This window comes from Kitasatospora sp. HPM-01-4, from assembly GCF_051374625.1.
In the GTDB taxonomy this organism is placed as follows: Bacteria; Actinomycetota; Actinomycetes; order Streptomycetales; family Streptomycetaceae; genus Kitasatospora.
Map to the genome: position 1 here is coordinate 7,773,290 of NZ_JBPQGP010000005.1, position 57,671 is coordinate 7,830,960.

A 57,671-nucleotide genomic window follows, 5' to 3' on the forward strand; every position below is an offset into this window, starting at 1 on the left:
CAGCCGCTCGTAGCCCACCTCGGCCAGCAGCGCCAGCACGGCCTCCAGTACCTCCCGGCGTCGTCCGGGGTCACTCAGCGGGACCTTCCGCACCCCTGCCCGCCTTGCCGTACCGCCCGCGCTGCTGCTCAAACCCGGCCTCCCGGAACTGCCCGTGCTCCGCTGACGAGGAACACCGTAGACCGCGTCGAGATCAGGTCGCAGCCGCCCGGCGGCCGTCAGGGCGGGCCGGTGGGCGTGGTCCTCTCCCGAGTACGGTCGCCGCGGCGGCTCCGATCCTGCTGATCAGCGACGGCGAGTGCGAGGTGCTGTGTGTTCGGCGGGAGCACGCCTACCTCGTAGCGCGGGGTTCGGGGCTGCCGTTCGCTCCGAGCGGTCCGGTCTTCCGAATGAGGTAGGTGAGCCGGGCGGCTCGTCTCGCCCGAGGGCCACCCGTCCTGATGGCCCCGCCCCGGTGACTCCGCCGGTGCTGACCGCGCTACCGGGTGCCTGTCAGCGTGCTGTGCGCGGTCTGCCAGCGGCGGGCCGGAAGCTGGATCCGTCCAGGTCGCCCAGCAACCGGAGGAACGGGTCCATGTCACCGGATACTTCTTCAGATATCTCTTCGTCGGATCGTGCGGTGTGGTCGCGTCGCCTGCGGCTGGTGCCGGTCGTGCTGACGGCGTCGGCCCTGACCGTCGGGCCGGCCGCCGGTACGGCGTTCCCGGCTTCCCTCCCCGCAGCCCCGGCCGCGTCGTCGGTATCCGCTGCGACCCAGGGCGGGGCCGACGCGCAGCGGGATCAACTGACCAAATTGGCAAAGCGGTTGGTGGACGCCGGGGCGCCGGGGGTGGTCGTGCGGGTGGACGACGGCCACGGTCGGCCCGTCGAGATCGTCGAGCAGGCTCCCTGGGCCGCGAAGGACCACCGGCTCAAGGCGGGGGACGAGTTCCGGATGGGCTCCAACACCAAGACCATGATGGCCACGATCGCTCTGCAACTGGTCGCCGAGGGCAGGCTCGCGCTGACCGACCCGGTGGAGAAGTGGCTGCCGGGCCAGGTCCCGAACGGCCGGGCGATCACGCTGCGGATGCTGCTGAACCACACCAGCGGCCTGTTCGACTACACCGACGACCCGGCCCTCGTGCAGCCGATCCTCGGCAAGGACCCGCATCGGTGGACCTCCGCGGAACTGCTCGCCGTGGGCGTGAAGCACCCGCCGCTGTTCGCCCCGGGCACCCGGTGGTCCTACAGCAACACCGACTACGCCGCGGTGGGCGCCGTTCTGGAGCGGGTCACCGGGGCGAGCCTCGCCGACCTGATACGGGACCGGATCGCCCGGCCGCTCAACCTGAAGCACACCTACCTCGCCGTGGACGGCGGCTGGCACGGCCGGTACGCCCGCGGCTACGAACCGGACTCGGCCCACATGCCGGCGGGCGTGCCCACCGCGTTCCGGGCCGTTGCCGGCGTGCCCCGCGACGGCCACGTGAACGTCTCAGGCAACGACCCGAGTTGGGGCGGGGCCGCCGGGGCGGTGGTGTCCACCGCGCAGGACTGGTCCCGCTTCTTCACCGCGTTGATGTCGGGCAGGCTGCTGCCCGCGGCCCAGCTGGCAGAGCTGCGCAGCACCGTCCCGATGGACCCGGAGAACCCGGTGAACGGGCCCGGCTCCGGGCTGGGTATCGAGACGGGCACCACGCCCTGCGGCACCATCTGGGCCCACGACGGGGGAGTGACCGGCTACTCCAGCGTCAACCTCACCGACAGCACCGGCAGCCGTACCGCCACCGTCCTCGTCTCGACGGAGTTCCTGTTCGAGTTCGGGGCCGACCCGAGGCTCGTTGCGGCTGACCAGGCACTGAAGACCGCCGTGACCTGCGCCATGTTCGGCAGGCCGGCTCCGGCTGTCCCGGCTGTCCCGGCTGTCCCGATCACTCCGACCACTCCGGCCACGACTCAAGCCCACTGATCGGAGCAAGTCGACTGAGTCACGGGCGCGGTGATGATCGCGGACAGCAGGTCTCTGGCCTCGGTCCGCGACATCGTCGCACCCGTGGCCCGCGCTGCCGCGAACCCGGCGGCTCCCAGGGCGGCCGTGGCCTGCCGGGTGATCCTGCGCACGTCGGCGTCGCCGAGGTCGGCCGAGCCCCGCAGCAGGTCGGCGACCCCGAGGAGCTGCGCTGCCTTCCCCGGCCGGTCGCAGCACAGCTCGATGTCGGCGACCACGACCGCTGTCCACCCCGTGATCGCTGAGTTCCAGGTCAGTACCAGGTGCACCGCAGGGTGGTCGAGCCGGCGCAGCGCTTCGTCCGGGCGGCCGCCCGCCGCGTCCACCTGGGCGAGCACGCCCAGCAGCAGGGCGGTGAGGTACGACGGCGTCGGCTGGCCGCCGGGAGCCTCGGCCAGGGCGACCTGCGCGTGTGCGCGGGCCGGCCCCGGCCGTCCGGCCCGCCACTCCAACTGGGCCAGCCCCAGGCCCACCAGGGCCCACGGCTCGGCCGATCCGCTCTGCGCCACCTGGTCGAACAGGCCCGTCAGCTGCTCGCGCGCGCCGTCCACGTCCCCGGCTTGAGCGCGCATCAGAGCGGCCTGAACCTCGTTCTCGATCGTGTACTCCTGCATACCGAGCTCCTGGAAGTACCGGGTGGCCCGCTCGTTCATCGCCAGCGCATCGGCCAGCTCGCCGGACCGCCGTCGGATCGTGCCAAGGGTGCTCAGCGCGGTCGCCAGGCCCCACCGTTCCCCGAGCTCCTCGAAACCGGTCAGCGCACGGGAGAGGAAGCCCGTCGCCTCGGCGACGTCCCCGGTGTGCAAGGTCAGCAGGCCCTGAAGCAGCAGTCCGAACGGCCGACTTGAGGGATCCTTCTGCCCGCCGTCCGGTGCTTCCGGCGTGTTGGGTACGTCCGGTGTGTCCGGTGTGTTTGGTGTGTTTGGTGTGTTTGGTGCGTCAGGTGTTTCCGCGGAGCCGCGCATGCCCGGGGGCGGCTCTGCCGTGACGTCCTGAGTCTGCGGCGTCGGCCCCGTGATCAGGGCGGCCAACTGGGCCAGCTCCAGCAGGGGATGGGCACTGGGATCGATGCCCGCCATCGCCTCTTCGATCCGGCGGAAGGCGGCTGCCCTCTCCTGTGGCTGACTGATGGACTCGGTGCCGACCTCATGCGTCGCGATCACCAGCGCGCGGGCCACCGGATCGGACGGTCCGGGAACCTCCAGCATCCGGTCGAGCAGGTCCAGCGACTCCGGCGGGTAGCCCCGCATGGACCAGAACCAGCAGAGTGCGGCGCCGAACCGGACCGCCGTCTCGGCGTCCCCGGACTCGATCGCCCAGCGGATCGCGGCCAGCAGGTTGTCCCGCTCGGCCGACAACCGTGCCAGCCAGCGCAGTTGGTCGCGGGTGCGCAGCCGCGGTTCCGCGGTCTCGGCCAGTTCGAGGAAGAACCCGGCGTGCCGTTTGCGGGCGGCGCCGACTTCCCTGCGCCGGGCGAGCTGCTCCAGGCCGTACTCCCGGATGGTCTCCAGCATCCGGTAGCGCGGCTCGCCCGTGTCGACGGCCCCGAGCGGATGCAGCAGGGACTTGTCGACCAGCGCCGCCAGCAGCTCCCGGACATCGCAGGACCGGCCGTCACGGGCTTGGATGTCGCAGAACCGGACGTCACAGGCTGGGACATCACAGGCTGGAACGTCACAGGCTTGGACGTCGGCGCACCGGACGTCGAGCCCGCCGACCGCCTGCGCCGTGTCCTCGGTGAAGCTGCCGGGTACCACCGACAGCCGTTCCAGCAGCGCCCGCTCGTCGGCGTCCAGCAGGTCCCAGCTCCAGGCCACCGCGGCGCGCAGGGTCTGGTGCCGGGGCAGTGCGGTGCGGCTGCCCCGGGCGAGCAGTCGGAACCGGTCGTCCAGCCGGGCCGCGACCACCTCGACCGGCAGGGTGCGCAGCCGTGCCGCGGCCAGTTCGATCGCCAGTGGCAGGCCGTCCAGACGGCGGCAGATCTCGATCGTCGCCGTCAGCGAGTCGCCCGCCATGTCGAAGTCGGGGCACACCGCGACGGCCCGGTCGTGGAACAGCCGGATCGCCGCGCAGGCGCGGGCCTGCGGGGCCGTCGAGCCCGGTTCGGGTAGTTCCAGCGGGAGTACCGGGTGCAGGGTCTCGCCGTCGATCCGCAGCGCTTCCCGGCTGGTGGCCAGCACCCGCAGTCGGGGGCAGCGGCCGAGCAAGGTCTCGGCCAGTGCCGCGGCCGCCTCGACCAGGTGCTCGCAGTTGTCCAGCACCAGCACCAGGTCGTCGTCCGCCAGCACCTCGGTCAGGCGGTCCAGGACCTCCTCAGTGGCACCGGAGGCGCCACCCGGGCCCATGGGCGGGCGGCCCGGTGCCGTAGCGGCCTTGGGTACGCCGGCCTCGCGCAGCCGCAGGGCGCCGAGCACCGCGCGGGGCACATCGTCCGCGCCGACCGGGGCCAGGGGGACGAACCACACCCCGCCGGACGGTGTGAGCTGTCGGCCGCTGGTGGTGGCCAGCCGGGTCTTGCCGGCTCCTCCGGGCCCGACCAGGGTGACCAGCCGGGCCTGCCCGAGCAGCTCGACCACTCGGCGGACGTCGTCCTCGCGGCCCACGAAGCTGGTCAGCGGCGCGTCCAGGTTGCCGGGCGGCCGCGATCGGCGGGGCGGCCGGCGCTGCTCCGACTGGTGGTGCTGCTCCAACTGGTGGTGCTCCGACTGGTGGCGCTGCGGCGGGTGGCCGGGCTGGGGCTGGCCGGCGAGCCGAGGCGGCGGGAGCTCGCCGCGCAGCACCGCGAGATGGGCAGCCTGCAGCTGCGGCCCGGGGTCGCTGCCGAAGGTGTCGGCCAGCCGGTCACGAAGCCGCTGGTAGGTGGCCAGCGCCTCGGCGCTCCGGCCGCCGACGGCCAGCGCCCGGACCAGCTGGGCATGCAGGCGTTCGTGCAGTGAATGATCCGCCGTCAGCGATTCGAGCTCGGCGATGAGATCGGGGTCGGCTCCCAGCGCGAGGTCGGCCTCGATTCGGTCTTCCAGGGCGGCCAGCCGGGCCCGTTCGAGCCGCTCGGCCTCGGCATCGGCGAACGGAGCCTCGCGCACATCCGCCAGGGCGGGGCCGCGCCACAGGCTCAGGGCCTCCCGCAAGGTGGCAGCGGCCTCGGCGGGTTGACCCTGTGCGTGCAGGCGCCGGCCCGAGCGGGCCAGTTGCTCGAACCGAACGGTGTCCACCGCGCCCGCCTCGACGGCCAGCCGATACCCGGCCGGTCCGAAGGTGAGCAGCCCGGGGTCGCCCAGCACGGTCCGCAACCGGGACACCAGCGACTGCAGGGCGTTCGCCTGGCCGGCCGGCGGCGACTCGGCCCACAGCGCCTCGACCAGTACCTCCGGCCGGACGGCGCGCCCGCCGTCCAGTACCAGCCGGGCCAGCAGCGCCCGCAGCCGCGCGCCACCGATCGATACCGGGCCCGCTCCGGTGTCCAGTACCAAGGGTCCGAGCAGGCCGACGCGCACCCGCCGAGTATCGCAGCACCACCTGCTCGACCGTCACACCGGGGGCCGGAGCCGGACTGCTCGAACACCGCACGGCCCCGCTCCCCGTCCCCGGTGTGCGTGCCGCCGGTGGCTCTCGGATGACATGCGCTCGGAGCTCCTCGGTGCCCCGTGCTGTTTTATCAAGACAAGACCCGCAACGTGTCAGACAAGTACGAGGTAGGAGAGTGACGGCCGCCGCCTTCGCCGGGTCTGGAGCACCGGCAGGGCGGCGACGTCGCCCTCAGGCCGCAACTCACAACGTGATCACCAGCATCACCACCAGGCTGACCACGAACGACACCCCCACGGCCGGCCCGCGGCAGCCTCGTCCTCCAGCTCCACCCCCTGTCAGCTTCACGCCCTATGAGGAGCACGTCATGCAAGCAGCTTCGAACACGCCGACCGATCAGGACCGGGCTCACCTCCTCGAGGCCATCAACCTCGCGGCACGCGCGCGCAAGCACGGCAACCATCCGTTCGGCGCGCTGCTGACCGACGCAACCGGGAACGTCCTGCTCACCGCCGAGAACACTGTGATCACGGAGCACGATGCCACTGGCCACGCGGAGACGAACCTGGTCCGGCAGGCGTCGCGCACGCTGCCGCCGGATCAGCTCGCCGAGACCACGCTGTTCACCAGCGCCGAGCCGTGCGCGATGTGCTCCGGCGCGATCTACTGGAGCGGCATCCGCCGGGTGGTCTACGCACTCGCGGCCACAGAGCTGAACGTCCTCGCCGGAGTGGACCCCGACGAGCCGCTGCTCGACCTCCCGTGCCGTCAGATCTTCGCAGCCGGCGGCAGCACGGTCGAAGTGTCGGGGCCGCACCTCTACGAAGAGGCCGCCGCGGTGCACCTCGGGTACTGGGGCTAGCACACCGGGCCCTGCCCGCGCCCCCGGCCGACCTCACAGGGGCCGCCCGACGTCGCCGATGGCCGCGCCGGAGGGGTTCTCGGTGAGGCGGCGGGGGCCCTGCCGGACCTGGAGCCGGGTCGTGGAAGTCTGGAACCGCTCCGCGTGAACGAATGCCTCGGCGGCCTGACCTCGCGAAGCCCCGACCGGACCGGTCGGGGCTCCCCGAGGTCGGCGTTCAGCGTAGGGCGTCGGTCGCGGCGGTGATGAGGGCTCGGGCATCGTCGCCGGTCAGCGGTCGGTCTCAGTCGAAGAAGGCGAAGAAGCGCGACTCGATGCTCGCCCGCGGCGAGGCGTCCTCGGGGGCCGTCGGGTCGTCGAAGGCGGTGTGCATCACGCCGGTGGCCCGCGCGGAATCGGAGTCGAAGCCCTTGAAGAGGATCACCTCGTCCGGGGTGAGACCGGAGAAGTAGAGCCAGCGGTGGGCCGGGTTGGCCTTGCCGAGCTGGGCCTCGAGCAGGCTCATCGGGGCGCCTTCGGGGCCGAACACCCCGTAGAAGAGCCGGGTGTCGCCGTCGGCCACCGAGGTGGCGTCGACCATCGCGAGCACGCTGTCGTGCGGCGGGGTCGAGGTGGCCCGCCATGCCTGGTAGATGGCGTAGCGGCGGTACGGGGCCGGGTCGGCGTCCTCGGCGGCCAGGACGGCGTCGAGGAACTGCTGGGCGGAGACCTCGGTGTAGTCGAGGTGCGCGAAGCGGGCGGGCGTGGTGCCGACCCGCTCGGCGGCGCGCTCGCTGGTGCGCAGCACGAGACCGGTGCGCTGCACGATCACCTCGCGGGCGCCGGTCACCTCCTTGATCAGCTCGGCCATTTCCTGGTGGTAGACGCGGTCGAGCTCCTCGATGTCGACGGAGTGGGCGACCGAGCTGGTGTGCCGCACCAGCTGGAAGCCCTCCCGGTCCAGGCTGAGTTGGTCCTGGAAGGGGCGCGCGTCGTGGATCTCGACGGTGTGCGGCACGAAGGCCAGGTTGGTGCGGGACGGGTCCACGGCGTCGAAGACGGCGCGGCCCTCGATGTCGCCCGCGTACTGCACCGTCGCCTCCACGGACGGGCTCTGGCGCGTGGCCGTTACGGACATGGGAACTCCTCTTGAGGGTCGGGGAAATGGTTGGGAAACGGCTCGGGAAGCGGGCTGGGAAACGGGTCCGGCGATTCCTCGGGGTGTGGGTGGGGCGGAGGTTAGGAAAACCGGGTTTGGCGCGGGTTTGCTCCCGGTTATGCGGCGGTTGCGGCCCCGACTGCCCTGCGGCCGACGGCGTTTAGAGTCCGGGCCATGCGTATCTTTCTCGTGGATGCATTCACCGATCGCCCGTTCGGCGGGAATCCCGCCGGCGTGGTGCTGCTCGAGTCCGGATTCCCGGGCGACGACTGGCTGCAGGCCGTGGCCACCGAACTGAACCTCTCCGAAACGGCGTTCGCCGGCCCGCTGCCCGAAGGGGATCCCCAGGGCGACTGGGCGCTCCGCTGGTTCACCCCCGTCGCCGAGGTCTCGCTCTGCGGCCACGCTACCCTCGCCACCGCGCACGTCCTGCGCCAGACCGGGCGGGCCGCCGGGACGGTGCGGTTCGCCTCGCGCAGCGGAATCCTCACCACCCGCACCAATTCGGACGCTTCGATCACCATGGACTTTCCGGCCTCCCCGGCGGTCCCGGCCGCCGAGCCCGACGGGCTCGCCGCCGCCCTGGGCACCCGGCCGGTCTCCGTGTGGCACACGGGAGACCTCGGAGACCTGCTGGTGGAGGTGGCGGACGCGCGGACGGTGGAGCAACTCGCCCCGGACCACGCGGCACTGGCCCGGCTGGGGGGCCGCGGCGTCATCGTGACGGCGGCGGCCGGGGTGCCGGACGCGGGGCACCACTTCGTGTCGCGGTACTTCGCCCCCGCTTATGGCGTGCCGGAGGACCCGGTGACGGGCAGCGCCCACACGGCGCTCGCGCCCTGGTGGGCGGCGCGGCTCGGGCGTACGGTGCTGACCGGGCTTCAGCTCTCCACGCGCCGCGGCCTGGTACATACCCGAGTGAGTAGTGACCGGGTGGAGCTCACCGGGCACGCGGTCACCGTTGTGGCGGGAGAACTCGGCGTGGCCCCGGGAAAACGGGCGGGGGACGACTTTTACCCGGGTGAGTAGTTACCCCCGTGGACCCGCAGCCACCATGATCAAGGTGACGACGCGGCGTCCGCACCGCCGGATTTCCCGTACTCCGCGTGTACGTACGGGAAATTCGCGGGGCCGGTGCGAGTACGGGCGATGCGTCCCCTCGTCATCCATCTCCTGGAGGTCACCGCTTTGCATGTCTCGAAGACCGCTCGGATCACGGTTCGCTGCCTCGGGGATTTCTCCGTGAACGTCGACGGGAGGCCGGTGGAGAGATGGCGGGCCGGAAAGGCGCGGAATCTCTTCCAGTACCTGCTCGTCAACCGCGGGCGCGTGGTCCACCGCGACAGGCTGCACGAGATCCTGTGGCCGGAGAGCGCCTGGACGCCCAGGTCGAGCTCGGTGAAGGTGGCCATGCATGCGCTGCGCCGCATCCTGGACGGCGGCGGGACGGGTATGCCGCCCGCCGTGGAGATCCTCCACCAGGACCATGGCTACGTGCTCCACGCCGAGAGCATCTGGGTGGACGTCGAGGAGTTCGAGGCGCACTGCGCCGACGGCCGGGCGGCCGAGCTGCGCGGTGACCATGACGCGGCGACCCGCGGGTACCGGGCGGCGCTCGCCCTCTACGGCGGCGACTTCCTCGCCGTGGAGCGGGCCGACTGGATCGGCGAACAGCGCGAGTGGAACAAGTCGCTGGCCTTGCAGGCGCTCAAGTACCTCCAGGAGGAGGCGCTGTGCCAGGAGGACTTCCCCTCCGTCATCGCGCTGTGCCGCCGGATGCTGGAGATCGACATCTACCAGGAGCAGGTGTACCGGACGCTGATGTCGGTCCACGGTGAACTCGGCGAGCTGGGGCGGGTCAAGAGCTGGTACGAGATGTGCGCCCGGCGCATGCACGACGACCTGGGCGTCGCGCCGAGCGAGCTGACCCGCAAGGTCTTCGAACGTTCGCTGGCCATGGGCCGCAGGCCGCGCCGGCTCTTTCTCAACGCCTCCTGACCCCATCCCCTCTGACTTCTCCTGGGACACACACATGACGACACCCCCCGACTCCCGGAACGCCGCAGCGGGCGCCCGGCGACTCCCCGTGCTGCGGCTGCTCTTCGGTCAGGTGCTCGGCCGCCCCGTCGCGGACGGCGACGACTTCTTCGCCCTGGGCGGCACACCGGCCCAGGCCGGGCAGGTGACCGACCGGGTACGGGCCGCGCTCGGCGCCGACGTCACCGTGGCCGACCTGCGGCGGGCCCCGAGCCCGGCGGCCCTCGCCGAACTGCTGGACGCGGACCGCGCGCAGCCGTACCGGCGGCCCGAGACGGTGCCGCTCTCGCCCGCGCAGCGCGGACTGTGGTTCCTGCACCGGCTCGAGGGGCCGAGCGCCACCTACAACCTGCCGTTCGCCCTGCGGCTCTTTGGCCCGCTGGACCGCGCGGCGCTGACCGCCGCACTGCTCGACGTGGTCCGCCGGCACGAGAGTCTGCGGACGGTGTACCCGGAGACCGGGGGAGTGCCCCGGCAGCAGGTGCTGGCGGCCGAGACCGCCTTCCCGGGGCTCTCCGTGACGGAGGTGGCGCCGGGTGCGCTGGCCGGGGCGCTGGCCCGGGCCGGGAGGCACGCCTTCGACCTGGTGCGGGAGGTTCCGCTGCGGGCGGAGCTGTTCGTCGCCGGGCCCGAGGAGCACACCCTGCTGCTGACGGTGCATCATATCGCGGCGGACGGATGGTCGATGGGGCCTCTCGCCCGCGATCTCGCCACCGCCTACCGGGCCCGGCTCGCCGGCCGGGACCCCGGCTGGGCCCCGCTGCCCCTCCAGTACGCCGACCACACGGTGCGGCAGGCTGCGGCGCACCGCGCCGAGGGCGACGCGGAGTCCCCGGTGTCCCGGCAACTCGCCTACTGGCGCGAGGCGCTGGCCGGACTGCCGGAGGGGCTCGACCTGCCGGTCGACCGGCCCAGGCCGCCCGCCCCGAGCTTCCGGGGCGACACCGTGCCCGTCCGCATCCCGGCGGCAGTCCACACCGGGCTGAGCGAGATCGCCCGGGCCGCGGGCTCCAGCCTCTTCATGGTCCTCCACACGGCACTCGCCCAGCTGCTCAGCCGGATGAGCGGCGTCACCGACACCGCCGTGGGCACCGTGGTCTCCGGGCGCGGCGGAGGCCAGGCCGACGACCTGGTCGGCCTGTTCGTCAACACGGTGGTGCTGCGGTCGGACACCTCGGGCGATCCCACCTTCCGGGAGCTCGTGGCCCGGGTGACCGCCGGCGACCTGGCCGCCTTCGCCCACCAGGACACCCCCTTCGAGAGACTGGTCGAGGAGCTCGCCCCACGCCGCTCGACCGCGCGGCACCCGCTCTTCGAAACGATGCTGGTGCTCCAGAACACCCCCGAGGCCCGGCTCGACCTGCCCGGGCTGCGGGCCGAGTGGGAGGTGCTCACCACCGGCGCCGCCAAGTTCGACCTCACCTTCAGCCTCGCCGAGTCCCGCACCGGCCAGGGCATCGAGGGCCTCGTCGAGTACAGCACCGACCTGTTCGACCGGGCCTCCGCGGTGGCGCTGGTCGAGCGGTTCGTGACCCTGCTCCACGCCGTCGTCGCGGCGCCCGACGCGCCGGTGAGCCGCGCCGAAATCCTGCCCGCGGCGGAGCGGAAGCGGCTGCTGGACGACTGGAACGACACGGCCCGGCCGGTCCCCGCCCGGACCGTGCCCGCACTCTTCGAGGAGCGGGTCGCCGAGGACCCCGGCCGGGTGGCGCTCGTCCACGAGGGCGGCGAGATCAGCTACGCCGAGGTCAACGCGGCCGCCAATCGACTCGCCCGGCTGCTCATCGCCCAGGGCGTCGGCCCGGAGGACCTGGTGGCGCTCGCCCTGCCCCGCTCGCCCGAGCTGATCATCGCCCTGCTCGCGGTGGTCAAGGCCGGCGCGGCCTATGTGCCGCTGGACATCGAGTACCCGCCCGAGCGGCTCGCCGCCATGGTGGCCGACGCCCGTCCCGCCGCCGTCATCACCCGCACCGGCACCCCGCTGAGCCTTCCGGACGGCACCCACCGCCTCGATATGGACGCCGTCGGCACAGCGGCCCGGCTCGCCGCCGCCGACGCCGGGAACCCCACCGACGCCGAGCGGGTGCGCCCGCTCGAGGCGGGCCACCCCGCCTACGTCATCTACACCTCCGGCTCCACCGGACGCCCCAAGGGCGTGGTGGTCGAGCACCGGGGCGTGGCCAGCCTGCGCTCCAGCCAGGCCGAGTCGGTCGGCGCCGGCCCAGAGGCGCGGGTACTGCAGTTCGCCTCGCCCAGCTTCGACGCCGCCTTCTGGGAGGTGTCGCTCTCCCTGCTGTCGGGCGGCGCACTGGTGCTCGGCCCGGGCGGCCGGGTGCTGCCCGGGCCCGAACTCTCCGCGCTGGCCCACCGGCAGCGGATCACCCATGTTCAGCTGCCGCCCAGCGCCCTCGCCACCCTCGCGGAAGAGGACGGACTGCCGCTCTCCACCACGGTGGTCGTCGGCGGCGAGAGCTGCCCGCCCGAGATCGCCGACCGCTGGTCGCGCCGCCGCACCCTGGTCAACGGCTACGGCCCGACCGAGGCGACCGTGTGCACCACGCTGAGCGCCCCGCTCTCCGGGGCCGCCACCCCGCCGATCGGCCGGCCGCTCCACAACACCCGGGTGTACGTGCTCGACACGGAGCTGCGGCCGGTGCCGACCGGCGTGGTGGGCGAGCTCTACATCGCCGGAGCCGGCGTCGCCCGCGGCTATCTCGGCCGACCGGCACTGACGGCCGAACGGTTCGTGGCCGACCCGTACGGGCCGTCGGGCACCCGCATGTACCGCACCGGCGACCTGGTGCGGTGGCGGGCCGACGGCAACGTCGAGTTCGTCAGCCGAGCCGACCACCAGGTCAAGGTGCGCGGCTTCCGCATCGAACCCGGCGAGATCGAGGCGGTGTTGGTGCGTCACCCCGACGTGGCACAGGCCGTGGTCATGGTGCGCGAGGACCTGCCGGGCCACCGTCGTCTGGTCGGCTACGCCGAGCCGCGCCCCGGAGCCCGGCCGACGCCGGCCGCGCTCCGCGCCCACGTCGCGGCCGCCCTGCCCGACTACATGGTCCCGTCGGTGCTGATCTGTCTCGAAACCCTGCCCCTCACCGTCAACGGCAAGGTGGACCGGCGCGCCCTGCCGGCCCCGGGACCGGAGCGGGCGACCGGCGGCCGCGCCCCCGAAGGCCGCTGGGAGAAGGCGCTGTGCGCGCTCTTCGCCGAGGTGCTCGGGGTGCCCGAAGTCGCCGCCGACGCCGGCTTCTTCGACCTCGGCGGCGACAGCCTGCTCTCCGTCCGGCTGGTCGAGCGGATCAACGCCGAGCTGGACGCCGGGCTTTCGGTGCGCACCCTCTTCGAGCGCCAGCGGCCCGAGGAACTCGCCGCGCTCCTCGACGACGAGGCGGGCACCGGCGACCAGGACGCGCCCGACCTGGACGCCGAGGCGGTGCTCGACGCGGAGCTGGTGACCACCGGGCGCCGGCCCTACGACCCGGCGCGCGGCGCCGACCCCGCCCATGTGCTGCTCACCGGGGCGACCGGCTTCCTCGGCTCCTTCCTGCTGCGCGCCCTGCTCGACACCACCTCGGCCCGGGTGCACTGCCTGGTGCGGGCTGAGGACGACCGGCGGGCGGGCGAGCGGATCCAACAGGCCCTGGAACGCTTCGGGTTGTGGGACGAACGGCTGGCCGCGCGGATCGCTCCGGTCGCCGGCGACCTGGAACGCCCGCTGCTCGGCCTGGCGGAGGAGCGGTTCGGCGAACTCGCCGAGCTGATCGACGTGATCCACCACAACGGCGCCCGGGTGCACCTGGTGCACGGCTACCGCCGGCTCAGGGCCGCCAACGTGGACGGCACCCGGGAGGTCGTCCGGCTCGCCGTGACCGGCCGGGTCAAGGCCGTCCACTACGTCTCCACCGGCAGCGTCGTCATGGGTGCGCAGGGCAACCCCGAACTGCTCACCGAGGACCGCAGGCTGCCCGCCGCGGAGGTGATGCGCAACGGCTACGCGGCCACCAAGTGGGTGGCGGAGCGGCTGCTCGAGCAGGCGGCCGCGCGGGCTGTGCCGGTCGCCGTCTACCGGCCCGGCCGGGTCAGCGGGGACAGCCGCACCGGCGCGGGCGGCACCGACGACGCCTTCTGGCACTTCGTCCGGGCCGGCCTGGAGCTCGGCGCGATGCCCGACCCCGGGGAACCAGGCGGCTTCGGGCCCGGCGTGGACCTGGTGCCGGTGGACTACGTGGCCGCCGCCCAGGTGGCGCTGGCCGCCCGGCCCGCGACGCTGGGCCGCGCCCACCACCTCGTCAACCGAGAGCTGACGCCCGTCTCCCTGGTCCTGGACGCACTGCGGGAACGCGGCCACGAGCTGCGGACGGTTTCGGTGCGGGAGTGGGGAGAGCTGCTCGCCGTGGCCGCCGCCCGCCCGGACGCCGGGGCGTCGGTGAGCTCGGTGGCGGCACTCGCCGCCGCGGCGAAGGAACTGCCCGACACCGCACGGCTCCGCTTCGACGACCGCAACGCCGCCGAGGGTCTCGCCGGGACGGGCATCGCCTGCCCCGCCGTCGACCGGGGCGTGATCCACCGCTACCTCGACCACCTGACCGGTCGCGGCTTCCTGCCCGCGCCCCCGACCGCCCCCAAGGAGGGCTGACATGAACCCCTTCGACGACCCCGACGCGCGCTACACGGTCCTGGTGGACGGGGCGGGGCGGCACAGCCTCTGGCCGGCCCGGCTCGACGTGCCGGCCGGCTGGACGGTGACCCTGCCGGCCACCGGGCGCGCCGCCTGCCTCGCCCACATCGAGGAGCACTGGACGGAGCCGAGCTGATCCCCCCCACATGCACTGAACCCCCCGTGCCGGCACGGGGGGTTCAGTGCGTGACCGGCAGGTCAGCCGATGTCGGCGTGGATGCCGAGCCCCAACTCGGCGGCGGCCCGGGCGATGTCGAAGCCGGAGACGATGTCCTGGGCGGCCAGGCCGAGAGACTTGTAGAGGGTGATCTCGTCGGGCGCGGTGCGGCCCCCGGCGGTGCCGAGCAGGACCTCGCCGAGCTCGGCGCGGATGTGGTCCGGACCGATGAGGCCCTCCTCGCGGGGCACGCGCAGATCGCCCGACTCGAAGAGCGCGGACTCCCTGCTGTCCACGAAGACCCGGGCCCGGGCCACCGCCCGCGAGGTGAGCTCGCGGCAGTCGACGAAGGAGGCGCCGACGGCGTTGACGTGCGCGCCGGGCGCCAACTGGGCGGCGTCCACGAGCGGTTCCCGGGTAGCGGTGGTGGTGCAGATCAGGTCCGCGTCCCGCACGGCGGCGCTGACCGACTCCGCCACCTCGACGGGCGCGTCGACCCGAGTGGCGGCCCAGTCACGGAAGGCCGCGGCGTGCTCGGGGGTACGGCTCCAGATCCGGAGCCGGCGCACCGGCCGGACCAGCGCCATGGCCTCCAGGTGACTGCGGGCCTGGACGCCGGAGCCGAGGATCGCCAGGTCGCCGGCGTCCTTTCGGGCGAGCTCCCGGGTGGCGACGGCGCTGACGGCGGCGGTGCGGACGGCGGTCACCGCGCTCGCGTTCATCAGCGCGAGCGGGCTGCCCGTGTCGGGGTCGAAGACCAGCACCACGCCGAGGTGGAGCTCGAGGCCGCGGGCCGGGTTGTCGGGCTTGAGGACCATGGCCTTGACGCCGAAGCCGGACGGCCCGCCGTCCTCGCCCGCGACATGGCAGGGCATGGTGCCGAGCAGCGCGGGGTCGGAGGCGGGCCGCAGGATGGTCCGCAGGGGCTGGGTGACCCGGCCGGAGCTGTAGCCGCGCATGGCGTCGGCCATCAGCGGAATGGCCCGCTCCATCGGGTAGGCGCGGCGTACGGCGTCGTGGTCGAGGATGCGCATGCGTGAGTCCTTCGGAAGAGCGGGGGTTCAGCGGGCGACGAAGACGGACCAGAGCATCCGGATCGTCCGGGTCCGGGAGATGAACTCCAACTGGTGCAGTGCGGCGGCCGGTTCCGTGGTGAGGGCCACATCGGCGTCCAGGTCGCGGGCGGCCCGGGCCGCCGTGCTGGTGGACGCGGTGAGCACCAGGTTGTCCGCGGCGTAGGCCGCGGGCAGCAACTCGGCGACGAGCGCCACCGGCGCCGGGTGGGTGGCGACCCGCGGCCGGGGCGGCACCCGGTGACCTCGGGCCCGGGCGATGCCGTAGTGCGGCGTGTCGAAGACGAACGCCCCGGCCAGTGCGAGCCCCGGGTCCATGTAGAAGGTGTTGATGCCGGAGTAGGCGTTGGCCACGACGATCCGGCCGACCTCGCCGGTGCGCAGGGCCTCGCCCGCCTCCTCGTAGCCGGCGAAGAGCCGCACATCGGCGGCGGCCGTCGCGGGGTCGCCGTCCGGGTCGAGCACGGCCCGCAGATGGGTGGCGGCCTGTTCGCTGCTGGTGCCCGCAGGGCCGAGGGTGCCGACGGCGGTGGTGGCCGGCCGGGCGGTGTCGGTGTCGAGGCCGAGCCAGTGGGGACGCTCCAGGATCACGGGTTCTCCTCGGGGAGGTCGAGCGGGATGCGGGTGAGCCAGCCGTGTTCGTCGTCCAGCGCGCCGCGGAGCAGGGCGGTGTAGCGGTCGGCCAGCGCCCCGGTGACGGGGCCGGGGCGGGCGTCGCCGACCGGTCGGCCGGCGAGTTCCACGACCGGGGCGATGCCCAGGCCGGTGCCGGTGAGGAACACCTCGTCGGCGAGGAGGAGTTCGGAGCGGGGGACGTCGCGGGTCTCGACGGCGAGGCCGAGGTCGGCGGCGAGGACGCGGACGGTGTCCCGGGTGATGCCCTCCAGGATGTCCGCGGTGGCGGGCGGGGTGACCAGCCGGTCCCCCAGGACCGCGAAGACGTTGGCGGTGGTCGCCTCGGCGATCTGCCCGCGGTCGTTGCAGAGGATCGCGTCGTCGAGCCCGGCGGCGAGCGCCTCGTCGAGGGCGAGCGCGCTGTTGACGTAGCCGCCGGTGACCTTGGCGCGGACGGGCAGGACGCCGTCGGCCGGCCGCCGCCAGCTGCTCAGCGCGCAGCGCAGCCCGCCGGGCGGCGCGTAGTGGCCCATGAGGAAGGTGGAGATGGAGACCGCGTCGCTCACCCCGGTGAGGTTCACGCCGGGGCGGGTGCCGGGCAGCATGGCCAGTTTGTAGCCGAGCGGGCGGATGTAGGTGTCGGCGGCCGCGGCGTTGCGGCGCAGCAACTCCACGGTGGCCTCGGCCAGTTCGTCGGACCCGTACGGCAGCTCGATGCGGAGCAGCCGGCAGGAGCGCAGGAACCGCCGGTAGTGGTCGTGGAGGCGGAAGACGGCGAGTTCCCGGCCGCCGGGCTGGACGTAGGCACGGATGCCCTCGAAGACACCCGTGCCGTACTGGAGGGCCTGCGTGGTGAGAGGGACCCGGGCCTCGGCTGTGGGCAGGAAGTCGCCCTCGTGCCAGCTCCAGGTCGCGGGGCGGGGCGTCGTGGTGGCGGTCGTCATGTCAGCCCCGCCCCGCCGCGATCGCCTGGGCGGCCGCCGCCTCGCCGTCGCCGTGTCCGGTGCGCCGGTCCACCACGCGCGCGGCCTTCCAGCTGACCATGGCGCCGGTGCTGGTGATGCTGGACAGCGCGCCGAGTTCGACCCCGACCGTCACGCCGAGTTCGGCACGGGCCGCGGCGAGCGCGGCGTCGTCGGTCCGCGGCAGGTCGCCGGAGGCGGTCTCGAAGCGCAGGGTGAGGCGGTCCGCGCCGTCCGTGTCGGTGTCGATGAGCACCTGGTAGTCGAGGTAGCCGCGGAACGGCGCGAGCAGCAGGTTCTCCAGGTCGTAGCCGGTGATGCGGCACCCGCCGATGCGCAGCTCGTCGCGGGTGCGGCCGAGGACCTCGAGGACGGGCGCGGGCAGGGTGCGGCCCGGGGCGGCGGCGCGCATCCGCACCAGGTCGCCGGTGCGGTAGCGGACGAGCGGCTTGCAGCCCTGGTAGAGGGAGGTGACGACCAGTTCGCCCAGGAGCACGCCGTCGGCGTCGGGGGCGACGGGCGTGTCGCCCACCGGGTCGATCACCTCGTAGTGGTTGATCACGGGGACCGCGTAGAGGTGGCCGTCGGCCGCCGCCGCGCCGAGTACGGACGCCTCCTGGGAGCCGTACAGCACGTTGTACGCGCGGGCGCCCCACAGGTCGCCGATGTTCTCCAGCAGGGCGGGCGAGGCGAGTTCGCCGGTGAGCATGAGGACCCGCACCGGCAGGTCGCGGGCGGGGTCGAGCCCCGCGGCCACGGCCTTCTTCGCCAGCGTGAGCGCCATGCCCGGGGTGCAGAAGAGACCGGTCAGCGGGATCTCCCGGATGGCGGCGAGCGCGCGGTCGAAGCCGACCATCGGGGAGTGCGGCCACATCTTGGCGACGGCGATGCCGAGGTTGCGGCAGACCTCGCCGAAGGTGTCGCCGAAGGCGTGCATCTCGGTGGGGCCCGACACCCCGATGAACTGCTCCTCACCGTAGGGCCGCAGCATGGTCTCGTAATGGGCGGTCAGGGCGGCGTTGTTGTGGAGCGAGTCGGTGTTGTCGCGCGGGCAGGGCGTGACGGCGCCGGTGGTGCCGGTGGTCTCGTAGAAGATCCACGCCTTGCTCAACGGCCGGGAGAGCACGTCCTGCTGGGCGCGGCGCAGGTCGTCCTTGGTGGTGAAGGGGAGCGTGGCGAGGCTCTCGGCGGACAGGTCGGTGAGCGCCTCGGGGGCCGCCGCCAGGTGGCTGCGGTAGAAGGGCGAGTCGGCCCGCACGTGCGCCAGGGTTGCGTTGAACGCGGCGAGTTGGTGGGCGGCGAGCTCCGCGGAGCTCCAGCGGCCCGCGGCGAAGTCGCGCTGCCGGCGGACGACGTCGCGGCCGGTGGCGGCCGCCTCCTCGTCGTAGAGGGTGAACACGGTGGCTCCTGTCGGGAGTGGACGGTCAGGCGGGTTCGTGGATGTCGGCGATCACCCAGTCGCTGATCTCGCGCCAGCGCCGGGCGGATTCCTGGTGGAAGGGGTGGGTGAGGTAGCGCTTGAGGGCCGTCTCGTCGTCCAGCACTCCGATGGCGACGAAGTCGTGGGCGATGTCCCGGTCGGTGATGTTGCGGCCGGTGGTCCACGAGCGCAGCCCCGGCACCCGGGTGCCGACCTGCTGCGAGGAGTGCTCGGCGGCGAGGGCACGCGGGTCGTTCCAGTCGCAGCCGGGTTTGAACTTGAACAGCACGATGTGCCGGATCACGTGACGTCTCCTGGGAGTTCGGGCGGCGAATGACGAAGGGGCCCGGTGCGGTCCACCTCGGGGTGGTGCGCACCGGGCCCCGGTGGCGGTCAGCCCGCGAAGGCCGTCCGCAGGGCGGCGACGACGTCGGTCATGGCCGTGCGGGAGCGGGCCAGCATCCGCGTGAACTGGAAGAAGCCGTGGAAGACCCCGGGGTAGTGCAGGAGGTCGACCTTGACCCCGGCGTCCCGCAGCCGGTCGGCGTAGCCGGCGCCTTCGTCGCGCACCACGTCGTGCTCGGCGGTGACGACGACCGCGGCCGGCAGCTCGGTGAGGTCGGCGGCGAGCGCCGGTGCGGCCAGCGGTCCCGCGGCGTTCGGGGTGCCGAGGTAGTTCCGCCAGTACCAGGCGACCTCCTCGGCCGCCAGCATCACGTTGCCCTCCTCGCGCATGGACGCGGCCTTCGGGTCGTACCCCGTCATGGGGCAGACCAGCAGCTGCGCGGCGAGGGCGGGTCCGGAGCGGGCCCGGGCGAGCAGGGTGATCGCGGCGGCGAGATTGCCGCCCGAACTCTCCCCGCCGACCGCGACCCGGCCCGGGTCGACGCCGAGCTCGTCGGCGTGTGCCACCACCCAGGCGGTGACCGCGTACCCGTCCTCCAGAGGTGCCGGGAAGGGGTGTTCAGGGGCGAGCCGGTGCTCCGCGGAGACCACCACGCAGTGGGCCTCGGCGGCCAGGTGCCGGCAGGCCCCGTCGGTGCTGGAGAGGTCGCCGAGGGTCCAGCCGCCGCCGTGGAACCAGACGAGCACGGGCAGGCCCCGTTCGGGGCCGGGGCGGTAGACCCGCACCGGTACCGGCCCGTCCGGGCCCGGCACGGTCCGGTCGGTGATCTCGTGAAGCTCCGGGCCCGGCGCGGGCGGCGCCGCCGCCAGGGCCTGCCGGGCCACCTCAAGCGGCAGCGTGTCGAGCGTGGTCGTCTTCATGGCGGCCACCGCCTGCACCATGGCGGCGGCGTCCGGGTCCCACGTCAGCGGTGTCTCCTCCATCAGGCCAGGAACTTCCCGATCTGCGCGGTGACTTCGGCGCGGCGCTCCAACTGGGGCACGTGTCCGGCCCGTTCGATCAGCTCCACCCGGGCGTCAGGGATGGCCGCCGCGAACTCCTCGGCGTACACCGCGGGGACGAGCCGGTCCTCGGCGCCCCACAGGACGAGCGTCTCGGCCTTGATGCGGCGCAGCCGCTTGGCGAGGCCGCGCTCGGCGATGGGCCAGATGAAGTGGCTGGTGCTGGCGACGGTGGAGAACACGTGGACGGTGGCCTCGATGTTGGCCGTGGGGTCCTGCATGCCGGCGAGCAAGGCGGCCACGTCCGGGTGCTCGAGGTCGTGGTAGAGCAGCCCGGGCAGCTCGGGCTGGGCCACGACGACGTGGTCCCGCACCGGGGCGTCGTCGCGCCACAGGCCGAGGGCGTCGATGAGGACGAGCTTGCGGACCCGCTCAGGGTAGGTGGCGGCGAACTCCGCGGCCACCATGCCGCCGAAGGAGTGGCCGACGATGTCGAAGCGGTCCAGGCCGAGGCGCTCGAACAGGTCGTGGTAGTAGAGGAGCAGGTCCCACAGGTGGTCGAGGCGGGTGAGGTCCTCGGGCTCGGCGCTGCCGGGGTGGGCAGGTGCGTAGACCTTGTGCCCGGCGGCCAGGTCGTCGAGGAAGCCCTCCCAGGACTGGCCGAACAGGCCGTGCAGGAAGACGACGGGGGTGCCGTCGCCGCCCGTCAGCACGGTGTTGTCGGCGAATCCGCCGGGCAGCGGGACGGTGTGGGGGGTGAAGGTGCTCATGCCGGAACCTCCGTGGTAGCGCCGGACTGCGGGACGACAAGGTCGGAGTTGCGGGTGGCGCCGCTCGGCCACCAGTGGTCCTGGTAGCCGTGGCCGTCCCAGATGTGGCGGATCTTGGGCATGACCTGCTCGGCGAAGAGGGTGATGTTGCGCTCGGTCTCCTCCTTGGTCATCGTCGCCAGTTGGAGGATGACCATGAGGTGGCCGATGCGCAGGTTCTTGATGGCGTCGGTGAGCTTGTCGACGACGGTGGCGGGGCTGCCGCCGATGACCATCGCCTCCTCCTCGACATGCTGCTTCCACGTCATGTCACGGCCGGCCGGGACGCCGAACGGCGCGTTCTTCTTGCTCTGGCCCGGCTTGCCGAGGAAGGACTGGAGGCTGGCCTTCTTGAAGTAGCCGGGGATGAAGGCGTGGTGGGGCGCGACGTACATCGCCTTGTCGAAGAAGTCGCGGATGTGCGGCATGTAGATCCGCTCGGCCTCGGCGTCGGTGTCGGCGACCACGACGACCTGGGCGAAGCCCGCGCGGTAGGGGTTGTCGTCGAGCCCCTGCTCCTCGACCGTCCGCCAGAAGCCGTCCATCTGCTCCTTGCCGTACTTGTGGCCGCCCCAGCTCAGGTACGTGTAGACGTAGTCGTTGTCGGTGGCGAACTTCCAGGTCTCCGGGGAACCGCCGCCGCCCAGCCAGATCGGCGGGTGCGGGCTCTGGAAGGGCTGCGGCCACGGGTTGACGTAACGCAGCTTGTTGTACTTGCCGTTGAAGGGGAACGGACCCGACTCGGTCCAGGCGCGCTTGATGAGGTCGTGGGCCTCGTGGTAGCGGGCGCGCACCTCGGTGGGGGTGATGCCGTGGACGATCGTGGTGTCCATCGGCGAGCCGACGGGCATGCCCGCGATGATCCGGCCGCCGCTCATGCAGTCGAGGGTGGCGATCTCCTCGGCGACGCGGGTCGGCGGGTTGTACTGGGTGAGGGTGTTGCCCAGCAGCATGATCGCCGCGTCGGACTTCTTCCGGGCCAGGATCGAGGCGGTCAGGTTGGGCGAGCCGGAGAAGCTGTAGCCGTTGGAGTGGTGCTCGTTGACGCCGATGCCGTCGAAGCCGAGGTCGTCGGCGAGTTCCAGCTCGTCGATGTTCCAGTTGAGGTACTTGTGCACCTCGCGGGGGTCGCAGAGCTCCTTGTTGGGGAGGGTGGCCCAGATGCTCTCGTAGCGCTCCCGGAAATTGTCCGGAAGATCCCGGTAGCCTTGCAGGTGGAAAAAGATCGACTTCATTTTCCGGCTTTCTTTGAAAGGGGCGGGGTCAGACGGACACGCCGAGGCTCAGCCCGGCGAAGTCGACGACCTGGCGGCCGACGGTCATCAACTGGCCGGCCGTCTTGGGGTCGGTGACGGAGCCGTCGGGGCCGAACACCGGCCCGCTGGTGTCCATGGCCACGCCCAGCGGGGTGGGCCAGCCGCGCAGGGCGTGCACGATCGAGCGGAGGGCGGCGAGTACCGGGGCGGCCTGCGCGCCGCCGGCCGTCACCACGCAGCCGACGGCGCGTCCGTCGAGGTAGGGACGGGTGTCGTCGCGCAGGTCCTCGAGGTAGTCAAGGGCGTTCTTGACCAGCCCGGAGACCCCACCGTGGTAGGCGGGCGAGCCGAGTACCAGACCGTCCGCGGCGGCCACCGCCGCGATCAGCCGGCGGGCGGCCGGGGTGCGTTCGGGGCTCGTCGGGTCGTACAGCGGCAGGCGCAGCTCCTCCGCGCCGAGCAGGAGAGTGGTCGCCCCCGCCCGTTCCGCCGCGTCGAGTGCGACCCGCAGGGCACGCTCCGTCGAGGAGCCCGGGCGGTGGGTCCCGCCGATCCCCAGGACGAACGGCCGCGCCGGGTCCAGGAGTTCCACGCTGTCTATTGCGCTCACGTCACCACCTCCATGGCTCGCCGTAACGGGATGGAAGCTAGGCGGCCGGAGTTAGCGCGTGGTTACGTCACCGGCGGCCCGCAGCGCATAACCGGGTGCTAACCCGTCCCCATTTACGGTGCGCGCGCATTCTGCGCATTCATCCTGCGCATTCAGCTATTGAGGAGAGGCGTTATCGTGCTGCCGGAACGAATGACATGGCGGGACCGTGTGTCGGACGCGCTGGGCGGACAGGCCCCGGGGGAGCCGGGCGGCTCCGTGCCGTGCCACGCCGGCCCCGACGCGGTGGCGGCGGTCGTCGCGCTCGCGGCGCTGCTGCACCGCTGCACCGGCGACCCCGAGCCGGTGATCCTGCTCCGCCGCGCGCAGGCCGCCCCGCTGGTGCTCGCCGTGACGGTCACCGGGGAGACCACCGCCGCCGAACTCACCGAGAAGGTAGAGGAGTCGGTGGCGTCCGGTGCCGCCACCGCCGCCGAGCCGTGGGCCTGCGTCACCGAACTGGGCGACGACCCGGAACCCGGCGCGGAGCTCGTGGTCTCGCTGGCGGACGGCACGCTCGCCACCGCCGACGGCCTCTTCTCCACCGCCGCGCTGCACACCGCCGCCCGTTGGCTGGGGCGGCTGACCGAGGCGATCACCGGCGCACCCGCCACCCCCGTGGGCGCGCTGCCCCTGCTCGACGAGGCCGAGCGCCAGGCCCGTGTCGCCGTCGCCGGATCGAGTGAACCCCCCGCCGGTGAGCCGCTCTTCTTCCATGAACTCGTGGCGGCGGCCGCCCGGCGCACCCCGGAAGCGGTTGCCGTGGCCGACCCCGAGCAGACCCTCACCTACGGCCAACTCGACGGCGACGCCGAGCGGTTGGCCGGCCACCTCGCCGCCCGGGGCGTGGCGGCGGGCGACCGCGTCGCCGTCTGCCTGCCGCGCGGCGCAGGCCACCTGCTCGCCCAGCTCGCCGTCCTCAAACTGGGCGCCACCGTGGTGCTGCTCGACCCGTCCCAGCCGCGCGACCGGCTCACCCGGCTGATCGAGGAGTCCACGCCGGCGGCGGTCATCACGTCGGGGGAGACCCCCGGGACCGACGAGGGCCCCGGCGTGGTGCGGCTCGACGCCGACCCCTGGCGGCGATCCGAGCCGCGGTACCAACGGCCCACGCTCACCGATGACTCGGTGTGCCACCTGGTCTTCACCTCCGGCTCCACCGGCACCCCGAAGGCGGTCGCACAGCGCCACGGCGCGCTGCGGGCCCTGGTGCACACCCTCGCCGGACAGACCGGGATGGCCGCCACCGCCCGTGGCACCTGGCTCTCCCCGCCCGGCGTCGGGCTGCTCGTGGTGGACTGCTTCCCGCTGCTCGCCGCCGGCGCCACCGTGGTCGTACCGGAGCCGGACGTGGCGGGCCACCCGGAGCGGCTGCGCGACTGGCTGCTCGCCGAGGAGATCACCCACACCCTGGTGCTGACCGCGTTCGCCGAGCGGCTCTGGGCCCTGGACTGGCCCGCCTCCGCCGCCCTGCGCAGCATGCGCGTCGCCGGCGAGCGGCTGGGCGCGTGGCCGCCCGCCGGGTTGCCGTACGAGGTGGTGAACGTCTACGGCTCGTCCGAGGCGACCGTCGTCGCCACCGGCAACCTCACCCGCACCGCCCGCGGGCTCGCCCCGCGGGAGCTCGCCCGCAGACTGCCGCCGATCGGCCGGCCGGCGCCGGGAGTCCGCGCCTACGTGCTGGACGCCGGGCTCAACCCGGTGCCGTACGGCGTGCCGGGCGAGCTGTTCGTCTCGGGCGTCTCGCTCGCCTCCGGCTACCCTGACAACCCGGCCGCGCATGCCGGGAAGTACCTGCCCAACCCCGTGCCGGGGGACCCGAATCCGGTGCTCTACCGCACCGGCGACACGGCACGGCAGTGGCCGGACGGCACCCTGGAGATGGTGGGCCGGGCCGACCACGAGGTGAAGATCCGCGGTTTCCGCGTCCACCCCGGCGAGGTCGAGTCGGCGCTCGCGGCCCTCCCCGGTGTGGGCCGGGCCGTCGTCGTGGCGCGCGAGGACGTGCCCGGCGAGCGGCGGTTGGTGGCGTATGTGGAGCGGGCGCCGGGCGCCGAGCCGCGCGGCCCCGAGTTGCGCGCCGCGCTCACCGGCCGGCTGCCGCAGTACATGGTCCCGGCCGCCTGGGTGGTACTCGACGAGCTGCCGCTCTCCCGCAACGGCAAGGTCGACCGGGCGGGGCTGCCCGTCCCCGGCCGGCAACGCCCCGAGGTGAGCGCCGAGTTCGCGGCCCCCCGCGACGCCACCGAGCGCGCGCTGGCCGCCGCGTGGCGCGACGCCGTGGGGCTCGACGAGGTCGGCGTCGAGGACGACTTCTTCGAGCTCGGCGGCGACTCGCTGAGCGCGATCCGGCTGGTGACCCGGATCGGGTGGGAGTTCGGTGTCGCCTTCACCCTCTCCGACCTCGCCACCGCCCCCCGCGTCCGGGCGGCAGCCGCCCGGATCGCCGCGCTGACGGAGAGCCGGCAACAGGACGAGCTGCCGGTGCTCACCCCGGCGGGCGACGCGCACGAGCCGTTCCCGCTGACCGAGGTGCAGCAGGCGTTCTGGATCGGCCGCGGCGCCGCCGTCGACTTCGGCAACGTCGGCTGCCACGGCTACTTCGAGTGGGAGCGCCCGGACCTCGACCCGGACCGGTTCCGCCGGGCCTGGCAGCGGCTCATGGCCCGCCACGACATGCTGCGCGGCGTGATCCTGCCCGACGGCACCCAGCAGGTGCTGCCCGGGATCGACGGCGACGGCGTCACCGTGCTCGACCTGCGCGCCGAGGAGCCCGAGCGGGCCGAGGCCGAAGTCCTCAGGGTGCGCGAGGAGATGGCCCACCAGGTGCTCGACGCCCACCGCTGGCCCCTCTACGACGTGCGCATCTCGCTGCTGCCGGACGGCCGGGTGCGGCTGCACATGGGCATCGACCTGCTGATCATGGATGCCTGGAGCTGGTTCCAGGTGCTGCTCCCCGACCTCATCGACTTCTACGAGCACCCGGACGCCGAGCCCGAGCCGCTCGAGGTCACCTTCCGCGACTACGTCGTCCGTTCACTCCCCGCGCTCGAGGAGTCCGCGCAGTACCGCGCGTCGCGTGACTACTGGCTCGCCCGGATCCCCGAGCTCCCCCCTGCCCCCGACCTGCCGCTGCTCAGCGAGCCCGAGGGCGAGGTGAGGTTCGAGCGCTTCGCCCACCTCGTCGACCGGGAGCGGTGGCAGACGCTCAAGGACCGTGCCCAGCGCACCGGCATCACCTCCTCCGGCATCCTGATCGCCGCCTTCTGCGAGGTGGTCCGCGCCTGGTCCGCCAACGACCGCTTCACCATCAACTTCCCCCTCTTCGACCGGCTTCCGGTCCACCCGCAGATCGACCGGCTCCTCGGCGACTTCTCCAACACCCTGCTGGTCGCCGTGGAGAAGACCGACGGCACCTTCCGCGAACGCGCCCAGGACATCCAGCGCCGGCTGTGGCAGGACCTGGAGCACCGGCACTTCAACGGCGTCGACGTGCTGCGCCAGTTGGGCCGCCGCCAGGGTGCCTCGCTGCGGCCCGCGATGCCCATCGTCGTCACCAGCCTGCTCGGCCACCCGCCGCGCCAGCAGATGACGGCGCTCGGCCGGGAGACCTACGGTGTCTCGCAGACCCCGCAGGTCCTGCTCGACGTGCAGATCCGGGAGATCGACGGCGCACTCCACTTCAAGTGGGACCACCTCGCCGCCCACTTTCCGGCAGGGATGATCGAGGCGATGTTCGGCGCGTACGTCGCCCTCGTCGACCGGCTCGTCGACGACGAGGCCGGTTGGGACCACGAGCGCTTCGCCCTCGTCCCCGCTGGGCAACTCCGCCGCCGGGCCGAGGTCAACGCCACCGACGCCGAGGTGCCCGAGGCGCTGCTCCACGAGCTGCTCGCCCGGCGCGCCGCCGAGGACCCCGGGGCGCCCGCCGTCATCACCACCGGCCGCACCCTCGGCTTCGGCGAGCTGTACGCGGCCGCCAACCGCATCGGGCGGCGGCTGCGCGCCGACGGGGCGCGCCCGGGTGAGCTGGTCGCCGTGGTGATGGAGAAGGGCTGGGAACAGTACCCGGCGGTCTACGGCGCCCTGACCTCCGGCGCCGGCTACCTCCCCATCGACCCGCGGCTGCCCCGTGAGCGCCTCGCCCACATCCTCGCCGCCGCCGGGGTGCGGACCGTCCTCACCCAGCCCCGCCTGGCCGAGCGTCTCGCCTGGCCGCAGGAGGTGCGGGTGCTCGCACTCGACGAGGAGCTCTCGGCCTTCCCGACGGACGGCACGCCACTGGAGAGCCTGCAGCAGCCCACCGACCCCGCGTACGTCATCTACACCTCCGGATCGACGGGCACGCCCAAGGGGGTGGTCGTCGACCACCGCGCCATCGTCAACATGCTCACCGACATCAACGCGCGCTTCGCCGTCGGACCGCGCGACCGGGCGTTCGCCATCTCCGCCCTCCACTTCGACATCTCCGTCTACGACGTCTTCGGCGTACTGGCGGCGGGCGGCGCGGCCGTCCTGCCCGACCCGTCCGACGACCCGGACCCGCGCCACTGGGCCGAGCTGGTGGCGCGGACCGGGGCCACGCTGTGGAACTCGGTGCCCGCGCTGATGGAGATGACGGTCGACCGGGTCGAGCACACCACCGGCGCGGCCCGGGAGGCGCTGCGGTCGCTGCGCGTGGTGATGCTGGGCGGTGACTTCATCCCGCTTCCGCTGCCCGGGCGGCTGCGCGCACTCGCTCCGGACGTCTCCGTGCTGAGCTGCGGCGGGCCCACCGAGACGGCGTGCTTCTCGATCCTCTACCCCATCGACGTCGATGCCATCGACCCGCGCTGGGTGAGCATCCCGTACGGCTTCCCCATGGCCAACCAGCGCTACCACATCCTCGATGAACGGCTCGCCCCCCGGCCCGACTGGGTGCCGGGCCGGATCGTGGTCGCCAGCGAGGTCGGCCTGGCCCAGGGGTACCTGGGCGACGAGGAACTGACCAATGGCCGGTTCATCACCCTGCCGGCCACCGGCGAACGCGCCTACGACACCGGCGACCTGGGCCGCTACCGGCCCGACGGTTCGATCGAGATCCTCGGCCGGGACGACTTCCAGGTGAAGATCAACGGCTACCGGATCGAGCTCGGCGAAGTGGAGGCGGCGCTCGATCGCCACCCCGCCGTGCGCTCCGCGGTCGTCTGCGCCCCCGGCGGCGGCGGACCTCGCCGCCTGGTCGCCTTCCTCGTTCCCGCCACCGAGGCCGGGGTGGACCCGGGTGCCGTGCGGGCGTTCATCGGCGGCTGGCTGCCGCCCTACATGGTCCCCGCCGACCTCCGGGTCCTGGAGCGGATGCCGCTCACCGGCAACGGCAAGACCGACCGCCGCACCCTGGCCGAACTCGCCCTGGCGGAGAGCCCGGAGACCGCCGACGCCGCGGGGCCGGCCCCCGACGGACCGCTCGAGCGGTACGTCGCCCTGGTCTACGCCCAGGTGCTGGGCCTCGAACGAGTCGGCACCACGGAGGACTTCTTCCAGCTCGGCGGCGACTCGCTGACCGGCACCCGGCTCGCCGGGCGGCTCACCGAGGCCCTCGGCGCCGAGGTCACGCTGCGCGAGGTGTTCTCCCTGACGACCCCCGCCACCCTGGCCGGTGCCGTTGCCGCGGCCCCCGGCGGGGCGGGCGCGGCCGAGCTGGCCGAGGCGCTGATGAACCTGTTCACCGCCGACGCGGCCTGACCGGAACCGAGAAGGCCGGCGTCAGGACGTGGCGCGGGCGAGGTCGAGCAGGTCGGTGGTGAGCGCCGCCGCCACCTCCGCGGGGCGGTCTGCGAGGTAGAAGTGGCCGCCGGCGAAGGCCCGTTGCCGGAAGGGACCGGCGGTCAGCTCGGACCAGGCGGCCAGCCCCGCCGGGGTGGTCTCCGGGTCGTCGCGGCCGCCGTAGGCGGCGACCGGCAGCGGCAGCGGGGCACCCGGCCGGTGCCGGTGGGTTTCCACGACGGCGAAGTCCGCGCGGAGCGTGGGCAGGAAGAGCTCCAGCACGTCGGGGCGGGCCAGCACCTCGCGTGGGGTGCCGCCGTAGTACGGCAGCCGGGCGGCGAACTCGGCGTCGTCCAGTGTGTGCATCGTGGTGCGGCCGGTGCGCGGCAGATGCGGGGCGTCGAGCCCGGAGGCGAACAGCGCGTCCGGCACGCGGAGCCCCCGTGCGCGTAGCAGCCGGGCCAGTTCGAAGGCGACCAGTGCGCCCATGCTGTGGCCGAAGAAGGCGAGTCGCTGCCCCGGGCCGGGTTCGAGGTGGGGCGCGAGCCACTGGGCCAGGTCGTGGAGGAGCGGTGCGAGCCGGCTGTGCGCCGGCTCCTGCCAGCGCTGCTCGCGACCCGGCAGCCGCACCACGCGGAGCTCCGCGGTGGGGGCGAGCGGCTCGGCGAGGTGGCGGTAACCCGCCGCGCCCGAACCGGCGTTGGGGAAGCACAGCAGCCGCACGGGCGCCTCGGGCAGCGGGCGGGGGACGAGCACCCAGGGGTCTGGCCGGGTGGCTGGCGCGTGGGACATGGGGGACTCCGTTCGTCGGACCGATGGCACCGCCTGCCTACCCGGCCGCGGTTCGCCCGCGGTTACCTCCCGGCCACGGCTCGCGTAACCACCACGTATCCGGCGGACCGTACGGTGCGGGGCGTTGTCGAGACCTTTCACATCGACACTCTTCGACCAGGCAGGGAGACCAAGACGTGCTCGTCATCGCTTTGGATGCGCTGGGCGCCGCCCAGCAGCAGGAGGCGGCCGGCCGGCTGCTGGCCGCCGGGCCGCAGGTGCGGGCCTACACCCCGAGGCTGTTCTCGTCGTCCGGCGACCGCGCCACGGTGCTCGCGGCCCTCGGCGACCTGGCGGACGCGGTCCGCCTCACCGATATTCCCGCGGCCTACCCGCGGGCGGCGCGGTTCGCCGGGCAGGCCACCACGCAGGTACGGCTCGGCGCCGACACCACCGTGGGCGGCGCGGGGTTCACGGTGATCGCCGGGCCCTGCTCGGTGGAGGACCGGGAGCAGATGCTCCAGGCCGCCACGGCCGTGCGGGAGGCGGGCGCGCACGCGTTGCGCGGCGGTGCGTACAAGCCGCGTACCAACCCGTACTCCTTCCAGGGCCTCGGCCCGGCCGGGCTCGAGCTGCTGGCCGAGGCCCGGGAGGCCACCGGCCTGCCGGTCGTGAGCGAGATCGTGGACGTGCGGGACGTGGAGCGGATGGCGGCCCACGTCGACGTGCTGCAGGTCGGCGCCCGCAACATGCAGAACTACCCGCTCCTGCGCGAACTGGGCCGGACCCGGCTGCCGGTGCTGCTCAAGCGGGGCCTCGCGGCGACCTTGGACGAGATGCTGACGGCCGCCGAGTACCTGCTCGACGGGGGCAACGAACAGGTGGTGCTCTGTGAGCGAGGCATCAGGACGTTCGAGAGCTCGTACCGCTTCACCCTGGACCTCGCCGCCGTCACGGTGCTCAGGGAGCGCACCCACCTGCCCGTGATCGTCGACCCGAGCCATGCGGCGGGGCTGACGGACCGGGTGATCCCGCTGGCGCTCGCCGCGGCCGCCGCCGGCGCCGACGGCATCATCGTGGAGAGCCACCCGGACCCGTCGCGGGCCCTGTGCGACGCCGCCCAGGCGCTGCCGACCAGCCGGCTCGGCGAGTTGATGGCCCGGCTTGAGTTCGCGGTCGCCGCCGCCGGACGGGTGCTGGCGGACGCCCCGGGGCGGCCCGCGCGGGACGGCCTGGTGCTCGCCGGCGATGCCGTGCGGTGACGTTGCCGCTTACGACGGAAGACGGGCCCGGTGGCGGAGAGGAACTCTCTGCGCCACCGGGCCCGTTGCGCGGGCCGGGCGTCAGCCGACGGGCCGGGGCGCCCGCCCGTGCTGTCGCACGAAGTTGCCGAAGAGCGCGAGACCCTCTTCGGTGCAGACGCTCTCCGGGTGGAACTGCACCGACTCCAGCGGCAGCTGACGGTGGCGCAATCCCATGACGCAGCCGTCGTCGGCCGACCGGGCGGTGACCTCGAGGCACTCCGGCACGGTCTCCTCGGCGACGACGAGCGAGTGGTAGCGGGTGACCCGGAGCCGCTGCGGCACCCCGTCGAACATGCCCGCGCCGTCGTGCTCGACCGCACTGGTCTTGCCGTGCATCGGACGGGGCGCCCGGCGGATCTCGGCGCCGTAGGCCAGGCCGAGCGCCTGGTGGCCGAGGCAGACGCCGAGGATCGGGATGCGGCCGGCGAAGCGCGCGATGAGCTCCACATGCCCGGAGTCCACCGGATGACCCGGCCCGGGGCCGAGCACCAGCAGGTCGGGGGCCATCTCCTCGACGGCAGCGTGGTCGAGCTCACCGGAGCGCACCACGACCGGATGGGCGTCCAGGGTGAGCAGGTACTGCCGGATGATGTGGACGAAGCTGTCGTAGGCGTCGACGACCAGGGTTTTCACGACAGGAGTTCCTTTCCGGTGACGGCCCAGTAGGCGGCGCTCAGCTTGGCGAGGGTCTCGCGCCACTCCCGGTCGGGCACGGAGTCGGCGACGATGCCCGCGGAGGCGCGGGTGCGGTAGCGGCCGTCGGCGTGGATCAGGGTGCGGATGCACAGGGCGAGGTTGACGGTGCCGTCGAAGTCGATGAGGCCGAGTGCCCCCGCGTACCAGCCGCGTCGGCTGGACTCGAGGGCCTCGATGATTTCCATGGCGCGCAGCTTGGGGGCGCCGGTCATGGTGCCGGACGGGAAGAGCGCGCGGACCACGTCGTACGCGTCGGCGCCGGTCACCCGGCCGGCCACGGTCGAGACGAGGTGGAGGACGTGGGAGTACCGCTCGACGCTGAACATCTCGCGCTCGGCGAGGGTGTCGCGGTCGCAGACCCGGCCGATGTCGTTGCGGCAGAGGTCCACCAGCATGATGTGCTCGGCGATCTCCTTGGGGTCGGCGCGCAGCCCGGCGGCCGCGGTCGCGTCGTCCTGTCCGCTGCCTGGCCGGCGCGGCAGCGTGCCGGCGATGGGCCGCATCACCAGGTCGCCGTCCTCGACACGGGCGAAGAGCTCGGGGCTGGCGCCGATGAGCAACTGCCCGGCGACCGGGGCGAGATAGGTGTAAGGGGAGGGGTTGGCGGCGCGCAGCCGCCGGTAGACGTCCAGCGGCGCCGCATCACTGGTGAGGGCCAGCTCGTGGCCGATCTGGATCTGGTAGATGTCGCCGGCCGCGATGTGTTCGAGACAGGTGTCGACCCGGGAGAGGAACTCCTCACGTGCGGTGTCGTCCTGGCAGACGAAGCCGGGCGCCTCGGGAAGCGGGGTGTCCTCGTCGGCCACCGGCGGGGGCAGCAACTGGTGGATCCGCGCGGCGTCGAGGCCGGGCCAGGCGTCGGAGTGGTGCAGGAACAACTCGCTCTCGCCGGTGGTCAGATCGGTCCTGATCCGCCCCTGGTGCAGCACCAGGCAGAGATCGGGGACGCCGGCGTCGTCCGGGCCGTCGGGTATCAGACGGGGGAGCTTCTCGATGTAGCGGACGGTGTCGTAGCCGAAGAAGGAGAGGAAGCCGAACTGCTCGGCCGCGTCGAACCGGTCCTGCACGGCACGCAGGAGGTCCCACAACAGCTCGTCCCCGGCGAGGAGTTGAGTGCCGTCGGGGCCGGGGCAAAGGAACGGCTCCGCCGCGGCGCGGGCGGTGGCGGCGACGGCGGCTTCGCCGTCGATGCGCACGGCGCCGTCCCGTACGGTGAGGGTGAGCAGCGGACGGAACCCGAGCATGGCGTAGCGGCAGTCGGCGGCCGGTCCGCCGCGCGACTCGAGGAGGAACGCGGCCTCGGGGCCGAACTCCTCGGCCAGCCGCTGCCAGGCAGCCACCGGGTCGACGGCGCGGGCGGGGGACCGGTGAGTGGACACGGCGATCCGGGTCCGTGCGGGCATAAGGGGCACACCTCCGTGGGAAATCCGGGTGTATTGAATTTCGGGAAACCGGCGGGGCCGGGGCGGAGTAGCCAGCTGGCTGCTCCGCCCCGGCCCCGCCGCCGGTCTGGGTCGGTCAGCTCGTGTGGACGTAGCGCTGTGCGACGCGCTTGGCGGTCTCCACGTCCGGGTCGTGCGCGACCCGGGTGTCCTTGACCCGGGCGGCCTTCCAGCTGACGTAGGCGCCGGTCTGGGTGATGGGGTCGAGGTCGGGGTCGACGACGACCTTGGCGGGGACGCCGAGCCGCTCACGGATGCGCCGCACCATGCCCGCGGCGACCTCGTCGACGGAGCCGCTGATCTCCTCGAGGAGCTCGAGGTGGACGGTGACCTCGTCCTCGCCCTCGGCGTTCTGCCCGATGACGACCTGGTAGCCGAGGCAGCCGCCGACGCCGTCGAGGAGCGCGGCCTCGATCTCCGCGGGCCGGTACCTGCCCCCGCCGAGCGCGATGCGGTCCGGCACCCGGCCGATCACCTGGATCTCGGGGCCCGGCAGCCCGCAGTCGCAGGTGTTGGGGCCTACCGTGGCGAGGTCGTTGGTGCGGTAGCGGACCAGCGGCTTGATGTCGTCGACGAGCATGGTGAGCACCAGCTCGCCGGTGCCATGCTGGCCGAGGCTCTCCCCGGTGTCCGGATCGACCACCTCCACCAGGTAGTTGGGGCGGGACAGGTGCATCCGGCCGCGCGAGCAGCCGGTCGCGGCGACCATCAGCTCCTGAGTGCCGTACAGGGTGGGCAGCGCGTCGGCGCCCCAGATGGACTTGACGTTGGCGGCGAACTCCGGGGTGCAGATCTCGCCGAGCACCAGGAACAGCTTGACCTTGAAGTCCTTGCGCGGGTCGAAGCCGTTGTGCACGGCCGCCTTGGCGAGGTTGGCGCAGGCGGCGGGGGAACACATGATGACGTCGATCTCCAGGTCCTGCATGAGCTCGAGCGCCTTGCGGTAGCCGACGCGCTGCGACTCGGGCCAGATCTTGGCGTGGCAGGCCCCGATGCGGGTGACGACGTCACCGAAGGTGTCGCCGAAGGAGTAGAGCTCGGAGGGGCCCATCAGGCCGATGACCGGCTTCCGGTCGCCGAAGTAGTGGCTGAACAGGTTGCGCAGCGACTTCTCCAGGTGGACGTTGCTGCAGGCGATGTCCTTGGGGCCGCGCGGGCACGGGGTGGCCGGTCCCGTGGTGCCGGTGGTCTCGTAGTAGATCAGGGCGTCGCGCATGTCGCCGCTGAGCATGTCGTGCAGCTCGCGGCGGAGGTCGGCCTTGGTGGTGAAGGGCAGCACGGACATGTCGTCCGGGGTGACCGTCTCGATGTCGATGCCGGCGAAGTGGCGGCCGTAGAAGGGGGAGTTCTCGGTGACGTGGCGCAGGACGGTGGTGAGCCGGTCGGCGTTCCAGCGCTGCCACTCCGCCTCGGTGACCTCACCGGCGTAGTAGCGTTCGTTGAAGTCCTGGAACTCGCCCAGCGCCGCCCGGGCCTCTTGCGTGTCCAACTGTCTGCGTCCTTTCACTGTGACCGGCCGGAGGCCGTGCGGATCGGGGAGGGGAGTCACGTGGTCAGGCCCCCACCCGCTGGCGTTCGTTGCGGGTCTGCGGGGTGAGGGCGTCCCGGCCGGTGAGGGTGCGATGCTCGCGCAGCACCCCGATCATGTCGACCATGCGGTGGAGCATGGAGCGGACCATGTCGAGGCCCTCGCCGTCCCCGGTCTCCCCGCTGTAGACGATCGGCGGCATGCCGCTGCCGACCAGGATCATCCGGTTGAGCAGTGCGTTCTTGACCAGGTGCGAGTACACCTCGGTGTGGCTGTAGCGGCGGCCGGTGACGATGGCCCCGGCCACCTTGTTGGCCAGCGGCCGGGTGAAGCGCAGGTGCCCCACACCGGCCCGCTCGATGAACGCCTGCATCAGGGCGGCCGTGCCGAATCCGTGCACCGGGGTGGCGTAGACGATGCCGTCGGCGGCGATCATCCGGTCCACGATTGCGGAGACGTCGTCGTCGACCTCGCACGGCCGCGGCCGCACGTTGCAGTCGCCGCACGGCCCGCACGGACTCACTCGCAGCTGTCCGAGATGGACCACGTCCAGGAGCGCGCCGCAGTCCGCGAGGATCTTCGCGGCGTGCTCGAGTACGTCCGCCGTGGTGCCGTCCGGGTGTTCGGAACCGCTGATGGCCAGCACCGTGATCGGCTTCTCGTTCATCGCGAGGTCTCCTGGTCTGTCCGGCGATCCCCTTCCTCCTGACGGGATCTGACGGAAGGGACGCTAGGCAGGGCCGGTTCTCGCGTGGTTATGCGCTGCCGCGGCCCGGGATCGGGCGGCGCCCGCGAGCTCCACCCGGGAACGGACCCCGACCTTGCGGAAGATGCGGCGCAGGTAGTAGTTGACGGTGTGCGGCGAGCGGAACAGCTTCTCGCCGATCTCCCGGTTGGTCATGCCGAGTGCCGTCAGCTCGGCGATGGCGCGTTCGCTGTCGGTGAGCGACGCCCAGCCACCGGACTCCGCGCCGGCTGCCGCGTCGGGCTCCGCGGTGGACTCCCGGGCGGATTCGGCAGCGGACCCCTGGGCGGACTCCGGCACGGAGGGTTCGGGCGCGGGCTCGGGCCGGCGGGGCGTCAGGGCCGGGAGAAGGCGCCGGGCTTCCGCCTCGGCCCGGGCGGCGGCCGCGCATTCTCCGGCCTCACGGTGGAGGAGGGCGAGGTCCTCGTGGGCGGTGGCGGCGGACCAGGGGTCGAGGTGGTCGCGGGCCGCCCACTCGAGGGCCGTGGTGTCCCTCGTGTACAGCGCCCGGGCGTGGTCGGCCGCGACGCGGACGGGGCTGGTGCAGGGCTGCGACGCGGCGAGCGCCCCGGCGGCGCGGACGATCCGCGCGGCCTGCCACCGGTCCCCGGCGGCGAGTGCCGTCCGCACCAGCCAGGCGGCGGCGCCGGGTTCCTCCTGGAAGCAGACGGGCTCGGTGAGGAAGTCGGCGTACTCCCCGGCGAGAAGTTCACGGACGGGCCGTCCCTCGTGGACCGCGGCGAGCAGCGCCACCCAGCGGTAGTGGGTGGTGGGGAACGAGATGACCTGCTCGGCGAGTTGGGTCTGGTAGTGGCGGACCCGCTCGGTGGCGACGGCGGTCCTGCCGCCGCGCAGCGAGACGAGGGCGAGGACGCTGTGGGCGAGCGGGGTGAACACCGGGTTGTCGATCTGCCGAGCCTCCGCAAGACCGTCCCGGGCCGCGGCGGCGGCCTCGGCCGGGCGGCCCGACTGGAGCAGCAGATACGCGCGTAGAATCAAGGGTACGGCGGTGTAGGCGAGTAATCCCGTCCGCTCGATGTGGTCCGTGGCCCGGGTGATCAGCTCCTCGGCCTCCGCCACCTGTCGCAGGCAGGCCAGCTTGTAGGCCAGCGACAACAGTGGCTGTACGTCCCACAGCTCGGCACTGCCGTCGCCGATCGTTCGCACCGCGTCCCGGTCGAGGGCGAGCGCGTCCTCGACACGGCCCTCGTGCCACGCGGCGGCGGCGAGACTGACGAGGGCGGTGGCGGTGACCGTGGGGTCCTTGCGGACGCGGTTGGCCACCACGGCCTCGGCGCGGCGCAGCGCCCGGGCCCGGTCGGGGCTGACCAGGTTGCAGAGCAGGGAGAGCTGGGCCGCCCGGTCCAACGTGGCCGACAGCGGGAACGGCGGCCGCCGGCCCGGCCCGACCGCGTCCCGGGCCAGCGCCGCCGTCAGCGGCAGCGGCGGCGGCACGGCGTCGCCCGGGAGCGGTGTGCCGTCCTCCGGGTCGGCCAGGTACATCCGGCCCGCCTCGAGGTGCATCATCCGCAGGAGCGGGGCGGGCACGGTCTCCTTCAGCGCGCGGCGCACCAGCTCGTGACGGAAGGTCAGGCTGGTCTCGTCGTGCACCTCCACGAGTCCGGCGTCGAGCGCCTCGTGGAAGGCCCGGCAGACGTCCACCGGGGACTGCCCGGTCATCCGGACCGCCTCCTCCGGGGTGAACGCCCCTCCCAGCACGGCCGAGGCGCGCAGAGCGTGCTGGGCCTCCGGGCCGACCGCGAGGAGCTCGTGCCGCGCCAGGTCGTGGACGCGCTGGGGGAGTTCCCGCGACACCAGTTGTACGGTGCCGGACTCGGCACGGACCCTGCCCTCTTCGACGAGGCCCCGGACCAGTTCGGTGAGCATGCGGGGGTTGCCGCTGGCGCCCGCCGCCAGGTTCAGCAGCTCCGCGCCCGGCGTGCCGCCGCACCGGTCGGCGAGCAGCCGGGCCACCTCGCTCCCGCGCAGCGGGCCGAGGGCGATCCGCGTCACGTCCAGGGGCTCGGCGCCGGGCAGCGCCGCCCCGGTGTCGCCCGCCCGCCGGGCGAGTACCCACAGCAACGGCCGCGCCGCATGGCGCAGCAGCAGGGACTCGAGCCGTGACCCCGGGGCCAGCTCCGCCGACGGCAGGTCGTCGAGGACGACCAGACCGGGCGCCCGGCCGTGCCGCGCGTCGGCGAGCAGCGCCTGCACGTCGTCGAGGAGGGACGTGTGCGGGTTCCACGGTCCGGTGGCCCAGGACGCGGCCACGCGACCGGGGCCGTGCAGCTCGACCAGGCCGTGCCCGGCAGCCCGCCGGGCGGCCTCCGCCAGCAACCGGCTCTTGCCGGCGCCCGGGGCGCCCTCCACCAGGACGACGGCGGCTTGCCCGGAGCGGGCTCTCGCCAGCGCCCGCTCCAGCAGTGTCAGTTCGGATTCCCGGCCGTAGAGGGTGGACGGTGCGGTGTGCGCGAGACGTGTCAGGTTGCTCATGGCAATGACTCCAGGTGGGTCACGCATGACCCGGAGCCACCGTCGAGCCGCAGCGGCCACGGCCGAGGCTGGTGTGGCGCGGGTCAAGCGCCGTGCGGGCGGAGCGAGGTGAGGGCAGCGCTGGTGTCGCGGCGCGGCGTGCCCGGGCGGTGAGGTGACGTGATCCTCGGACGTACCCCCTCTAGGCAGCGGACTCCGACTGAGCGCGAGTGCCTAAGAAGTGGGGCTTGGAGGCTTGACGGGCCTGGCGGTTCAAAGGGGCCTTCAAGGGTTCAAGCGGTGTCCTGAGCGGGTGGGGCGAGCCTGTCACCAGCGAATAAGTGTTTGATTAACGGCGTCTCAACGAACCGGCGAGCGGTGGTCAGTGGCGGGTAGCGTCCGCCGGGATGGACTCGGCGTCCGGCATCCCCAGCCGCTCGAAGAGCGCGTGCGCCTGCCGGTAGTGGAAGGCGGCCGGGGGTTCTGTGGGTGCCGATCGATCATCCGTGCTGGTCATGCGGCATGTCGGTACTCGTGGAGTGCGCCGCCGGGCAGGCCGCCGGGCACCGGCAGCGCGTCCGGACCCGGCACCTCGTCGAGGGTGCGGCCGGGGAGCACGGACGGCGGGATGTCGGTACCCATCGGCTCGATCCGCTCCCTTGGCACCACCGTCCGGAAGCCGGGTACGAGCTCGCACATCGCGGCGCGGACCTCCGGCGGACCGACCGGGTCCAGCAGGGTGATGCCCGGACAGACGGCGAAGGCGACGGTCCTGACCCGCTGTCCGGTCTCGGCGGCGGTCTTCTGGAACACGGGTCGGCTCCTTGCTGTCTGAGCTGGGATCACGCGGCCCTGCCGGGCCACCGCACCACCATCGCGCCCGGCTCGGGCGGTGACAACCGGAGCCCCGGTGCGATGTCCCGAATCCTGTGATCCCTGGCCGTCGGTCCCGCTCGGGTAGGGTGGCTACCGTGACGACGACTGCCCGCCGCGTGGTGATCATCGGCTACGACCAGGTGGAGCTGCTCGACATCGCCTGTGTCACCGACACCCTGGAGGCCGCCAACCGGCTCGCCGCCGAGCCCCTGTACGACGTGAGCGTGGCCTCCCTGCGTGGTCTGCCCGTGCGCGCGTCGAGCGGACTCTCCGTGACGAGCCAGGCCGCCCTCGAATGCGTCCGGGGCCCGCTGGACACCCTGCTGGTGTCCGGCGGCTTCGGCCACACCAAGGCCGCCGGTGATCCCGAACTCATCGCCCACGTACGGCGGTTGGCGGCCCGCAGTCGTCGGGTGGGCTCGGTGTGCACGGGTTCCACCGTCCTCGCCGCGGCGGGCCTGCTGGACGGGCGCCGGGTGACCACCCACTGGGCCTACGCCCACGAGCTGGCCCACCGGCACCCGGCGGTCATCGTGGACCCCCGTCCGCTCTACGTCATCGACGGCGACGTCTGCACCTCCGCCGGCGTGACCAGCGCCCTCGATCTCACCCTCGCCCTCGTGGAGGCCGACCACGGCCCCGACCTGGCTCGAACGGTGGCCCGCTGGCTGGTCACCTACATGCAGCGCCCCGGGAACCAGGCGCAGTTGTCCGTCTACGTCAAGGACTCGCCGCCCGAGCACCGGATCCTGCGGCAGATCGTCCTGCACATCACCGGCAACCTCGACACCGACCTCAGCACCGCCGCCCTCGCCGCCCGGGCCGGAGTCAGCGAACGCCACCTCTCCCGGCTCTTCCTCGCCCAACTCGGCGAATCTCCGGCCCGTTTCGTCCGCACCGCCCGCGGTGAGGCCGCCGCCCGCCTGCTGGAGTCCACCGCCCTCCCGCTGGCCGCCGTCGCCCGCCGCTGCGGCTTCGGCTCCACCGAGACCATGCGCCAAGCCTTCCAGGCCAGCTATGCCACCACCCCCTCCGCCCACCGCGCGGCCCTGCGCCGGGCTCAACGTGGTCATTGACCTCCGCCATTCGGCCGGGCCAGGTCGGTGGTGTCGGTAGCGCGTCGTGGCCGTGTGCGTCTGTGGGGGCGTGCCGAAGGTCCGACGCATGGCCGGAGTCTCCAGGGTCCTCGGGTCGCGGCTGGACAGGGCAGAGACGAAGTGCGGGGGAGGCGCAGAAAACGGATACGCGCGGGCATCGCGCCACGAACGCCGGGACATCCACCCGCGGCGTCGAATCCGACGACAGTGGGCGGCATCCGCCCGCGGACTTCAGGCACCCGACACGGATTGGTGACGCCCCTGCCGGACGCTCGGCCGTGAAGGCCTGGTGGCCCTCAGGGCATTCACTCGTGCGAATCGCCGGCGCGACTACGAAAGACTCGGTGCCGGTCATCGCGACCTCCCTGGAACTCCTCGCCGAGCACGGCCCGCTCGGGCCGGTGCGGTGGCGCCACGGCCGCGCCGGACGGTACTCATGGGCTCGATGAGCAGGAAGCGGACAAATTGGCTTGATCACACATCAATTTGCCTTCTTGTCACCAGATTTGCGAGATATTGGCCGGAGCATTGCCTGTTAGATAATGCGATAACCTCCTCCTGGCATGATCACATGCCGATCTCGAATCGGGGGGAATCACATGGCAATCGGACGACGGCGACTTCTCACCTCCGTCGCGCTCACCGCCCTCGCCGCGCCCGTTCTGGCCAAGGGGACCGCGACCCGCGCGGCCGCGGCCGTGGGTACGGCCCCGGCCGCCGGCTCCGGGCCGCTGGTCATGCAGGTCGTCGCGCACGAGGACGACGACATCCTGTTCATGAACCCGGACCTGTCCAACGCGCTCGCCAACGGCACGCCGTCCGTCACGGTGTTCGTCACCGCGGGGAACGTGACCGGTGACCCGTGCGCCACGGCCTGCCGGGACACCGCCGGCGAGCCGCTGCGCACCTGGAACCGGCAGATGGGCGCCATCAACGCCTACTCCCGGATGACCGGGGTCGGCGACACCGACCCGACGACCGACGAGGTCGGGCACTGGACGGCCGAGGCGTGGACGGTTGCGGGCAAGCAGGTCGAACGGTACGTCCTCAAGGGCCGGCCGGTGCACCTGATATTCCTCAACCTGCACGACGCCGGGCTCGGCGACGTCCTGGCCGGCGGCACCGACACCACGGTCGTCCCGACCGGCAGCCCGCTGTCCGGGCCGTCGACCTACACGGCCGCGGACGTCGTCGAGGTGCTGCGGCAGGTGATGGTGACGTACCGGCCGACCATACTCCGGGCCCAGGACGAGCTCCCGGACAGCCGCTACTCGGGCGACCACTCGGACCACGTCGCCGCCGCGACGTTCGCCGGCGAGGCGGCCAGCCTGTACGGCGGCACGCTGATCCAGGTGAACTACCGGGACTACAACATAAGCGACTCCCCGGTGAACCTCGACCCGGCGACGGTCGGCGCCAAGGGCGTGTTCGTCTCCGAGTACGCCAGCCACGACCATTCGGGGAACTACTCCAACTCCTGGTTCTCCCGGATGTACTACCGCTGGTCGCGGGGCACCTCATGGGTCGGGCTCAACCAGGACGGCCGGCCGCAGGTCTTCGTCGTCCGGGCCGGCGCCCTCTACACGTACTGGCGTCAGACGGACGGCAGTTGGGGAGGTCCGGTGCGGATGGCCGACCCGGGCGGGCGGCTGGCACCGGGCATCGTGGTCGGCACCAACGCCGACGGTCGGATGGAGGTCTTCGCCCGCCGCCTGACCGACCATCACATCATCTCCCTGCCGCAGGGCACGCCCAACTGGTGGTGGTGGAACACGTGGGTCGACCACGGCAACCCCAACACCGGACTCGGCAACGAGGGCCAGGTCGGCGTGCCGGTGGTGGCCAACGGCCAGGACGGGCGGATGATGATCTTCATCAAGAACGGCGGGGGCGGCCTCAGCAGCACCTGGCAGACCGCCCCGAACGGCGTGTGGACGGGCACGTGGGCGGACCTGGGCGGCACCGATCTCCAGGACCCGGTCACCGCGATCCGCAACGGCGTCGGGAGGATCGAGGTGTTCGCCAGCACCCGCACCGGGATCATCAACTGGTGGCAGACCGCTCCGAACGGCGCCATCGCCGGCCCCGGCCCGGTCCCGGGCGCCCAGCCTGCCAGCCCGCCCAAGGCCGTGCTCGACCAGGACGGCCGCATCGAACTCGCCTACCGCGAGGCCGGCACCGGCGCGATGCTGGTCAGCTACCAGACCCAGCCCGGCGGGCCGTGGAGCCAGTCCCAGGCCAACCTCGGCGGCCATGCGGGAGTGGGCGAGCCGGCGGCGGCCACCCTCGGCGGACGGGTCGTCCTGTTCGAGCGCAACCGGGGCGGCGGCGTGAGCACCACCGCCCAGACCGCCCCCAGCTCCGGTTACGGCGGCTGGCAGGACCTCGGCGGCACCGTCCTCGACTACCCGGCCGCGATCGTCGACGGCGGCGGTGTCCTCCACGTGTTCGCCATCGGTACGGACGGCCGCGTCTACTACCGCACGGGCACGACGGCCACCACCTTCAGCGACTGGCAGGGCCTGCCCCTCTGACCGTCCCTCCGGCGGCCGGTCGGGAGCACTCCCGACCGGCCGCCGGACATCGGCTGTCCACGCATCAAACGGCCGTTCACCCAGGCTCCGGCCGTCCCCCGCGACGACCTCCAGGCCTACGCCGCCGAGCAACTCGGCTCCCCGGACGGCATGTTAATCATCGACGACACCGTCGGGGGTCCCGACGCCGGTGGCGAACTTCCCTGGGGACAACGCGATCCAGGACCTGGCGAAACTGTCCCATGTGATCACGCGCTGGCGGGAGTACGACCGAGGCCGGCACTTCCCCGCCCCGCAAACACCCGAGGTACTCATCGCCGACGCGACCACCCTGACCTGGCGCGACTTACCGACCTGGCACGAAGCACCCTCGACCCACAGGAGCGTTGATGAGGGAACGCCTGGACGAGGTCGAGGCCCGGCAGCTGCTCGTCCGTGAGACGGCCGAACAGCTGCGTGAGCAGATCGCGCGGCTCACCGAACAACTCGCCGCTGCCGAAGGCACCTTGAAACGTCTGGAGATCACCCGCGAGACCCTGGCGGAGCTGGCCGCCGAGAACGGCATTCAGCCGCCGGAGCCGCTGCCGCCCGGATACCGCGAGATTCTGGCCGCCATCGAGAAGGCCGAGGACGGACTCCGCGCCAAGGACGTCTGCCAGGCGCTCCGCCTCGGCACCGAGCCGAAGCGCACCGAAAGCACCCGCGCGAAGCTGAAACGCCTGGTGACCCGCGGCATCCTCACCGAACCCGAGCCGGGCCAATTCGCCCTCACCAAGCCGACACCGGGCACCCCGGAAGCCAACTCAAGCTGAAATCCGACAAAGATTCGTAGAACACCCTCTCGGGACGAGAAGTTCGCCATAGGCCACCTCCAGTGCCCTGCGAAGTTCGGCTACCAACGAACTCGAACGGGCGTTCTCGGACTGGCTCGCAGCGGTGACGGTCAAAGCGAGGATCAGGCCGATGGTTTCAGTGAGGAAACCGCGCTTTCGGTACGAAGTGGCGTTTCGCCCACCGGCGTTGCGGGGATGAAAGGGTCGATTCAACCGGCGGGCTGCCTATCCCTCCTCAGGGTGAGCGGCCCGTGGCTATGCCCGGCGTGCGGTCTGTCGTCGATGTGCCCCAGGGCGGGATCCGCCGTCCTGGGCGAGTTCTACACGACGGCTCGACGGGACGAGGGCAGCCCCTACCGAAGGGGTCCGCATGAGTACGGACGTTCAGACACCAGTGCAGGAACTGCTGCCGATCCCCAGCCCTGTTGGCCACGCCGTCACCGACCAGGTGGCGGCGGCAGGCCCCGAAGACCCGACGATCGCTGTCGGCACCAGTCCTGTCGGGCTGGCGTTCACCCCCGGCGGCGACCTCTACGTCACCAACAGCGGCTCGAACGACGTGACGCTGATCGACACCAGCACCGACACCGTCACCATCGCGAGCATCCCCGAGGGCGGCACCACCCCGAGCTGGCTGACGATCGCCCCCAACGGCAACGCCTACATCCCCAACAACGGCTCGGCCAACGTGTCGGTGCTGAACACCGCCACCAACACGCTCGTGGGCGCCCCGATCCCGCTGTCCGGCGGTCCGGCCGCGGCGGTGGTCGTTCCCAGCGGCAACGTCTATGTCAGCCAGTTCTTCGCGAACAGCGTGTCCCTGATCAACACCACCACCAACACCGTGGTGGGCGGGCCCATCGCCGTCGGCTCCAACCCGGTCGGAATGGCCGTCGCACCCAACGGCAACGCCTATGTCGCCAACCGAGGGTCGAACAACGTCACGGTGATCGACACCGCCACCAACACCGTGATGGGCGCCGCCATCCCCGTCGGCACCCAGCCGAACTTCATCGCGATCGCCCCCAACGGCAACGCCTACGTCGCCAACATCGCGTCCAGCAACGTGACGGTCATCGACACCACCACCAACACCGTCCTGGTCCCCAGCATCCCCGTGGGCTCCAACCCTTGGGGAATCACGGTCGGCCCCAACGGCATCGCCTACACGGCCAACCTCGGGGCCAACAACGTCACCGTGATCGACACCGCCACCAACACCGTGGTGGGCACCGCCATACCCGTCGGCACTGAGCCGATCGACGTGGCGGTCGCCCCCAACGGCAAGGTCTACGTCGCAAACTTCGGGTCGAACAGCGTCAGCGTCTTCCAGGGCGCACCCACGCTGAGCGGCATCAGCCCCAACCACGGACCCGCCACCGGCGGCACCGTGGTGACCATCACCGGCTCCAACCTGACCGGCGCCAGCGTCACCATCGGCGGCAACCCCGCAACCAACGTCACCGTCAATGCCGCGGGCACGCAGATCACCGCCACCACCCCGCCCGGGGCGGCCGGACCGGCCACCGTCACCGTCACCACCCCCAGCGGCACCGCCAGTCTGGTCAACGGCTTCACCTACTTGGCCGACGCCACCTCGCTGACCGCGACCCCGGCGCTGGCCAAGCTGTTCCCGCCGCAGGTGTTCTACCCGTTCCTCTACGCCACCCTGGTCGACCTCGTCACCGGACTGCCGGTGCCCGGCCAGACCATCACCTTCAGCACCGGCAACCGGACCCTGGGCACCGCCATCACCAACGCCCAAGGCACCGCCCAGCTTTCCGAGGCGATCACCTTCCCGCTGATCCTCGCCAACGACGGCTACACCGCCGCCTTCGCCGGCACCGCCCAACTGCTGCCCTCCACCGCCAAAGCAGGCATCATCACCCCGTAGTCGGCGAGGGGGCCGAAGACGAAGGCGGAAATCGCCCGGCCCGGTTGGCAGGCCCGCGTCCCGGCCGGGGCGCTGACCGCGGCTGGGACGTGACCGCCTCCGACGGAACCGTCTCTGAGAGAGGCCTCCGGGGCCGCGCCCGCACCCTCACCGGAACGCGGGGCACGCGCCCGCGCCGGCCGCCACCTCGACGACTACCTCGGCACCGTCCGCGAGGTCCTGCACCAGGCTGTCCTCCAAGAGGAGGCGTGGCCCGGCGTCTTCGCCACCGCCGCCGCCAACGTCGAGCGCTACGCCACCGACTCGTCCGGGTCTGTGTCGTCCAGGAGCGCGCCGCCGGCGCCTTGCGTGCCGGCCGGGCCGTGTACCGGGGGCTCGGTGCATCTACGGGTGACCGTGTCCCGCGAACCGGGGCACTGGCGCGGGGCTTGCGGGAGGGGGTAAGCGGACTCGGGGCTTCGTCAGGCGCCGGGGAGCCGTTGTGCTCCGGGTGCCGGGTGCCGGGTGCCGGGTGCCGGGTGCCGGGTGCCGGGTCGCTGCGAGGGCGGGGGAGGCCTGCGCCCGCGAGGCGGTGTGCGGGCGGCGGCGGGGCTCTCCGAACAGCACCTCGGCCGCAACGCTGAGCGCAGGCTTGGGCAGGGACGCCAGCGTGCCCAGCGCGAAGAGCAGGACGAACACCAGCACTCACCACACGCCCGGCACCGCGCCGATCACGGTGCGCGGTCCCAGAACGCCGTCGACCCGGCCACCGCCGCCAGGATCAGCACCAGCAGCGCGGGCCGGGCCCAGCGGAAGCGGGGCAGGCGGCTCGGCAGGGCGGGATCAGGCATCCATCGAGCCTCTCACAGCTGCGGGGCTACGTGTCGAGGAGGTGGCAGTGCCGGCCTTCGACGTGGCGCGGCAGGTCGGCGAAGCCGGAGGCGGGTGCGACGAACTCGCACAGGACGACGGCCTCGCTGAACCTCCCCCGAATCTTGAACTCTCCGTGTACGGGCCCGTGCTCGGGCAGGTTGCCGTGGACGACCTCGCAGTCGCCGAAGGCGTCCCAGCGGCCGACGGGGCTGGTGTCGGCCCTGAGGTTGTCGCAGGCGTACTCGGGGACGGGCTTCGTGGTGACTGCGGTGGCCGTGGCGGCGGGGCCGGCCAGTGCGGCCGCGGTAGCGGCCACCACCAGGGCGCGGGCGGTTCGTCGGGTGATGCTCATGAGGATTCGGTGCCTCTCTAGGCTTAGGGGATCGCCGGGGAGCCCGGTGGGCTCAGCGTCCCCGGGCCCGAGCCGACGTAACGCCTGAGGACTCGAACGCCACCTGAACAGCTCCGCCTGGTTCGTCAGTCGAGGACTTCGGCCCACCGGCGACGCGGAGTGATCTGGTTCGACCCGGTGCCAGGGAAGTCAGATCACTCGATCACAGACTCCTACCAGCACTGGACCCGCTATGGACAGCGGCAAGTGCCGAGGCCGCTGGTGGTGGGCAGGGCGAGCAGGCCCGAGCAGGTCTGCCGATCCCTCCGGCTACTTGTTGAGGGCCGTCGGAGGGCGTGACAGGGCCAGCAGCGGTGGTAGCAGCATCGGCTTGAATCGGTGAGCACTCACCCGGTTCAGGACTTCGTCGAATCCGGAAATCAGTCAACGCTGGATAGCTCATATCACCCGATCGATGGGTGTCCAGAGGACGGGTGAGGGAAGGGCGGGCGGCGGACCTTGCGGGGTGACAGGGTGGGGGAGTTGGCCGCTGCCGGATCGGCGGCTGGGGAGGGAGCGTGCGAGATGCCGGATTTGGGATCGGAGCGGCGGGGAGTTCTGGGCGAGGCGGTGCTGCTGGCGGCGGGCCTTGCCGATGTGCTGGTCGACGGTCTGGGTGGCGTGGTGGCGCGGGGACGTGCGGTGCTCGGGCGTTCCGACGTCGCCGAGTTGGCCGATCAGGGCCATCGGGAGGTCCTGGCGCGGGGCCGCGTGGTGCTTGGTCGTTTCGCGGTCGAGCCGGCCTACCTGGAGATCGTGGCCCGGCACGTGGGCGCCCGTGGTGACCGTGCCGGCGGCTGAGGACATGCCACACGCCGTCCTCAAGGGGCGCGTGGACGCGGCACTCGGTGCGTTCGTCGACCAGGAGACCGCGCAGTTGCTCGCTATTGACGAAGAACTGGCGCCCGTGGCAAGACAATTGGTGGAAGCAACCCGGCATGGCAAGCGACTTCGGGCGGCGTTCTGCTACTGGGGCTGGCGAGCGGCCGGGCAGGCAGACAGCGACGCGCTGATACGGGCGTCCGCGGCGATGGAGCTGGTGCATGCCGCTGCCGTGGTCCACGACGATCTGATCGACCGTAGCCGGATACGGCACGGCCGCCCCACCGCCCAATGGGCGCTGCGCGACGCGCTGCCGCGCGTCCCGCGGCCGGCGGCGGCTGCCGACGCACTGGCGATGCTGGTCGGTGACCTCCTCATGGCCTGGGCCGGCCAACTGTTCGCCGACTGCGGCCTGCCGGGGGCCTACCTGTCCCGTGCCAGACCGCTGTGGGCCGCGCTGGCACGGGAGTTGGTCGCGGGGGAGTGCCTGGAGATCCTGCACACCGGAGCGCGCCCCGACACCGACACCTCACTGAAGGTGGTCCGCTACAAGACCGCCAAGTACACGGTGGAGCAGCCGCTGCTCATCGGAGCCGTCCTGGGCGGAGCCGGAGTCGAGGTCAGGCAGTGCTTCACCGGCTACGGGCTGCCGCTGGGCGAGGCCTTCCAACTGCGTGACGATATGCTGGGCCTGTTCGGCGACCCGGCGCGCACCGGCAAGGCGAACGCGGACGACATCACCGCCCGGCGCCCCACCGCTTTGCTGGCCGAGACCTGGCGGTGGGCCACCCCCGCCGAGCGCCGCGAACTGCGCATGCTTCTGGGCGGCGCGGGAAGTGACGTCGCGTCGCTGGACCGGGTCCGCGAGATCATGCACCGCACCCAGGCACCCGCCCGTATCGAGCGGATGATCGCCCAGCGGGTCCAGACCGCCGCCGAGGCCCTGGACGCCGTGCGCCTGCCCAGGCAGGCTGCCCGGGCGCTGGCCGATCTCGCGGACCTCGCCACCGCCCGCCACCACTGACCGACGTCGGCCCGCGCGCCCCGCTTTCGCCGCCGCCCAGGATCTCCGCGTCCTTCTCCGACCTGTCAGGAGCCGTGATGACCTACACGCCCGCCGTGATGAACGCCCTGCGCCAGGTGGGCGACGAGCTCGCCGACGCCACCGTCGACGCCCTGTTCGCCCGAGGCGAGATCGGCAAGTTCAACACCCTCATGCGCTACTTCTCCACCGCGGGCCAGGAACTGCCCGACGGCCTTCCGGACGTCGCCCGCGAGTACCTGCACGCCACCAGCACGGCACCGGACTGGGTCGACTGGGGCGAGATGGAGAAAGCCCGGCTGTTCTTCCTCCACAACAACATGCACATCTCCACCGCCCTGTCCTTCGCCGCCATGCCCGCCTGCTACGCCGTCCCGCACGTCGCCAGGCTGCTCAGCGCCACCCACTCCCTCGAGTACCCCTCCCGGCGCATGGCCGAGACCGGCCAGTTCACCGTCTACCTGATGCAACCCGACGCCTTCGAGAACGGCGGCCGGTTCGTCCCCGCCGCCCAGAAGGTCCGCCTGCTGCACGCCTCCATCCGCCACCACCTGCGGCGCGCGGACCGGTGGGACACCGCAGGGCTGGGCACACCGATCTGCCAGGAGGACATGATCGGCGGGCAGATGCTGTTCTCCCTGCTCGTGCTCGACAGCCTGCACCGCCTGAACATCCACATGACCACCGACGGCGCCGAGGCCTACTTCTACGCCTGGCGCGTGGTCGGGGCTATGCTCGGCGTCGACCAGACCCAAGCCCCCACCGACCTCGAGAGCGCCCGCAGCTTCCTCGACCTCTATCTGGCCCGCCACCTCGGCCCCAGCGACGAAGGCGCCCACCTCACCGGGCAGTTGATCGAGATGTACGAGCAGGTCGTCCCCGGCACCCTGCTCGACCCGCTCGTCGGCGCACTGATCCGCTACCTCATCGGCGACACCTGCGCCGACTGGCTCAAAGTCCCCCGCACCTCCTGGGACACCCTCGTCAACGCGGCCCCTGCCCTCCTCGGAGCCCTGGAGACCCTCGAAGACCGCTCCCCACTCGCGACCTGGGCCCTGGACGCCCTGGGCTCCCTGGTCACCCGCTTCGAACTCAGCTCCCTCACCCACGGCCGCGTGATGCACTACGCCATCCCCGAACACCTCAAACCCGACTACGGCGTCTCCCACACCGTCCCGCACCCCCACCGTTGGGCCCCGCCCGCCCCCACCCTCTCCCGGCACGAGCCGGCGGCAAGCGGCCCCCAAAGCTGACCCGCCCAACGGAAGCCGGATTCTCGGCATCGCGCCCCAGCGAAAGCATCGGGAGGCGCGTGTTGGCCGTGCTGTCCTGGTCGCTGTGTAGGCGCCTACACGACCGCAGCGCGGGCCTACGAGGCTGCCTGTTCTACCGTCATGACGTCACCCATTCATGCTCGATGGTCTGCGGATACTGCAGGACATCTATCAAGCCGTCCTCGCGGAGGTCGAGGAGCGGCGCAAGATGCGCCGGGTCAAGGAGGCGGGCTTCCCACGCCAGAAGCGCATCGAGGACTTCGACTTCTCGAAGAGCCCGAACGTCTCCCCGGAAGTCGTGAACACACTGGCAAGGATGAGCTGGGTGAGGGCCGGTCAGCCACTCTGCCTGATCGGCGACTCCGGGACCGGAAAGTCCCACCTGCTGATCGGGATCGGCACCGCGGTCGCCGAGGCCGGCGGCGCTACACGACCGCCGCGAACCTGGTCAACGAGCTCGCCGAGGCCGCCGATGACAAGCAGCTCGGCCGCACGATCAAAAAGTACGGGCGCGTCGACCTTCTCTGCCTGGACGAGCTGGGCTACGTCAAGCTCGACCGGCACGGCGCCGAACTGCTATTCCAGATCTTCACCGAGCGCGAGGAACGGCACGCGATCGCGATCGCCTCCAACCAACCGTTCATCGAGTGGGACCAGACCTTCACGAACAAGCGGCTCTGTCAGGCCATTGTCGACCGGCTGTCGGCGTACGGCCTTGACTCCCCAACTGCGTACGCCTAAACGTCCCCAGCTATCAGGCGGTCTCTGGCGCCAGATCTTGGCTGCTTGCCAGGAGGTCCCAACCGCTCAGGCCCAGTGCACGCGGGGCCTCCGCTACGCTGTCGACCCCATGGGACAGCTGCCGGAGAGCGTAGACCGCGACATCCTGGATCACCGGATCGTCTTCGCGATCAAGGCAATCCGGGAGGTGTCGGACTGCACGTTGCACGAGGCGTTGGACGCCTTCGTCGCGCGCTACGAGGAGCTCCGCCGTGATCGACCGGACGACTTCCAGCTGAACCGCGAAGAGTACGGCCGAGGCTTCTACTCCTGACGCACACTGACACCGGTCAAGCTCGGCGGACAGTCGACGTCCAACGAGGCTGGATGTCAGGCCACTTCCGCGTCTCGCTCGATGGCCTTGAGGCGGTTCTTCAGGCGGTAACTGGGGCCGTTGATGGAGATCACGTCGCAGTGGTGGAGGAGCCGGTCGAGGATGGCGGTGGCGAGGACCTCGTCGCCGAAGACTTGTCCCCACTCGCTGAAGGTCTTGTTCGAGGTCAGGATGATCGAGCCCTTCTCGTAGCGCTTGGAGATCACCTGGAAGACCAGGTTCGCCTCGGCTCGCTCCAGGGGCTGGTAGCCGACCTCATCGACCACCAGGACGCCGGGCCGCAGGTAGGTGCCGAGTTTGTTGGCCAGGCGACCGGCTGTCTCGGCGGCCTTGAGGTTGCGGACCATGTCGTCGAGGCTGGTGAAGTAGATGGAGTAACCAGCTCGGCAGGCCGCGACCGCGAGCCCGACGGCGATGTGTGTCTTTCCCACCCCGGGCGGCCCGAGGAGGGCGGCGTTGGCCTTGGCCTCGACGAAAGAGAGGGTGGCGAGGTCCTTGACCTTGCGCGGGTCGAGGTCGGGCTGGAAGGAGAAGTCGTACTCGTCGATTGTCTTGTGGTGGGGCAGCTTCGACAGCCGCAGGCCCTGGCGGAAGCGCCGGTCGTCGCGGACGGCGAGTTCCTCGGACAGGACCAGGTCGAGGAAGTCGAGGTAGCCCATCTTCGCCTCGTCCGCCCGCCGGGTGAACTCGTTGATGGTCTCCGCCAGGTGGGGCAGGCCGAGCTTGGCGGCCGTGGTCCGGATGCGGTTGCCGGTCAGCTGGCTCAAGAGGGTTCCTTCGTCGGTCGGTTGGTGGTGAAGGGGCGGGTACCGGTCAGCTCGTCGTAGACCGACAGCGGACGGCGGCCGACTTCGATGCGGGTGATCGCGGCCCGGTTCAGCAGGGATTGCAGGGGTCCGGCTTCCCGGCCGAGAGGCCGCTCGTGGCGGGGCTGGGAGGGGACATCACCCGTGGTGGTCCGGCGTCCCTTGCCGGTGGGCAGGCCGTCCCAGTGCGTCTCCTGGACGACGCGGGCACCCCGGCCGACCGCCCTGGCGTGCATGGCCAGCAGTGTCTCGCCGTCGGTGCCGGGGACGGTGGAGTGCAGCATGATTTGCGACTTCGTGGCCCGGATCTCGACCAGCTGGCGCGGTCGCACCTTGCGGGCCGGCACCGAGTAGAGGTTGCCGCCGAAGGCGACCAGGCAGTCCTTGCCGACGGGCCGCAGGTGCCGCTCGGCCACCAGATACGGGGTGGGTGGCAGCGGTTTGAGGGCCGCGTGGTCGCGGGCCGCCCGCTCGCCGATGACTTCGCGGTGTGTCTTGTGGATCTGAGCGCGCCGGATGGGCACCCAGGCGGCGAACGCGGAGTCCATCTCCTCGATGGAGGAGAAGGCCCGGCCGGACAGGACGTGGTCGCGGACGATCAGGACCTGGCGTTCGACCCGGCCTTTGCCGGTGGGGCGGTAGGCGGCCAGGACGTCGGGGTCGAAGTCGTAGTGGCCGGCGAAGCCGACCGCCTCCGGGTGCAGCGGGACCGCCTCGCCCGGGGCGACGTGGCGGCGGACGACGGTCTTGGTGCGGTCGTAGACGATCGTCATCGGTGCCCCGCCGAAGTGCGCGAACGCCCTGCGGTGGCAGTCGAAGAACGTCTGCAGGTCCTGGCTGGTGGTGAAGCAGCAGAACGGGTCGCGCGAGTACGACAGCGTCATGTGGAAGGAGTAGACCTTGTCGATGCCCATGTGGGCGAGGATCTTGCCCTCGTCCCCCCAGTCCACTTGGGCCTGGGCGCCCGGGATCACCTCGAACCGGCGGTGCATCCCCGCCAGCTCCTTCGGTGTGATGCCGAGTTCTTCGGCGATCCGCGGGCGGGCCTCCTGGAGGTAGAGCTTGACGCGCTGGTAGTTCCCGGTGAACCCGTACTCGGTGGCCAGGCGCTCGTGGATCACGGCGGCCTTCATCAGGACCTCCGCCCGGAGCATCGAGTCGACCAGCGGCGCGAACTCGTCGATGACCCTTGCCCGCGAGCGTCCGTTCGACGACCGGCGTGGTGGGGTGGCCGGGCCCGGGGCCGAGAGGTACTTACGGACCGTCTTCCGGTCCAGCCCCGTCTCCCTGGCGATCTCCGACAGACTCATCGACCCGGAATCGAACAGGCCACGGAAACGCCTCAGTTCCAACCAGCGATGCGGATCCAGAACCACCGTCAGCCGCCCTCCGCACTCTCCTCACCGACCAAGCAGCAGAGTGTCGGGCAACAGCCCACGACGCATCAAGAAGCGGCCACGTTCATCCGTACGTGGCTGGGGACGTTCACGTGTACGCCGACACCGGCTCACCTTCAAGGCCCACATCATCGAGACCGGCACCGAGTCCTTCCGCCTGGCCAGCACCACCGCCAAGCCCAAAGCAGCCGCCACGTGACCCGCACCGCCCCGCCGAGCGGGCCGAGCTCGCCGATTTCCTCTGCGGCCTGGCCGACTTCTTCACCACGGCCAGCACGGTGGTCGACGAGGCCGTGAACACCCACTACGGCTTCGACACCGTCATCGACTGGATCATCTGTTCGCTCGAACACCAAGCGGGCACCCTGACCTGACGGCCCCGCACCGCTGCGGGTGGGCGCCATCACCAGAGCGCCCACCCGGCACGGGTCAGACCTGGGCGATCAGGGCATACCGCTCGTCGTTCACCGGACCGCCCCACAAGTCCGCGTCCCCGCTCAGCGGTTCGATCCGCAGATCAGCGACGAACGGCCGCACGACGGTCGCCAGGTCATCGGCACCTACCCCGCCGTTCCACGGCAGCAGCTCCGCCCCGGCCACATACGGCACACCGTGCTGCCCGGACTCGCGCCACCGGCCCTCGACCAGCACCAGCCGGCCGCCCGGCCGAAGCTTGGCCGCCCACTCCCGCAGCGCGGCCTCGGGGTCGGGCAGCGTCCACACCAGGTGGCGCGACAGCACGACATCGAACGCCTGGTCACCGGTGGGTGGCACGGCCGCGTCACCCACCAGGAAGCGGCCCGAAAGACCAGCGGTCGCCAGCTTCTCCTCAGCCTGCTCGACCATCCTCGGCGCCAGGTCCACGCCCGTCACGCGATGTCCAGCCTCCGCCAGGAGCGGGTCTGTCCAGCGAACGTTCGCTGGACAGACCCGTTACCGACGGCCATGGATACCGACGCGACCAGCTTCCACCCGTTCACCCGCCGCACCCAAAACGCTCTGACCAGCGGGGATGCACTACCGGTCAGTCGCTGCAAGAGTGCACCCCACCACACAACTGAAACCCACGGCGACGTGCTGCTTTACCATCGGGTCGTCATCAGCCCTGGAGGGCTCGCAACGTGACGCCAATCCGGCTGGCGATGTCGCGGTGGCTGGTCGTCATCAGCCCTGGAGGGCTCGCAACTCCACCGGCACCGCCTACGGGACCTCCGCAGCCAGGTCGTCATCAGCCCGCAGAGCCGTTGCCCACCCGGTCGGCTATGGCGTCTCTGCCGTGCACGACGGCGTCCTCGCGCTCGGGCCACAGGGCCAGCACGGCCGGGGTCTCGAGCACCCCGTCGTGCGCGTAGAGGGTGGCCATGCCCTCGGCGTCCTGGTCCTTGACGGCCCGGTGCCACTCGTCGAAAACGTGGCGGATCTGCTCGTCGGTATTGTTCGGCGTCATCTCTGCGCTCTCCTCGTGTTCGTCTATCGCCGGATCGCGTTCAGCGCCGGCCTGGGCGCGGGGGCGCCGGTGCCTGGTGCCTGGTGCCTGCATGAGCGTCCCGTCACGTGCTCGGACTCGTTCTGCACCGTCAGAAGATGCTCTCCTTCATTGGGCTCTGGACGAGAACGGCGCGTTGGCGGACAACATCACCGATCAGGTGAGACAGGCGTGGAGCAACATCGAGGGCATCCTCGCGAAGGCCGGAGCGAGCCTGACGGACACGCTCCCCACCGAGCTCTAGCTGCGTCACCCGGCACGAGTTCCGTAGGTAGGGTTGACTGCGTGCCGCAGGAATGGTGGAAACCGACCTGGTCAGTACCAGCTGCGATGCGCGCCGTGCGGGCGGCCGTCGTTGTCCCGTCGCTGTTCGCGATCGCCTACATGGTGATCGGCAGCCCGCAGGCCGCGCTGTACGCCGTATTCGGCGGGATCGCCACGCTGGTCATCGCCGGATTCGGCGGTACCAGGAGCAACAAGTTGTCCGCGCACACGTGGCTCGCCGTCGTCGGCAGCCTCGCGCTGATCATCGGCACGCTGGTCAGCGGGACAACCTGGCTCGCCGCCCTGGTCACGGTCCCCGTCACGTTCGCGATCTTCTTCGGCGGGATCGTCGGCCCGAACGCGGCGACCGGCGCCATCGCGGCCATGTTCGCCTATGTGCTGCCGGTTGTCTCCGCGGGCGGTGCCGCCACGATTCCGAGCCGGCTTGAGGGCTGGTGGATGGCGTCCGTCGCCGGAACCATCGCGGTGCTGCTGCTCTCGCCGCCCGCCCCGGGGGACCGGCTGCGCGCCGCCGCCGCCGAACTGGCGGGCGGGCTGGCCAGCCGGCTGCGCGCCGCCGCCGACGGCCAGACGACGACGCCCGCGGCGATGCGCGCGGCCAGGGAGCCACTGCGCTCCGCGTTCGATGCCGCGCCGTATCGCCCGACCATGCTTGGCACCGCCGACCAAGCGCTGGGCAGCTTGGTGCAGCTGCTGGAGTGGGGCGCGTCGCAGGTTGGCGACGCGTTCGACGGGCACATCGACGTGGCCCGTTCCTGCCCGCAAGACCGCGCGCTGCTGCGCGCCGCCGCAGGCCTGTTCGCCGATACGCAGGCGCTGCTCGCCGGCCAGGCGGCCAACCCCGATCTCGCCGCTTTGGAGAAGGCGCGGACGCTGTCGGCGGAGCGTCTGCGTGACCTGTCCGGCCGCGCCGGCGAGCCGGACGCACGGGTCGCGGCGGCGCAGGCGGTGCACGCGCAGTCGATCGCGGTCGTCGCCCGTGGCGCCGCCGCGGACGCGCTGATCGTCAGCCACCGTGCCTCCGCCGAGGCGGTCGAGGCGGAGCGCCGTGACTGGTACGGCTTCTCCATCGATGCTGCCACCGCCGCGGCGGCCCCGGCCGCCATCGTGCCTGCAATCGCCACGCCTGCCGCCGCCGCGCTGGCCGCAGCGGCCAACTCACCCCGGATACAGGGCCTGATCGGTGCGGTCACACTGGTGCGGCGGCACGCGTCCATCCGCTCGGTCTGGTTCCTCAACTCGCTGCGCGCGGCGGTGGCGCTCGCCGCTGCCGTCGCCGTCGCGGACGCGTCCGGGGTGCAGCACGCGTTCTGGGTGGTGCTTGGCACGCTGTCGGTGCTGCGCACCAACGCCGCGGCGACCGGATCGACGGCGTTGCGCGCGCTGGGCGGCACCGTCGTCGGCTTCGTGGTGGGGGCTGCGCTGCTCATCGGGATCGGGACCCATCCCGGCGCGCTGTGGGCGGTATTCCCGGTGGCGGTGCTCGTCGCCGCGTACGCGCCGGGAACCACGCCGTTCCTGGTGGGGCAGGCCGCCTTCACGGTGACGGTCGTGGTGGTGTTCAACCTGCTCGCCCCGGTCGGCTGGACGATCGGGCTGCTGCGGATCGAGGACGTGGCGATCGGCTGCGGTGTCAGCCTGGCGGTCGGCGTGCTGCTGTGGCCACGCGGGGCGTCGTCGGTGGTCGGCGACGATCTCGCCGACGCCTTCCGCTCCGGCGCGGCGTTCCTGACCCAAGCGGTGGACTGGGCGCTCAGCGAGCTGATGGTGCCGCCGGCCGCCTCGATCGCCGCGGTGAGCGCGGGCATCAGGCTCGACGACGCGATGCGCTGCTTCCTCACCGAGCAGGGAAGCAAGAAGCTGGGCAAGGAAGACTTGTGGACGCTGGTCAACGCCGCGACCCGGCTGCGGCTGACCGCGCATACCCTGGCCGCGCTGCGGCCGGCCACGCCGGTCGCGTCGGCCGACCCCGCAGTCGGAGTCGTCCCCTGGAGCGCCTGCCTGCCGCTGGCGGGGTCGGACGGGTACGCGGGCGCGCCGGCCTGCACCGAGCTCCGGATCGAGGCGGCGGACCTGGCCGGGTTCTACGGAACGATCGCCCAGGAGGTGAGCCGGCCATCACCCGGACCGACGACGGTTTCGCCGCCGCTGTTGATGGCGCCAGCCACGCCAAGGCAGGCGTCAACGGCCGACGCGAACGCACCGGTCGAAGCGTCGCCGGAGCCTGAACTGCCGCACCCGCACCTGCTCTGGGTGCAAGAGCACCTGCATCACCTGAGCAAAGACGCCCAGTCGGTGAGCGAGCCCGCGCAGCACATGGCGGAGGTCCGCCGCCGCCCCTGGTGGCGGTAGCACAAGGGTCGAGCGGGCCTCCGTCGGCGGCGAGGACGTCGAGCGCGCGCAGTGCAGTACCGATCCATCCAGTACCACACCGCCCGTGGCGTCCGCCTCGCCGTCATCCCGGGCGATAACGCCATACCCCTTCTCTGGGATGAACCACTTCACACTCCCCCTGGGCACACCCTCACCCCTTCGCAAGAGCAGGACGTAAACCCAGGACTACCGGCCAGAGCCTTACGGTTCGCCAGGACGGTGTCATTCCCCCATGCGGGCGAACGCGACTCGACGGCTCGACGCACCGTCACCCCGTGGCCCCGCCTGAGAGGGGCCACTGTGCGTATACGGATCAAGGAATCAGACCCAGAGCTTCAAAGGCAGCTACTGAGGCTGGCAGGCTCGGGCCTACTGCAGCCGTAGTTACGCAGAGTGACAAAGGGGGAGAGGTCATCCCGCGTCGGCCGTCGGCGCGGGATGTTCGTGTGCGGGCTGGTCGGTGAACGGGGTTGTACGTAGAGCGGACAATGGACAAGATGAGCGACCCCCGTAACACACCATCTGACTTTCTGTCAGGATGGCCGGCCATGACCGCAGCACGAGTAACCGCCCTCTTCGACCAAGTGGCCTCTGTATACGACGAGGTACTGCCGTTCTTCGCTGGGTTCGGCCAACACACATGGAGTGGCTTGCTCCGGTGCCTGGCACCCGTGTCCTCGATCTGGGCGCCGGGCGCGGCGCCCTGACCGCCGCCGCGCTCGCCCGCGGCTGCCAGGTGACGGCGGTGGACTGCGCCCCTGGCATGGTCGAGCGGATCTCGACCCAGTACCCGTAGGTTCACGAGGCGCGGGTGATGGACGCTCACCAGCTGGACTTCCCCGACGGCTCCTTCGACCTGGTTTGTGCTGGATTCGTCGTCCACCTGCTCGACGATCCGGCTGCGGCAGCCCAGGAGATCCGTCGAGTCCTCGCTCCCGGCGGAGTGTTCTCCTTCTCCGTCCCCGGCGCGGTCGAGGATGCGCCGGAGTGGGAGTTTTACGGTGCCCTCTTCCGCGAGTTTCAGCCCTTGATACCCATCGGCGAAGGACGGCTCAGCCGACCCTTGGATGAGGAGCAGTTTCTCGCGACGGCGGGGTTCACCAGCGTCAGTGAGACCGCCATCGAGCAGCGTCTTCCCGTCCCCGACGCCCTCCACGTCAAAGTGGAATCGATGCGCGGCTACGTGCCGTCCATCCTGGACAAGTTCGGTGTCTCCAGTCAGGAACAGGCATGCGGCCTCGGCGTCCTCACCGGACTCGTACGCCCCAGCGACATCGCCCCCGCGCTGCCCGAGAGCCTGCCCGACGATCGAGCACCCGACACGTCGTCGGGGTAGAGCTCGATAGTCGTCATGGCGCATCCTTCGTG

The 57,671-nt window shown here is 72.0% G+C and carries 42 protein-coding genes and 3 pseudogenes (1 of these 45 cut by a window edge); 20 read left to right on the plus strand and 25 right to left on the minus strand.

From position 1 onward, the window contains the following. Window positions 1–132 carry the start of a TetR/AcrR family transcriptional regulator gene (locus ACSMTC_RS33670; protein WP_436563529.1) on the minus strand. 483 nt of this gene lie to the left of the window's left edge, so 132 of the gene's 615 nt are visible here — the first part of the coding sequence; its start codon is at window positions 130–132; the stop codon falls past the left edge of the window. 661 nt (window positions 133–793) lie between these two features. Between ACSMTC_RS33670 and ACSMTC_RS33675 the strand changes: the two genes are divergently transcribed. Beyond that, window positions 794–1,951: a serine hydrolase domain-containing protein gene (locus tag ACSMTC_RS33675; protein WP_436563530.1), complete on the plus strand. Its 1,158-nt coding sequence runs from the start codon at window positions 794–796 to the stop codon at window positions 1,949–1,951. Here ACSMTC_RS33675 and ACSMTC_RS33680 read toward each other — a convergent pair. Continuing rightward, complete coding sequence (locus tag ACSMTC_RS33680; protein ID WP_436563531.1) at window positions 1,939–5,484, minus strand: AfsR/SARP family transcriptional regulator; 3,546 nt, start codon at window positions 5,482–5,484, stop codon at window positions 1,939–1,941. The genes ACSMTC_RS33675 and ACSMTC_RS33680 overlap by 13 nt on opposite strands. 281 nt (window positions 5,485–5,765) lie before the next feature. Here ACSMTC_RS33680 and ACSMTC_RS33685 point away from each other — a divergent pair, with 281 nt between their 5' ends. Further along, window positions 5,766–6,377: a nucleoside deaminase gene (locus ACSMTC_RS33685; RefSeq protein ID WP_436563532.1), complete on the plus strand. Its 612-nt coding sequence runs from the start codon at window positions 5,766–5,768 to the stop codon at window positions 6,375–6,377. A gap of 283 nt (window positions 6,378–6,660) precedes the next feature. On the opposite strand, the gene ACSMTC_RS33690 is transcribed toward ACSMTC_RS33685, so the two are convergent. After that, complete coding sequence (locus ACSMTC_RS33690; protein ID WP_436563533.1) at window positions 6,661–7,494, minus strand: CmcJ/NvfI family oxidoreductase; 834 nt, start codon at window positions 7,492–7,494, stop codon at window positions 6,661–6,663. A gap of 195 nt (window positions 7,495–7,689) precedes the next feature. On the opposite strand from ACSMTC_RS33690, the gene ACSMTC_RS33695 reads away from it, so the two are divergent. The 4 genes from ACSMTC_RS33695 to ACSMTC_RS33710 all read left to right on the plus strand — a co-directional run bounded on the left by ACSMTC_RS33695 (window position 7,690) and on the right by ACSMTC_RS33710 (window position 14,372). Continuing rightward, on the plus strand, window positions 7,690–8,544 hold the full coding sequence (locus ACSMTC_RS33695; RefSeq protein ID WP_436563534.1) for a PhzF family phenazine biosynthesis protein: 855 nt from the start codon (window positions 7,690–7,692) through the stop codon (window positions 8,542–8,544). Between the two features lie 213 nt (window positions 8,545–8,757). Then, window positions 8,758–9,513 carry an AfsR/SARP family transcriptional regulator gene (locus tag ACSMTC_RS33700; RefSeq protein WP_436563535.1) on the plus strand — a complete coding sequence of 252 codons (756 nt, stop codon included), beginning with the start codon at window positions 8,758–8,760 and terminating at the stop codon, window positions 9,511–9,513. A 34-nt stretch (window positions 9,514–9,547) separates the two neighbouring features. Then, window positions 9,548–14,194: a non-ribosomal peptide synthetase gene (locus ACSMTC_RS33705; RefSeq protein ID WP_436563536.1), complete on the plus strand. Its 4,647-nt coding sequence runs from the start codon at window positions 9,548–9,550 to the stop codon at window positions 14,192–14,194. Window position 14,195: 1 nt separating this feature from the next. After that, complete coding sequence (locus ACSMTC_RS33710) at window positions 14,196–14,372, plus strand: MbtH family protein (protein ID WP_436563537.1); 177 nt, start codon at window positions 14,196–14,198, stop codon at window positions 14,370–14,372. Window positions 14,373–14,434: 62 nt separating this feature from the next. Here ACSMTC_RS33710 and ACSMTC_RS33715 read toward each other — a convergent pair whose 3' ends face one another. From ACSMTC_RS33715 to ACSMTC_RS33755, 9 genes are all read right to left on the minus strand, one after another. Then, window positions 14,435–15,427 (minus strand): ornithine cyclodeaminase family protein, encoded by a 993-nt coding sequence (locus ACSMTC_RS33715; protein ID WP_436563538.1) that lies wholly within the window; start codon window positions 15,425–15,427, stop codon window positions 14,435–14,437. Window positions 15,428–15,454: 27 nt separating this feature from the next. Continuing rightward, entirely contained in the window at window positions 15,455–16,057 is a 603-nt protein-coding gene (locus ACSMTC_RS33720; protein WP_436563539.1) for a prephenate dehydratase domain-containing protein, read from the minus strand. Continuing rightward, window positions 16,054–17,025: a branched-chain amino acid transaminase gene (locus tag ACSMTC_RS33725; RefSeq protein ID WP_436563540.1), complete on the minus strand. Its 972-nt coding sequence runs from the start codon at window positions 17,023–17,025 to the stop codon at window positions 16,054–16,056. The genes ACSMTC_RS33720 and ACSMTC_RS33725 overlap by 4 nt, the downstream gene beginning before the upstream one ends. Window position 17,026: 1 nt before the next feature. Next, window positions 17,027–18,442, minus strand: coding sequence for a phenylacetate--CoA ligase family protein (locus tag ACSMTC_RS33730; RefSeq protein ID WP_436563541.1), 1,416 nt, complete (start codon window positions 18,440–18,442; stop codon window positions 17,027–17,029). Between the two features lie 25 nt (window positions 18,443–18,467). Continuing rightward, a complete protein-coding gene (locus ACSMTC_RS33735) occupies window positions 18,468–18,767 on the minus strand; it encodes a Dabb family protein (protein WP_436563542.1) in 300 nt (99 codons plus the stop codon). An 89-nt stretch (window positions 18,768–18,856) separates the two neighbouring features. After that, window positions 18,857–19,792 (minus strand): alpha/beta hydrolase, encoded by a 936-nt coding sequence (locus ACSMTC_RS33740; protein WP_436563543.1) that lies wholly within the window; start codon window positions 19,790–19,792, stop codon window positions 18,857–18,859. Beyond that, on the minus strand, window positions 19,792–20,580 hold the full coding sequence (locus ACSMTC_RS33745; RefSeq protein ID WP_436563544.1) for an alpha/beta fold hydrolase: 789 nt from the start codon (window positions 20,578–20,580) through the stop codon (window positions 19,792–19,794). The genes ACSMTC_RS33740 and ACSMTC_RS33745 overlap by 1 nt, the downstream gene beginning before the upstream one ends. Further along, entirely contained in the window at window positions 20,577–21,854 is a 1,278-nt protein-coding gene (locus tag ACSMTC_RS33750) for an LLM class flavin-dependent oxidoreductase (RefSeq protein ID WP_436563545.1), read from the minus strand. The genes ACSMTC_RS33745 and ACSMTC_RS33750 overlap by 4 nt, the downstream gene beginning before the upstream one ends. A 28-nt stretch (window positions 21,855–21,882) precedes the next feature. Further along, window positions 21,883–22,485 carry an NADPH-dependent FMN reductase gene (locus tag ACSMTC_RS33755; RefSeq protein ID WP_436563546.1) on the minus strand — a complete coding sequence of 201 codons (603 nt, stop codon included), beginning with the start codon at window positions 22,483–22,485 and terminating at the stop codon, window positions 21,883–21,885. Window positions 22,486–22,677: 192 nt separating this feature from the next. Here ACSMTC_RS33755 and ACSMTC_RS33760 point away from each other — a divergent pair, with 192 nt between their 5' ends. Beyond that, window positions 22,678–28,248 carry an amino acid adenylation domain-containing protein gene (locus ACSMTC_RS33760; RefSeq protein WP_436563547.1) on the plus strand — a complete coding sequence of 1,857 codons (5,571 nt, stop codon included), beginning with the start codon at window positions 22,678–22,680 and terminating at the stop codon, window positions 28,246–28,248. Between the two features lie 21 nt (window positions 28,249–28,269). Here the strand turns inward: ACSMTC_RS33760 and ACSMTC_RS33765 are convergent, their stop codons facing one another. Next, window positions 28,270–29,061 carry a thioesterase II family protein gene (locus ACSMTC_RS33765; RefSeq protein ID WP_436563548.1) on the minus strand — a complete coding sequence of 264 codons (792 nt, stop codon included), beginning with the start codon at window positions 29,059–29,061 and terminating at the stop codon, window positions 28,270–28,272. 176 nt (window positions 29,062–29,237) lie between these two features. On the opposite strand from ACSMTC_RS33765, the gene aroF reads away from it, so the two are divergent. Further along, complete coding sequence (gene aroF, locus ACSMTC_RS33770; protein WP_436563549.1) at window positions 29,238–30,302, plus strand: 3-deoxy-7-phosphoheptulonate synthase; 1,065 nt, start codon at window positions 29,238–29,240, stop codon at window positions 30,300–30,302. Between the two features lie 81 nt (window positions 30,303–30,383). On the opposite strand, the gene ACSMTC_RS33775 is transcribed toward aroF, so the two are convergent. The 7 genes from ACSMTC_RS33775 to ACSMTC_RS33805 form a co-directional block, all read right to left on the minus strand. Continuing rightward, the gene (locus ACSMTC_RS33775) at window positions 30,384–30,977 is read right to left on the minus strand and encodes an anthranilate synthase component II (RefSeq protein ID WP_436563550.1); all 594 of its coding nucleotides are present in this window, start codon (window positions 30,975–30,977) and stop codon (window positions 30,384–30,386) included. Beyond that, complete coding sequence (locus ACSMTC_RS33780; RefSeq protein WP_436563551.1) at window positions 30,974–32,443, minus strand: anthranilate synthase component I family protein; 1,470 nt, start codon at window positions 32,441–32,443, stop codon at window positions 30,974–30,976. Before ACSMTC_RS33780 ends, ACSMTC_RS33775 begins: the two co-directional genes overlap by 4 nt. Window positions 32,444–32,558: 115 nt before the next feature. After that, window positions 32,559–33,971, minus strand: coding sequence for a phenylacetate--CoA ligase family protein (locus ACSMTC_RS33785; RefSeq protein WP_436563552.1), 1,413 nt, complete (start codon window positions 33,969–33,971; stop codon window positions 32,559–32,561). 64 nt (window positions 33,972–34,035) lie between these two features. Further along, window positions 34,036–34,677: a flavodoxin family protein gene (locus ACSMTC_RS33790; protein WP_436563553.1), complete on the minus strand. Its 642-nt coding sequence runs from the start codon at window positions 34,675–34,677 to the stop codon at window positions 34,036–34,038. 63 nt (window positions 34,678–34,740) lie between these two features. After that, on the minus strand, window positions 34,741–37,248 hold the full coding sequence (locus ACSMTC_RS33795; RefSeq protein WP_436563554.1) for a LuxR C-terminal-related transcriptional regulator: 2,508 nt from the start codon (window positions 37,246–37,248) through the stop codon (window positions 34,741–34,743). A gap of 361 nt (window positions 37,249–37,609) precedes the next feature. Next, on the minus strand, window positions 37,610–37,744 hold the full coding sequence (locus ACSMTC_RS33800; protein WP_436563555.1) for a hypothetical protein: 135 nt from the start codon (window positions 37,742–37,744) through the stop codon (window positions 37,610–37,612). Next, window positions 37,741–38,040: a type 1 glutamine amidotransferase family protein gene (locus ACSMTC_RS33805; protein ID WP_436563556.1), complete on the minus strand. Its 300-nt coding sequence runs from the start codon at window positions 38,038–38,040 to the stop codon at window positions 37,741–37,743. The genes ACSMTC_RS33800 and ACSMTC_RS33805 overlap by 4 nt, the downstream gene beginning before the upstream one ends. A 158-nt stretch (window positions 38,041–38,198) precedes the next feature. On the opposite strand from ACSMTC_RS33805, the gene ACSMTC_RS33810 reads away from it, so the two are divergent. The 4 genes from ACSMTC_RS33810 to ACSMTC_RS33825 all read left to right on the plus strand — a co-directional run bounded on the left by ACSMTC_RS33810 (window position 38,199) and on the right by ACSMTC_RS33825 (window position 44,461). Beyond that, on the plus strand, window positions 38,199–39,179 hold the full coding sequence (locus tag ACSMTC_RS33810) for a GlxA family transcriptional regulator (RefSeq protein ID WP_436563557.1): 981 nt from the start codon (window positions 38,199–38,201) through the stop codon (window positions 39,177–39,179). 620 nt (window positions 39,180–39,799) lie between these two features. Continuing rightward, complete coding sequence (locus ACSMTC_RS33815) at window positions 39,800–41,734, plus strand: DUF8189 domain-containing protein (RefSeq protein WP_436563558.1); 1,935 nt, start codon at window positions 39,800–39,802, stop codon at window positions 41,732–41,734. A 389-nt stretch (window positions 41,735–42,123) separates the two neighbouring features. Then, entirely contained in the window at window positions 42,124–42,546 is a 423-nt protein-coding gene (locus ACSMTC_RS33820; RefSeq protein ID WP_436563559.1) for a hypothetical protein, read from the plus strand. 391 nt (window positions 42,547–42,937) lie between these two features. After that, the gene (locus tag ACSMTC_RS33825) at window positions 42,938–44,461 is read left to right on the plus strand and encodes an IPT/TIG domain-containing protein (protein ID WP_436563560.1); all 1,524 of its coding nucleotides are present in this window, start codon (window positions 42,938–42,940) and stop codon (window positions 44,459–44,461) included. Window positions 44,462–45,317: 856 nt separating this feature from the next. Here the strand turns inward: ACSMTC_RS33825 and ACSMTC_RS33830 are convergent. Continuing rightward, window positions 45,318–45,665 (minus strand): hypothetical protein, encoded by a 348-nt coding sequence (locus tag ACSMTC_RS33830; RefSeq protein WP_436563561.1) that lies wholly within the window; start codon window positions 45,663–45,665, stop codon window positions 45,318–45,320. Between the two features lie 564 nt (window positions 45,666–46,229). Between ACSMTC_RS33830 and ACSMTC_RS33835 the strand changes: the two genes are divergently transcribed. The 5 genes and pseudogenes from ACSMTC_RS33835 (at window position 46,230) to ACSMTC_RS33855 (ending at window position 49,896) form a co-directional block, all read left to right on the plus strand. Next, window positions 46,230–46,505: a polyprenyl synthetase gene (locus ACSMTC_RS33835; protein ID WP_436563562.1), complete on the plus strand. Its 276-nt coding sequence runs from the start codon at window positions 46,230–46,232 to the stop codon at window positions 46,503–46,505. A gap of 4 nt (window positions 46,506–46,509) precedes the next feature. After that, window positions 46,510–47,550: a polyprenyl synthetase family protein gene (locus ACSMTC_RS33840; RefSeq protein WP_436563563.1), complete on the plus strand. Its 1,041-nt coding sequence runs from the start codon at window positions 46,510–46,512 to the stop codon at window positions 47,548–47,550. A 77-nt stretch (window positions 47,551–47,627) separates the two neighbouring features. Next, window positions 47,628–48,821, plus strand: coding sequence for an oxygenase MpaB family protein (locus ACSMTC_RS33845; protein WP_436563564.1), 1,194 nt, complete (start codon window positions 47,628–47,630; stop codon window positions 48,819–48,821). Between the two features lie 193 nt (window positions 48,822–49,014). Next, window positions 49,015–49,556 (plus strand): annotated as a pseudogene (locus tag ACSMTC_RS33850) (ATP-binding protein); the annotation flags it as partial. Between the two features lie 136 nt (window positions 49,557–49,692). Continuing rightward, a complete protein-coding gene (locus ACSMTC_RS33855) occupies window positions 49,693–49,896 on the plus strand; it encodes a hypothetical protein (RefSeq protein WP_436557616.1) in 204 nt (67 codons plus the stop codon). Window positions 49,897–49,952: 56 nt separating this feature from the next. Here the strand turns inward: ACSMTC_RS33855 and istB are convergent, their stop codons facing one another. Beyond that, window positions 49,953–50,723: an IS21-like element helper ATPase IstB gene (istB, locus tag ACSMTC_RS33860; RefSeq protein ID WP_436557615.1), complete on the minus strand. Its 771-nt coding sequence runs from the start codon at window positions 50,721–50,723 to the stop codon at window positions 49,953–49,955. Next, window positions 50,720–52,072, minus strand: coding sequence for an IS21 family transposase (gene istA, locus ACSMTC_RS33865; protein WP_436557614.1), 1,353 nt, complete (start codon window positions 52,070–52,072; stop codon window positions 50,720–50,722). Before istA ends, istB begins: the two co-directional genes overlap by 4 nt. A gap of 179 nt (window positions 52,073–52,251) precedes the next feature. Here istA and ACSMTC_RS33870 point away from each other — a divergent pair, with 179 nt between their 5' ends. Next, a complete protein-coding gene (locus ACSMTC_RS33870; protein WP_436563565.1) occupies window positions 52,252–52,533 on the plus strand; it encodes a hypothetical protein in 282 nt (93 codons plus the stop codon). Between the two features lie 55 nt (window positions 52,534–52,588). On the opposite strand, the pseudogene ACSMTC_RS33875 reads toward ACSMTC_RS33870, so the two are convergent. Beyond that, window positions 52,589–53,056, minus strand: a pseudogene (locus ACSMTC_RS33875) (class I SAM-dependent methyltransferase); the annotation flags it as partial. A gap of 331 nt (window positions 53,057–53,387) precedes the next feature. Continuing rightward, on the minus strand, window positions 53,388–53,606 hold the full coding sequence (locus ACSMTC_RS33880) for a nuclear transport factor 2 family protein (protein WP_436563566.1): 219 nt from the start codon (window positions 53,604–53,606) through the stop codon (window positions 53,388–53,390). A 324-nt stretch (window positions 53,607–53,930) separates the two neighbouring features. Between ACSMTC_RS33880 and ACSMTC_RS33885 the strand changes: the two genes are divergently transcribed. Together ACSMTC_RS33885 and ACSMTC_RS33890 are read left to right on the plus strand one after the other, a co-directional pair. Further along, window positions 53,931–56,282, plus strand: coding sequence for an FUSC family protein (locus ACSMTC_RS33885; protein WP_436563567.1), 2,352 nt, complete (start codon window positions 53,931–53,933; stop codon window positions 56,280–56,282). A gap of 661 nt (window positions 56,283–56,943) precedes the next feature. Then, window positions 56,944–57,639, plus strand: a pseudogene (locus tag ACSMTC_RS33890) (class I SAM-dependent methyltransferase). Window positions 57,640–57,671: the final 32 nt, after the last annotated feature.

Excerpts from the sequence above, each read along its gene's own strand:
- ACSMTC_RS33745 (WP_436563544.1), bottom strand. The coding sequence starts at position 20,580 with ATGAGCACCTTCACCCCCCACACCGTCCCGCTGCCCGGCGGATTCGCC.
- ACSMTC_RS33710 (WP_436563537.1), top strand. The coding sequence starts at position 14,196 with ATGAACCCCTTCGACGACCCCGACGCGCGCTACACGGTCCTGGTGGAC.
- ACSMTC_RS33765 (WP_436563548.1), bottom strand. The coding sequence starts at position 29,061 with ATGTCCCACGCGCCAGCCACCCGGCCAGACCCCTGGGTGCTCGTCCCC.
- istA (WP_436557614.1), bottom strand. The coding sequence starts at position 52,072 with ATGAGTCTGTCGGAGATCGCCAGGGAGACGGGGCTGGACCGGAAGACG.
- ACSMTC_RS33800 (WP_436563555.1), bottom strand. The coding sequence starts at position 37,744 with ATGACCAGCACGGATGATCGATCGGCACCCACAGAACCCCCGGCCGCC.
- ACSMTC_RS33740 (WP_436563543.1), bottom strand. The coding sequence starts at position 19,792 with ATGGAGGAGACACCGCTGACGTGGGACCCGGACGCCGCCGCCATGGTG.
- ACSMTC_RS33695 (WP_436563534.1), top strand. The coding sequence starts at position 7,690 with ATGCGTATCTTTCTCGTGGATGCATTCACCGATCGCCCGTTCGGCGGG.
- ACSMTC_RS33835 (WP_436563562.1), top strand. The coding sequence starts at position 46,230 with ATGCCGGATTTGGGATCGGAGCGGCGGGGAGTTCTGGGCGAGGCGGTG.
- ACSMTC_RS33725 (WP_436563540.1), bottom strand. The coding sequence starts at position 17,025 with ATGACGACCGCCACCACGACGCCCCGCCCCGCGACCTGGAGCTGGCAC.
- ACSMTC_RS33705 (WP_436563536.1), top strand. The coding sequence starts at position 9,548 with ATGACGACACCCCCCGACTCCCGGAACGCCGCAGCGGGCGCCCGGCGA.
- ACSMTC_RS33795 (WP_436563554.1), bottom strand. The coding sequence starts at position 37,248 with ATGAGCAACCTGACACGTCTCGCGCACACCGCACCGTCCACCCTCTAC.
- ACSMTC_RS33750 (WP_436563545.1), bottom strand. The coding sequence starts at position 21,854 with ATGAAGTCGATCTTTTTCCACCTGCAAGGCTACCGGGATCTTCCGGAC.
- ACSMTC_RS33880 (WP_436563566.1), bottom strand. The coding sequence starts at position 53,606 with ATGACGCCGAACAATACCGACGAGCAGATCCGCCACGTTTTCGACGAG.
- ACSMTC_RS33855 (WP_436557616.1), top strand. The coding sequence starts at position 49,693 with ATGGGACAGCTGCCGGAGAGCGTAGACCGCGACATCCTGGATCACCGG.
- ACSMTC_RS33825 (WP_436563560.1), top strand. The coding sequence starts at position 42,938 with ATGAGTACGGACGTTCAGACACCAGTGCAGGAACTGCTGCCGATCCCC.
- ACSMTC_RS33690 (WP_436563533.1), bottom strand. The coding sequence starts at position 7,494 with ATGTCCGTAACGGCCACGCGCCAGAGCCCGTCCGTGGAGGCGACGGTG.
- ACSMTC_RS33780 (WP_436563551.1), bottom strand. The coding sequence starts at position 32,443 with ATGCCCGCACGGACCCGGATCGCCGTGTCCACTCACCGGTCCCCCGCC.
- ACSMTC_RS33760 (WP_436563547.1), top strand. The coding sequence starts at position 22,678 with ATGACATGGCGGGACCGTGTGTCGGACGCGCTGGGCGGACAGGCCCCG.
- ACSMTC_RS33790 (WP_436563553.1), bottom strand. The coding sequence starts at position 34,677 with ATGAACGAGAAGCCGATCACGGTGCTGGCCATCAGCGGTTCCGAACAC.
- ACSMTC_RS33830 (WP_436563561.1), bottom strand. The coding sequence starts at position 45,665 with ATGAGCATCACCCGACGAACCGCCCGCGCCCTGGTGGTGGCCGCTACC.
- ACSMTC_RS33840 (WP_436563563.1), top strand. The coding sequence starts at position 46,510 with ATGCCACACGCCGTCCTCAAGGGGCGCGTGGACGCGGCACTCGGTGCG.
- ACSMTC_RS33815 (WP_436563558.1), top strand. The coding sequence starts at position 39,800 with ATGGCAATCGGACGACGGCGACTTCTCACCTCCGTCGCGCTCACCGCC.
- ACSMTC_RS33715 (WP_436563538.1), bottom strand. The coding sequence starts at position 15,427 with ATGCGCATCCTCGACCACGACGCCGTACGCCGCGCCTACCCGATGGAG.
- ACSMTC_RS33820 (WP_436563559.1), top strand. The coding sequence starts at position 42,124 with ATGAGGGAACGCCTGGACGAGGTCGAGGCCCGGCAGCTGCTCGTCCGT.
- ACSMTC_RS33845 (WP_436563564.1), top strand. The coding sequence starts at position 47,628 with ATGACCTACACGCCCGCCGTGATGAACGCCCTGCGCCAGGTGGGCGAC.